The organism is Syntrophotaleaceae bacterium, from assembly GCA_041390365.1.
Lineage (GTDB): Bacteria > Desulfobacterota > Desulfuromonadia > Desulfuromonadales > Syntrophotaleaceae > JAWKQB01.
In genome coordinates this window covers 1-57,671 of sequence record JAWKQB010000005.1, presented here as the reverse complement: position 1 = coordinate 57,671, position 57,671 = coordinate 1, and the positions used below count along the sequence as shown (strand labels likewise).

Here is a 57,671-nt window from a genome sequence, read left to right as displayed (position 1 = left end):
AATACTGCTCCTCATTCTTTTGCCACTGCTTATGGCAATGGGATTTGGAGATAAAAGATCTTTATCCGAAGACGCAAATGCTCTTGAAGACTTTAGTGAGCCGAAGCAGGAGATAAATTTCTCAGCCAGAAAGGGCAATTTACAATTAAAAAACGCCTCGATTGTAGAGGATGTAACTGGAAAGTGCCTTGAATTTCTACCATCGAGTTGGGCAGAGTATGATCCGCCAATAGGTTTGACTACAGCGGCAGGAACCATCTCCATCTGGGTGAAACCCGGATGGAGAGAAGGCGATAGCAATTCTCATACGGTTTTTTCCTCTAGATGGAAAGATGGTAAAAAAGGGTATCTAGCTTTATCGCAAGGATGGTGGGAGCCTGCAGGGTCAGATCGGCTTTATTTCATTCTTTCCAATCAAGAGCATGTTCATTGCTCCCTTCCCTATAAGCTGACACCAGGATTCTGGTCCAATATTACAGTGTCATGGAACAGCGGCCCCAAAGGATTTTGTCGCCTGTATATAGATGGGAAAAAAGTGGCTGAGAAAAGCAAAAGCTTTTTGCCCTCATCTTTGCAGGATGGTCCTCTATTTCTGGGGATTGATAAGGGTGCGACCAACAGCCATAGCAGAGGGTTCGAAGGCTGTCTTGATGACTTGACCATTTTTGACAAAGCTTTGAGAGACGAAGAAGTCGCCAATTTATACCGCGAACAACTTAAACAGCCTCATCTTGTTGAAAATAAAAAATTCAAATGGTTGAATGATGGGCTCAAATTGTCACTCAAGCAGGAAAGAACAAAGGATGGAACACTCATTGAGACACGAGCTATTTTTGATGAGGATATCCGGTGGGCCATATCCAGATTTGAAACAGACCGAATTCTGGCAAGAATAAAACGGGCGCGATTTAATGTGTATGTGCCCTGTGTCTGGCACGGAAAAGGGACATATTTTCCTTCCACTATTGTTAAGGCTGACCCACGTGTTCAGAGGCGGATTGATGCTGGAGAGGATCCATTAGCTTATTTAATAGAGAAATCACATTCGATGGGAATTGAAGTTCATCCTTGGTTTACTGTAGTTAAAAGAGGCAATGACTCATATCCACAGTTTTTTGATGATGGTTCTCCTGAAAAAGCATATAACGTACACAATATTGAATTTAGAAAATTCATTGTCAATTTAATGATGGATTTGGTCAAACGTTATGATGTTGACGGAGTTAATCTTGACTACATTAGAACTATGGGTATTTGCACCTCTGATCATTGTCGAAAGAACTATGAGGATAATCTAGGGCACAATTTTTGGGCAGATTATGCACTTAAACATGTGAGCGGACCTGCACGTGACCGTCTCCAAAGATGGCAGGATACGGCAGTTACGCATATATTGGAAGATTTCTCTGCACAAACCTGGAAGATCAAACCTGATTTAATCATAAGTGTGGACGGGCACCCTCGACCAAAAACAAAAACGAGGCCTCTTGAGGGAAGAGATGAAACCAAGTGGGCCAACAGTGGATTAATCGATATTATTTTCGCCATGGATTATCGTGAGCGTATTGACTTCGAAACTATCGACCTCGTGCGAAAAGATTTGAATAATAAAGACAAGCTAATTGTTCTTTTTGGAAATTACGAGAAAAATGACCAATTAGTTTTGGCTCGCTCTGGCAGTTTAGTGGCTAAATATGCGGAGTTTGCAAAGAAGAAATGGCCAGGGAGTGGTGTTGCTTTTTATCTTTATGCGTGGTTAAGCGACGAGCAGATAGAGGCCCTTCGAAAAGGTGCTTTTGCAGAAACGTCAATTCCTAAGTGGCCTGACCGATTGAAGCGAGTTTCAAACCAATGAATTTATTTATTCTAGTTTATTTGCTTCTGATAATAATGTTTGGATTTGGAAGTACAATTATCTGGAGAGGTAATTTGATATTGCTAATGCTTCTTCCGGCATCAGAATTTTTAGGATTTGTTGACCCTATGAAGATAGCCGTTAAGGGGATATTTGACATTCATGCTCTAATAGCTTTGATAATTTTCGCATCAATCCTTGTCTCATTGCATAAAATTAAAATTTTTATAAAGTCTCCATTTTTTATTCCAATATCTATATTTTTTTTGTTTTGGTTATACGGGGTTCTTTATCCATGGATATCAGGTAATTCCTCTTTGTTTTTTTCTCTAAAGTCTTCAAAAGAGTTTTTGACAATATTTTCATTTTTAGCAGTCTTGCTTTTTATTGATACAAGAAAAGGCGTTGAATTGGGTTGGAAATACCTTGTTTGGTTAGGTATTTATTATTCAGTTTTGGAAATTCTTGGGCAAGTAATCGGACCAGTTCTTAAAGCCAACATGACATATCATATGAGAAGTGAAGAGGCGTTTTTTTGGAAAATATATGCACCTTTTTGGCCTGTAATTTTAATATCTCTTTATAAGTCTTATTATGAATACGCTCAAGAGATTTCGAGACCTTTTGTTAAATTAGGTTTGTCGGCAATCGGTCTCTTGTTGACGTTTTTTCGCTCATATCTTCTAGCGGCATTTGTGGCTTTGCCAACCATATTATTAATATGCGGAAAGGGAATTTCAAAAACTTTCGTTAGATCAACATTGTTTGTATTCGCAATCTGCTTTTGTTTAATTGCTCTTGTATTTATGTCTTTTACAATTGGCAATGATTTCGCCTCCATCAACAAAATTACTCACAAATTTGTCTTTTCCGCTGTCGAAGAAATAACGACTCATACTGGAGGAAGCCTAATTGGTCGAGAGAAAGTAGCAGAATCAAGAGAAAGATTGTTAGAAAAACAACCCTATTTTGGATACGGATTTATTGACAAGGATTCAAAGTTTGGTAGAAATGCCAGAAAAATAATTACTGGAGATAATTTAGGCTTTATTGATATGGGGATATTAGATATACCAATAAAATTTGGTAATGTTGGATTTATGATTATGGTAATGAATATTATTTTGATAATATGCGTTCTTGTAAAAATAAACAAACAATATGACAACGGGATGTTTAAAGCTAGATGTATGGCCCTTGCAGCTGTGTCAATGACTTATCTTTTCGTTTTGCCCGTGCATGCGCCCCTTACTTACAGCTATGGTTTGCTTCCATTTGGGATATCTCTCGGATTGATTGAAAGGGAAAGAGTTTTTTTGGCTGAGGAAAGGCAATCTTCTCAATGACATTACTTCATATCATAGAGAGTTTGTCAGGGTACGGCGGAACACCCCGTAAACTAATGTATCTTGCAAAGTATGCGAACCATAAGGTATGCCGCCATATTTTCCTCTGCTATATGCCATCTCCGTTAAGGGACGAGTTTGAGCAATGTGGTGCAATTGTTGAATGCCTTGATACAACTTCAGTAATCGAAATCATACGAAAATCTGTAGAATTAAGTCGGAAATATACTGTTGATTCCATTTGTACGCATTTCACCCGCCCACTATTGATAGGTTTTGTCACAGCTAGCTACAAAAATCTTCCTATAATTCATAATGAACATAGCAGTGCTAGCTACAGAAAAGGAGTTGGTCGGTACATTTCCAGGTTTATACTGCCTCGGATAGAAAAGATTACGTGCAATTCACACTATACGAAAGAATCAGTACATCGAGAGTTTGCAGTCCCCCACAAAAAAATGGAAGTATTGCACAATCCTGTAGAGAAAAGACTCTGCAATAGAGATAAGAGTGATCTTCGAAGACAATTTGGATTCGGTAAGAACGACATTGTCATTGGGCATGTCGGGGGCATGATTCCGCAACGGGATCAGAAAACGCTTATTCTTGCGTTTTCAAAATTGAAAAAGACCCTCCCTCACGCACGACTAATCATGATTGGCGATGGAAGCCTTCGAGGTCAGTTGGAGGAATTGGTTACACAGTTAGGAATCACAGAAAGTGTCAAGTTTACTGGCTATACCGATAAAATCGGTGAGTATCTAAACGCCATGGATATCTATGTAAACCCAACGCTTGATGAAGGGTTTGGAATCGCTGTTGTGGAGGCAATGCTGGAGAGCCTGCCCGTTGTCTTGGCTGACAAAGGCGCCCACCCTGAATTAATTGAGAATGGGATCTCAGGTGTTCTCTACCGGGGAGGTGATAGCCAAGCGCTTTTACAAAAGCTAGAAACACTAGCTAAATCTCCTGAGCTCCGGGTCCGTATGGGGATTTTGGCCAACGAGAGGGCTGTGGCAAAATTTCATCCAAGTGTCTATGCGAGCAGTTATTTGAGCGTTGCCACCGAAGTAGTCGACTCGTTTAGATCATCTAACCAAGGACGTATGCGAGCTCGAGAATGATGGATTTCGCCGTATTAAAAGATAAGCTCCTAAAAGGATCTCTGGCCGGACTTCTCCGTGTGGTACTGGCCATACCTCTTTATCTCGTTTTGACGCCTTATGCCCTTTCGAGACTGGGCACAGCTATGTTCGGCATCTGGTCTTTCAATACCGTCATCATCAGCCTTGTTAACCTCACAGATTTCGGATTCAAGAACAGTTTGGTTCGCCAAGTAGCAGCAAATATTGATGATGAAGGGGAGATTCGCCGTTATTTTGCCGCCACCTTCTGGATATACCTGGTTCTGGCGATAATTTTTCTGATTGCTATCTTCATGTTTGCTAGTGATTTGGTTACAGATGTTTTACGCGTCCCCAGTGATCTGCATGACGAAGCTGTATTCGTTTTTGTTGTTTCCGCCGCGAGCTTTGCTTTGCGATTTATTGCAGCGCCTTTTCAAGCGTTGATCGAGGGGCACCAGGAGCATTTTTATTCCCAGATGATTTCGCTAGTCTGGCTTTTGATAAACTCAGCAGGTTCTATAGTCGCCTTGGCCCTCCAGCCGGATGTCTATTCTTTGGGAGCTGTCAGCATTGCCTCAAACCTGTTAGTTTTTTTTCTGTTTTCTCGACGGGCTCTGCAGCGCTTTCCCTTTGTACTTAAACGACTTACTTTTATCGATGTTGCAGCAGTGAAAAGTCTGCTCAGCTTCGGAATAGGCATTCATTTAGCGACATTGGTTATCACTCTTCGTGAGCCTATCTATAAGATCATGATCTCCCGCTTTTGCGATCTTGAAAGTCTTGCTTCATTTGAGGTTTCCTACCGTCTTTGTACACAGCTTGTTTCGGTAGTGGTCTCTCCTCTTCTCGGGACTTTTGCAGCCTCTGCTCTTTTAGAGCGACGTCCTGAAGAGCTGGGCAAGATACTCCGTGTCATGATTGGTTTCAATTGTGCCATCTTTTTTCCAGCAATCTTGTTGGTTGGCAGCTTTTCGCCGTCGCTGATTTCACTATGGTTAGGGCGCGAAGCAAATACCACAGCTTTTATGACCTTTGTCATGTTCACAGCGTTTGCCTTTTATTATATGACCCAGCCGCTATACAAAGCTCTGGAGGGAACCGGAATGTCAGGCTATTCGGCACTAGTTCAGGGGGTGGGAATGATGGTAAGCGCATCAATCTTGGTTGGATTTTCGGACAAAGGCGACATGGCGATACCGCTTTCCCTATTCTCGGGGTTTGTAGTAGTCAGTATTTCCAACTTTCTAGTTTTTCGACGGCGATTCAGAAAAATTTCCCTCATTGCTCCAGGTAAATTGCTGCTGCTGCTAATTCCAGTAGCACTTTATGTATCTATCAGCCTTGGTGTATCAGACAAATGGTTGCCTTTACTTTTCGTCGGCTATTTTATAGTCCATATCGTACTTTTAGCGAAAACTAGGGTATTTGATTTCTATGGTCTGGCGTTCAAGTTTCTAAATCTCAGACAAAAAAAGGTTTCTCAGCCTGAAACTGGGATGAGGACTTCATAGCACTATGAAGGTCTGTATTCTCACCAATATCCTTGCCCCCTACCGGCTCCCGCTGTTTGAGGCGATAAAAGACCAGGTTGAGCACTTGAACATAGTGCTGATGGCGCGCAGAGAAAAAGAGAGGCACTGGAAAGTAGATAATTTCGGTTTCGCTGCCCATTTTTTGCCCGGTCTTCATTTCAAGCCCCCCGGGTATCCCTTCTCGGTTCACATCAACTATTCTGTCCAAGAGGCGTTGAAAAAACTCGACCCCGACGTGCTGATCAGCGGCGGATTCGCCCCTGCAAACATTGCAGGCTATTTGTATGCACGCAAAGCACGGAAAAAGCATCTGGTTTGGGGCGAGTTGCATGCTCAGGATCTTGAACAGGCCTCATGGATCAAGCGACTGATTCGCCGCAAGCTGATATCCGGTTCAGCCGGCGCTATCGCCTCTTCCAGCCGTGCCCGCGATGTGTTTGTACATTACGGCCTCTCAGAAGACCGGGTGCTGACGTCAGTCATGCCGATCGATGTCGGCTTTTTTTCAGACAGTGCGGAGGCCTTTCGTGGCAGTGATGAATGGTGTGGCCTGCGACGGCGGTATCCGTCGCCGCTCTTGCTGTCCATCGGGCGATTGACAGATTCCAAAGGTTATTGGGAGATTTTTCAAATCTACGAGCTCCTTCTTAAACACCATCCTGAAGCAGGCCTGCTGATTGCCGGGGACGGGCCTGAGCGACAGGACTACGAAAGCCATTGCCGAGCAAAGGGGTGGCAAGGGGTTCACTTCCTGGGGTTTCAGTCGCCGGCTGAGCTGATTAAGTTTTTGACGATCGCCGATCTCTTCGTGTTCCATTCCCTGCGGGATCCCTTTGGTGCAGTGGTGCCGGAAGCCATGGCTGCCGGCACTCTGGTAGTCGCGTCGATTCATGCCGGGGCTACTGACGATTTGGTCGTAGAGGGGGAAACAGGCTTTCGTATCGACCCCAAGGATTGCGAAGGGACCACCCGCAAAATCATGCATGTCCTGGAGTTGCCCGAAGATCGCCGCAGGCAACTGGTGAATAATGCCAGGCAGCGGGTCGGCCGGCACACCTTTTCAGCCAGTGCCAAAGAAATTGTCGATTTTGCCCGCTCGCTGGAGGTGGGCCGATGAAGAAACTGCTGATGCTGGTCACTCTGCCGCCACCGATACACGGCTCCAACCGCATCAACCAGCTTGTGGTGGAGAACCCTTTGCTGAAGGATCAGTTCGCTATCCGCGTATTGCCGCTCAACTATGTTCAGGCCATCTCGGAAATCGGCAAATTTCAATGGAAGAAATATCTGCTTTTTCTTGGGTATTGGTTTCGCCTTCTTTATCTACTCATTACATATCGGGCCGATGCAGCGTATTTCGTACCCTGTGTCAGCGGTACGACCTTTTTGCGGGACTGCGCTTACGTTTTACTGCTGCGTTTGTTTAGGGTGCGGACCATCCTCCATCTCCATGCCAAGGGTATCGCCGATGGCATAAACCATCCCATTTATCGTCGCCTCTATAGCTGGTTTTTTAAAAATGCCTGGGTTGTAGCCCTATCTCCCGGACTCTATCGAGACGTGAGCGGCTTTGTCGCCGAGGATCGAGTGCGGTACCTGCCGAACGGTACCGATTTCGACTCAGGTAACGAGATGAAGCCGAAAAGGTGCGGCCAAATTCAGTTTTTGTTTCTTTCGAACCTGGTGGTTACCAAAGGGCCCATGACTCTTCTTGAGGCCTGTCGGATTCTCAAGGATCAGGGCTTGGATTTTTCCACCGTCTTTGTCGGCAACTCCACCAAAGAGATTGATAGCGACCTCTTCAACGCGCGGATTCGGGAGTCAGGATTGGATGATCGGGTCAAATACCTTGGTCCCAAATATGGCGCAGAGAAATGCGAAATTCTTGCTTCTTCCCACGTAATGGTTTTTCCGACCTTCAAAGACTGTTTTCCGCTGGTTTTGTTGGAAGCCATGGCTTATGCCCTTCCGGTAATCTCTACCTTCGAGGGCGCAATTCCCGAAATTGTGGATGACGGGCAGACTGGTTTGCTTGTGAAAGATCATGACCCGGTGGCATTGGCTGCAGCCATGGGGCGATTCATTAGGCAACCAGATTTAATCGAAGAGTACGGCCAACGGGGCAAGGCAAAGTTTCAGGCAAATTATACCCTGGACGCTTTCCGGCAAAGATCAGTTGCGATCTTCTCCGAGCTGGTGAACGAAGAGGCTCGGGAGTGCGAAATTGTTCCCGGAGAAAGCCGATGAGTCTATGGCGTAATCTAGCTTTGGGCCCGACCTTCTCCCAAAAGCGCAGTTTGCTGAAAAAGAGCGAATACTGGGACGAAAAGATGCTGGGGAATTTGCAAAAGCAGCTTCTGGGTCGAAGCCTGCAAGCTGCGGCCGAGGTTCCTTTTTACCGGGAGAAACTATCCTCGATACTAAGGGAGTTGGCGGATCCCCTTGCTCTGGTGGCCAAACTTCCCCTGGTTGACAAAGACATGCTGCGGGAGAACTTGGCCCAGTTTCATCGGCCACTTTCCTATAAGGTTTTGCGTTGCACTACCGGCGGATCGACCGGCCAGCCCTTTGTTTTCTACATGGACCGTTTCATCACCCGCCAGGTGGAAAAGGCCTTTATCTTCGATCAGTGGAGCCGGGTCGGTTATCGCTTGGGCGATACAATATTCAATCTTCGGGGGCGCACACCGGGGAAAGGAAAATTTGTTCATCACGACAGGCTTTTCAATATCTATTTCGCTTCCTCGTTTGATCTGAACTCTTCAAGATTGCAAGACTATCTGGCGGCAATGAATCAAATCCGTCCCAAATTCCTGCACGGCTATCCATCAACCATGTATCAGCTGGCAACTCTCATGGAAGCAGCCGGTAAAAGGCTCGATTTCCAACCGGCCGCCGTTTTTTGCGGGTCGGAAAAACTTTTTCCCTATCAACGGGTGAAAATAGAAGTGGTTTTTGGTTGCCGCGCCTACCACTGGTACGGCCACAGCGAATGTCTGGCTCTGGGAGGAGCCTGCGAGTACTCGGATACCCTCCATTTCTATCCCCAGTACGGCTATACCGAATTGATCCCGTCAGGGGTCTTCGATGAGCAGGGCAGGGAGCTGTTCGAGATTGTGGCGACCGGATTCAACAATCCGGTGATGCCGCTCATTCGCTACCGAACCGGCGATTATGCCATCCCGGCCGCAAACCAGTCCTGCCGTTGCGGCCGCAACTACCTTCTCATTGATGAAGTCGTGGGGCGGCAGCAGGAATTCATCGTCGATGCCCACGGATCACTGATCAGCGCCACCAGCCTCGTCTTCGGCCAGCATTACCCGGCGTTCGGGGGGCTGGAGTCGATCAAGATCCATCAGAAACGTCCGGGAGAGATGGACGTCGTTCTGGTGAAAGGCATCGGTTTCCGGGAAGATCTCTGTCAGCAGATGCAGGCCAGAATGCAGGAACTGATCGGCGATCGCATGGCCATGAGATTCCTTTTTTCCGACCAGACTGAAAAAACGGCCATCGGCAAGGCCAGACTGGTGGAACAGGAGTTGGATACGCGGGAGTATCTTGGTTTGTAAAAATGTCTTGAAATAAAGGCGGAGAGATCATGCAACAACTCACGCAAAAATTGAAAAACGGCGCTATGCAGATACTCGAAGTGCCGACTCCGGCTCTGACCTCCGGCTGCGTGCTGGTCCGCAACCACTATTCCCTGATCAGCGCGGGGACCGAGGGGAGTACCGTCAAGGCGGCGCGGTCGAGTCTGCTGGACAAGGTGCGGTCGCGGCCTCAGCAGGTCAGGCAGGTGATCGACACCCTGAAGAGTCAGGGGATCACCCAGACCTACCGGGCGGTGATGAAGAAGCTCGATGCCTATTCGCCTCTCGGCTACTCCTCCTGCGGCGAAGTGATTGGCGTCGCCCCCGATGTTGTCGGATTCAAGGTCGGGGATCTGGTCGCCTGCGGCGGGCTCAGCGCCTGCCATGCCGAGGTGGTGTGCGTGCCTGTGAATCTCTGTGTGCCCCTTCCGGCCGACGCCGATCTGCAGCAGGCGGCCTACAATACCCTGGGGGCCATCGCCATGCAGGGGGTGCGGCAGGCCGACCTGCGGGTCGGGGAGACCTGCGCGGTGATTGGGCTGGGACTGCTCGGCCAGCTTTCCGCGCTGATCCTCAAAGCCTCCGGGGTGCGGGTCGTGGGGATCGACGTCGATCCGGCCATGGTTGCGAGCGCTGCCAAACACTGCGCCGACCTCGCCCTGGTGCGGCGGGAGAATGGGGTCGAGCAGCGGGTGACGGAGTTCACCGGCGGGCTCGGTTGCGATGCGGTGATCATCACCGCGGCGGCCGATTCCCTCGATCCAATCAACTTCGCCGGCGCGCTGTGCCGCAAGCGGGCCACCGTGGTGGTGGTGGGGGCGGTACCGACCGGTTTCGACCGGGATCCGCACTACTATCGCAAGGAACTGCAGCTGCGCATGTCCTGCTCCTACGGCCCCGGCCGCTACGATCCGGCCTACGAGGAGCAGGGGATCGACTACCCCGCCGCTTACGTGCGCTGGACGGAAAACCGCAACATGCGCGCCTTCCAGGAGCTGATCCATGCCGGACGGATCGACGTCGGCTATCTGACCACCCACACCTTCGATCTGGATGAGGCGCTCTCGGCCTACAACATGATGATGGAGAGATCCGAGCCTTTCGTCGGCATCCTCATCCGCTACCGGACGGAAACACCTCTTTCCTCCTCCCGGATTCCCCTCCACTGCCCGCCGGCGCCCGGAAAAGCGGCACGGGTCGGGATCGGTTTCATCGGCGCGGGTTCCTATGCCCAGAGCCATCTGCTCCCCAACATCCCCAAGCGGAGCGATGTCGTCCTCAAGGGGGTGCTGACCGCCTCCGGCACCAGCGCCCGGTCGGTGGGGGAACGGTTCGGCTTCGCGTTCTGCGCGGGGGACGAGCAGGAGATTTTCGGCTGCGAGGAGATCAATACCGTCTTCATCGCCTCCCGCCACGACAGCCACGCCGACTACGTGCTGAAGGCCCTGCGCCAGGGCCGGCACGTGTTCGTCGAGAAGCCGCTCTGTCTGAACGAGGAGCAGCTGGCGGAAATCAGCCAGACCTACGGCCAGCTGGCTTTCGGCGGCAAGGCGCCGCACCTGATGGTCGGCTTCAACCGGCGGTTCGCCCCTCTGGCTCTAATGCTGAAGAAAGAGCTCGGCGGCGGGCCGATGGCGATGACCTACCGGGTCAACGCCGGTCATATTCCCAAGGACTCCTGGATCCAGGACCCCGTTGTAGGCGGCGGGCGGGTCATCGGAGAGGTCTGTCATTTCGTCGATTTCCTCACCTTCCTGAACGGCTCCCCGCCGGTCAGAGTTTATGCCGCCCCAATGAAATCCTCATCAGAAACCAACGACACCCTTACGCTGACCCTTCAGTATCGAAATGGATCGGTGGGAACCGTCTCCTATTTCGCCAACGGCGACAAGGGCCTGGCCAAGGAGAAACTCGAGGTGTTCGCCAACGGCTGCACCTGCGTGCTGGATGATTTCCGGACCCTGACGATCCATGCCCGGGGCAGGGCCAGGGTGAAGGGAGGCCGGGTCCAGGACAAGGGGCAGAAAAGCGGCGTGACCGCTTTCATCGAAGGCGTCCTGGAAGGAAACGGACCCGCGATCCCCTTCGAGGAAATCCATTCCACGACCCTCGTCACCCTAAAGGCCCTGGAATCACTGCGAACCGGAGAAAGTATCGTCCTGACTCCCCGCGACTGATATCATGAACATTGGCTACTACCTGTCCCGCCTCAAAAACGCCTCCCTCCCCGAGATCTGGTACCGGACCCGGGAAGCCGCGCTGGCACTGCGCCTGAAAGGGGCGGCCAAGAAGGGCGGCGGGCTAGTTGCCGTTCCCGCCGTCGACTGGCCGGCCCTGGATGCACTCCGGTTGCCGGCGGTGCAGGCGGCGCTGACGGCAGAGGAAATAACGAATCTGCTTCACGGGAGCCGCTGGTGCCTGCATGAAGAGGAAAGCGCCCTGCAGGAGTTCGAGCAGGGGGAGCGGAGGATGTTTTACGCCTCCATTCCGAGGGGTGGCGCCGGCCCGGACATCCGCGCCGTCTGGGAACCCGCCCGCCTGCAGAACCTGGCGGCGCTCCTGTTCCAGGTCGCGAACGGGGATGGGGACAGAAAGCGGGAGGCGGCCGCCATGGTCCAGGCGACCTTGCTGGCGTGGCTGGAAAACAATCCCTTCCTGTTCGGGCCCCACTATATCTCCGTCATGGAATGCGGCCTGCGCATTCCGGTCTTTTTCTACGCCCTCAAGATCCTCGACACCCTGGAAGCCGGCGACAAAAACCGGATCGCCGAGGCGATCTTCCGGCATGCCTGGCTGACCGAGAACCGCCTCTCCCTCTTTTCGTCCCTCGGCAACCACACCATCGCCGAATGCATCGGTCTGGTCTTCGCCGGAGCCGTTTTCCGGGGTTCGGGGGATGGTGCCCGCTGGCTGGAGAAGGGGGTCGCCCTGCTCCGCCAGGAATTGAACCATCAGATCCTCCCCGACGGCGGACCGGCCGAGCAGTCCCTGGATTACCACCGTTTCGTCCTCGATCTTTACTGGCTGGTGGTGGATTTTCTGCAGAAGAACCAGCTCGCCGACTGTGCCGATTTTCACGACAGGCTCCTGACCGGTGAGGAATTCCTCGCCGCCTTTCAATACGGTCCGGGGCTCTGGCCCGCCATCGGCGACAGTGACGACGGCTGGGCCGTGGCTCCGGGGATCGCTCCGCAAAGACCGGAAAGGATTTTCGAAAAAAGGCCTTATCTGACTTTTCCGCATTCCGGCTACACAATCATCCGTACCGAAAACGACGCCCTGCTGACCTTCGACCACGGTCCTCTGGGAATGCCGCCCCTCTTCAATCACGGTCATGCCGACGCCCTCTCGGTCACCCTGGCGCACAAGGGGGAACCGCTGCTCGTCGATCCCGGGACCTACCGCTACAACGGAGCCCCCGAATGGCGCCGCTACTTCAAGGGGACCCGGGCGCACAACACCGTGACCGTGGATGGCCTGGATCAGGCGGTGCAGGATACGGGATTCGTCTGGAGCCGGCCCTTTCCGATCCGGGTGACCGTAAATCAGGTCGGGCGCCAGGGGCGGGACGTCGCCGCCCTTCACGACGGGTACCGGAGGCTGAAAAAACCGGTCAGTCATGAAAGAACCATCCGCCAGTTCGACGGAGGCAACTTCTTCATTCAGGATGCTTTCTCCGGCAGCGGCCCTCATCGATTCGAGCTGAATTTTCATTTTCATCCGGAGGCCGCCGTCGAGCGGGACGGCTCCTGGTGGAAAATCACCAAGGGCGCAGGCACGGTCTATCTGTTCCCGGTGCTGGGCGAGTTTCAACTTGCCTGCGGGGAACTGCATCCCCCTGCCGGATGGTATTCGCCGGCCTACGGGGTGAAGGTGGCCGGCAGGGTCCTGCGGATGGAGCGGACGGGGCTGCCCGAAGAGGTCAGCTTTGCCACGGCCGTCTGCACCACGGGGATGGTTGAAACCAAAAGGCTGGAGGATCTGCTGTGCATCATCTGAAAAGCGACAGGGGGAAGCGGTTGAAGGTTCTGAACGTCTGGGTCGATCCCGTGGACATGGACCAGGCCGTATCCAGGGTGGAAGAATTCGTCGAGAGGGGAGATCGGCCTCACGCCATTTTCGCCGTCAATCCGGAGAAGAATTTTTCCGTGCCGAAAAATCCGGCCCTGCATGAAACCTTCAGGCAGGCCGACCTGCTCATCCCCGATGGCATCGGCGTGGTGTATGCGGCGCGGCTTCTCCACAAGGCCAGACTGAAGCGGGTCCCCGGTGTCGAGCTGATGGCCGCGATCTGTTCCCTGGCGGCGAAAAAGGGCTACAAGGTCTTCCTTTACGGCGCCAAGGAGGAAGTGAACCGGGGGGCGGCGGAGGAGTTGGTCCGGCGTTATCCGGGCCTGAACATCGTCGATCGCTGCAACGGCTATGTCAAGGAACAGGAGATGCCCGCCCTGGTGGAGCGGATCAACGCTTCGCAGGCGGATATCCTGTTCATCGCCCTCGGCTCCCCCCGTCAGGAGGACTGGTATGCCCGTCACAGGGAGGCCCTCCGCACCGTCAGGGTGGTGCAGGGGATCGGCGGCACGCTGGACACGATCGTCGGCACCGTCAAGCGCGCCCCGGCCTTCTGGTGCCGGTTGAACGGGGAGTGGCTTTACCGGCTGCTGTCCGAACCGAAAAGGATTCACCGTCAAAGGGTGCTCCCTCTGTTTGCGCTGGATGTCCTTTTGGAAAAGGTCAAGAAAACTCTGCAAGCCGGGGGATAGATCAGGAAAAAGGAGATGAAGTTGTCCCATCTGCTCCATTATCTGGGCTCCACGTCCCACCGGACTGCCTGCCGGGTCGTCCGCTGCCTGCGACCGAAGCCCCGGTTGCCCGCCAAGCCGACCGAAGTCCATGTTCGCCCGGGGGTGGCGCTGAAACAGCCCCTGACCCGCTGCGCCACGGGAAACGGAAAAAACCGCTTCACCTTTTTCAACGTCACAAAGAGTTTCAAGCCGGCCCGGTTCGACTGGAAGTCGGCCGAAATGAACCACCACTGGCGCTGCCATCTTCACAGTTTCGATTACCTGCATGATCCGGGGCGTTCCACCGCGGACAAGGTCTTTCTCCTCAACGACTGGGTGGTCAATATTCTGCCGGGTGCGCTGGACGCCTGGGATCCCTATCCAACGGCGGTGCGGATCGTCAATTGGATCAAGTTTTTCCTCTCTCCGGGTATTGCCGGCTCCCTCAAACCCGGGTGGCTGCAGAGCCTCAGCCAACAGGCCTCCTGGCTGGAACGCTCCCTGGAATGCCATCGGACGGCGGTGCAGCGGATCCGATTCGGCAAGGCGCTGCTGTTCGCCGGGATCTATTTCCAGGGAAGCGATGCAGAAAGATGGCGGCGGAAAGGGGCGAGGAACCTTCTTCCCGCCTTGCAGAAGCAGGTGCTGCCGGACGGTGGCCCCGTGGACGGAAGCCCGATGCAGCAGGCGCTTGTCCTCGAGGATTGCCTGGACCTCCTCAACCTCTGCCTGGGGCAGCCTGAACTGGCCGAACTGCCGGTTCGGATGCAGGCATGGAGCGAGGACATGCTCCGCTTTCTGGCCGGCATGTCCCACCCCGACGGGAAATTGGCACTGTTCGATGACTCCGCCGCCGGTGCGGCCCCCATCTGGGAGGATCTGGCGGATTATTTCAGACGGGTGACCGGGATGGCGGCTCCCTGTCCCGCAGGTGATTACTGGGCCTACCCCGACTCGGGGTACTATGTCATGTCTCCGGACAGCGGCAACCGTGTGATTATCCGCGGCGGGCCCGGGGGCCTCGGGGACCGTCCGAAGCATGCCCACAACGACCTCCTCAGTTTCGAACTGACCCTCAAATGGCGCAGGCTGATCGTCGATTCGGGATGCTGCCATTTCCAGGATGACGAAGTCTGCCGGCACACCAGAAGCAATCTCGGACACAACACCCTGTCCATCGACGATTGGGGCCAGTCTCCCCATCGCCGCCTTCGACCGGTCAAAGTAGTGCTGGCGAACAGCAAGGGCAAGCTGGTGTTCGGCGGCGGGCACGAAGGCTTCCGTCATTTCCGCGGCCGCCCGGGGTACCGGCGGCGCCTCACCTGGGACGGCCGGAAATACCTCATCGAGGACAGTTTGACCGGGCGGAATGTTCACCAAGTCGAAAGCCGGATGCACGTACACCCCGATTTCCGTTTGGTGCCGGAGAGCGGCAAACGGGTGATCGTTTTCGACCAGGAGGCCCCGTTCGCCGAAATCACCTGCCCCGAAGACAGTGAAATCGCCCTTGAGCGGGACTGGTATTGCCCCGAACTCGGCGTCAAAAGACCCTGCCCCGTCATCGTAAGCCGAAGGAAAGCCGCCTTTCCCCTCAGACAGCGGTGGATTATTCGGGCCTTGTGATGAAGGCTGGTTGCCGGCTACTGGCTATTGGCTACTGGCTACTGGCTACTGGCATCAGGTTCCTGACCCTGACCCTGACCCTGACCCCTCACTCCTCACTCCTCACTCCGCTTTCACTAACAACATATTAATAATCGATTAACCATGGATAAACATTACTGTCCGATGATGTCAGCCTGTTGACATGGCAAACCATAGGAGACGCAGGCATGGAACAGACTGTACTGCTGGTGGCCGGGGCGCGACCCAATTTCATGAAAATCGCCCCTCTTTATCATGCGGCCAGAAAGCATCCGGAGATTTACTGCCGGATCGTGCATACCGGGCAGCATTACGACTACGATATGTCGCAGGCTTTTTTCGAGGATCTCGACCTGCCGGCGCCGCACTATTTTCTCCATGCCGGCTCCGGTTCCCATGCGGGACAGACGGCCCGAATCATGGTCGCCTTCGAGGAGGTCTGCCAGGCGGTGAAACCGGCACTGGTCATGGTGGTCGGCGACGTCAATTCCACCCTGGCCTGCAGCATCGTCGCCAAGAAACTCGATATCCCCGTTGCCCATGTGGAGGCGGGGTTGAGGAGCTGCGACCGGACCATGCCCGAGGAGATCAATCGCCTGGTCACCGATTCGATCAGCGATTATTTTTTCGTGACGGAGCCCGGAGCCTTGGAGAACCTGCGGCGGGAGGGCAAGGACCCCCAGAAAATCCTCTTTTCCGGCCACGTGATGGTCGACAACTTGTTTCAGCAGAATGAAAAACTGGTCGGGGTCGCTCCGAGAACCTTTTCCACGCACAAGCTTAAGGAAGAGAATCCCGGCTATGCCTTCCTGACCCTGCATCGCCCCGCCAATGTCGACGATCCTGGTGTTTTTGCCGGCATCGTTTCCGCTCTGAACCGGATCGCCGAGGAACGCGCGATTCTGTTTCCCGTTCACCCTCGCACCCGAAAAAAAATGGAGCAGTTCGGTCTGGTGCTGGCCGAGGAGATCAAGCTCCTGCCCCCGCTCGGTTTCCGCGAAGCTCTGTTTTTGTGGAAGGACGCCTCCGTGGTTTTGACCGACAGCGGCGGGCTGCAGGAAGAGACAACCGCTCTCGGCGTCCCCTGCGTGACGATTCGATCAAATACCGAGCGGCCGATCACGGTGGAACAGGGCACCAATATCCTGGCCGGGACCGATCCAAAAAAAATAGTGGAGACCTACCGCCAGGCCCTGAAATCCGGCAGAGGAAAGAACGGCTGCCGGCCACCCAACTGGGATGGCCGGGCGTCGGAGAGAATCTGGAATTATCTGCTGGCGGAACTGTTCTCGGTGCGCCCAGCTATGGCGGGGTAGTTTCCGGCCGGAAACGGTTCTTTTCCGCCGTTGCGGCGTCAATCCGCGGCCTTGCTTGTGCGGCGTACCGATGTACGCCTCCGCGCAAGCCCTAGATTTCCTTGCTACGACGAAAAATTCCTCGTTTCCGATCCGGAAACAGGGGGTGATTTTATTCAGAAACACGAGGAATTGCATTATGTTGAAGAACTGGAGGGTCCTGGCCCTGGTGGGGGGCTACGGCATTTTATTTGCTCTTCTGTACCGGCACACCTTCCCATATCTGCTTTCTCAATGGGACAGCCCCGATTTCAACTACTGTTACCTGGTTCCCCTGGTTGTCGCCTACCTGATCTGGGACAGGCGGGACGAGTTTAACCGGGTGCCGGCAACGGTTTCCTGGTGGGGGCTTCTGGTGGTGTTCCCGGGGCTTGGGCTGTTCTGGCTCGGGGAACTGGGCGGGGAATACTTCACGCTGTTTCTTTCCCTCTGGCTGGTGGCGGTCGGGCTGCTCTGGCTGCATCTGGGCGGAGCGAAGCTGAAAACCATCCGGTTTCCCCTGCTGTTGAGCCTGGCGATGTTCCCGCCGCCCAATCTGGTCGCCTCCAACCTGTCCCTGCAGCTCAAGCTGATCTCCTCGAAGATGGGCGTGATCATGATGCAGCTGATGGGGATGACCGCCTACCGGGAGGGGAACGTCATCGACCTCGGCTTCACCCGGCTGCAGGTGGTCGATGCCTGCAGCGGCCTGCGCTACCTGTTCCCGATCATCATTCTCGGCCTGATCCTGGCCTACATGTTTCGCGGCGCCTGGTGGAAGAAAGCCGTGCTTGTGCTGTCCACCGTCCCCCTGGTGGTTCTGACCAACGGTCTGCGCATTGCCGCCACCGGTTTCCTGTTCCAGTTCTGGGGGCCGGCCGTTGCCGAAGGTTTTTTCCATGATTTCGCCGGCTGGTTCACCTTCATGTTCGTGCTCGGCGTACTTGTCCCCGAGATGATGCTGCTCAAGCGAATATTTCCCGATCGGCTGGGCCCAAACCCAGCCCGGGAAGCGGCGACAGCTGTGGGGGAAGTCCCGGGACGCGCTCTGCCGCTGCCCGCCGCGGTGATCGGTTTGCTGCTCATGCTGGTCACGGTCGCCGCCGCCCAGGGGATCGATTTCCGGGAGAAGACCCCGGTCAAGCAGCCCCTGGCCGGATTCCCGCTCAGGATCGGAGAGTGGCAGGGCATTCCTCAATCCCTTGAGCAGAAGTATATCGATGCCCTCGATTTTTCCGACTACCTGCTGATCGACTACCGGGACCCGCGCGGTTCGGTCATTAATCTCTACATCGCCTACTACGAAACCCAGCGCAAGGGGGAGTCGATCCATTCTCCCTCCTCCTGCCTCCCGGGAGACGGATGGGTCTTCAACGACGCCGGTCTGACCACCGTGACCATCAACCCTGAGGAGGGCCGGCAGATTCGGATCAAGCGGGCCATCATCGAGAAGGGGGATTACAGGCAGCTGACCTATTACTGGTTTCCCCAGCGCGGCCGGATTCTCACCGGCATGGCGGAAATGAAGCTGTTCAACTTCTGGGATGCCCTGATCTACCAGCGCACCGACGGCTCCCTGGTGCGCCTGATAACCCCGGTCAGCAAAGAGGAAACGGTTGAACTGGCCGACCGCCGCCTGCAGGAGATGACCCGGACGGTCGTGCAACTGCTCGATCAGTATCTGCCGGGAAAAGAAGGGTAAAGATTCAGGTTTCAGGAGCCAGGTTTCAGGTATCAGGTTCAAGATAAAAGGTCGAAGTCCTTTATTCGTTTGCTTTTAATTTTCGCCAGTCACCAGCCACCAGCCACCAGCCACTAGCCCCTGGTTTTATAATGTCCTATTTCGCCGCACTGCTGATGTCGCTGTTCATCACCCTGGCGTTGGTGCCGCTATTGCGGACCTTTGCGATCCGCTGGGGTGCGGTGGACTTGCCCAATGAGCGCAAGGTGCACAAGCGGCCGATCCCCCGGATCGGCGGGGTGGCCATGGCTTTCGGGGTCATGATTCCGGTTCTGCTCTGGATGCCGAATACCTCCCTGCTCCTGCCGTTGGTGACAGCCTCCGGCCTGATCGCGGCCTTCGGTTTTCTGGACGATCTGCGGGAGCTGAATTCAGCCACCAAGTTCGGTGTCCAGGTGTTGGCCGCCCTGATCGTGATTTTCTGGGGCGGGGTTCAGATTCGCTCCCTTGATGGGTTGCTTCCCGAAGGATTCCTGCTGCCTCCCTTCTTATCGATCCCGCTGACCCTGACGGCAATCGTCGGCGTCACCAATGCCATCAACCTGGCGGACGGGCTTGACGGGCTGGCGGGAGGGATCTCACTGTTGACCTTCGCGGCCCTGACCTGGCTCGGTTTCGAATCGGGAAGATGGGAGGTGGCCCTGGTGGCGGCCAGCGTGTGCGGGGCGATTTTCGGCTTCCTGCGCTTCAATACCCATCCGGCCTCGATCTTCATGGGGGACGCGGGCAGTCAGCTGCTCGGGTTTCTGGCCATCGTCCTGTCCCTGGAAATGAGCCAGCAGGCCCCCTACAGTCCCTTCTTCCCGCTGATGCTGCTCGCCTTTCCGGTCTTCGATACTTTGCGGGTCATGGTCGAGCGGGTCAGACGGGGGCTGCCGCCCTTCAGCGCCGACCGCAATCATTTTCACCATAAACTTCTCGCCCGGGGACTCTACCATTCGGAAGCGGTGGCCCTTATCTATGTTCTGCACGCTTTACTGACAGTCGGAGCCTGCCTGTTCCGTTTTGGGCCCGAGGGAGGTTTACTGGCCGGATGCGCCGGATTTTCCGGCATGGCGATGCTGCTGCTGAAAAGCCCGGTTCACGAAGCGAAAAGTGATTCTCCCCTTCACCGCCTGGCAAAGCCCCTGCTGTCAACCTGGGCGGGCATCCGCGGTTCCGATCTGCCGATCCGCTGGGCATTCACGGGCCTGAAGTTACTCCTGGCCCTGATCGGGCTGCGTCTTGTTTTGCTGCTGCCTGTCGGCACTCCCTCCTGGTTCCCCTGGTTTCTTGCAGGAACCGGAGGAATGCTCCTGGCCGGCCTGGCCATGCCCGAGGACTGGCGGGGTTGGATGCTGCGGGGTGCCTTTTTCCTGGTCGTGCCCTTTCTGGTCTATTTCGGACAGTTTAACGGCAAGGATTTGCCCGTGCCCGTTTTTCTGCTGCACCTGGCCGACGGTGGGTTCCTGGTCCTCGGTCTGGTGGCGACCATGGTCATCAAGCTGACCCGGCGCTCCGGCTATCGCAGCACGCCCCTCGACCTGCTGATTCTTCTCATCGTTCTTGCGGCCCCTCTCTTTGCGGGTACGATCCAGGAAAGGATGCGGCTGCTGATCGTCGCGGCGGAAATCCTGGTGCTGTTTTTCAGCTTCGAGGTGCTGCTGGTGGAATTGCGCCACCGTTTCAGGAAACTGCAGCTTGTTTCAGCTCTTTTTCTGCTGGCCGGGGCCGGTGGATTGCTGCAAACGGTATTCTAAATCAGGCCTAACAAGATTTTTACAATGAGTCCACAGTATCTGCTCTCCGGTTTTATGGAATGATCGACTTCCCTTTGAAAGGCGGACAACATGAAACTCATTTTTCTGGCTGCCCTGTGCATGATCATCGGATCGATCATTGTCGGCTGCAGCGGTCCTGAAGAGAAAAAAGCCCGGTTCTTCTCCAAAGGGCAATCCCTGTACGATGAAGGGGAGTATGTCAAAGCCGGTCTGGAATTCAAGAACGCGCTGCAGATCGACCCCAAATACGTCGACGCCCACCACATGCTCGGTATGACTGAGCTGGCGCAGGGGAATTTCAAGGGAGCTCTTGGCCGGTTCCAGAAGACGGTCGAACTCGATCCTCAACACTCCGGCGCTCACCTGCAGATCGGCAAGATCTACCTCGGCGCCCAGCTGCCGGAAAAAGCCATGGACGAGGCCGAGGCGGTCCTGAAGGCCGTACCGCAGCATCCGGAGGCGAAGCTTCTGAAAGCAGCGGTCTGGGTTGCCCAGAAAAACTGGGAGCAGGTTGATCCGTTCCTGAAAAAAATGCTGGAGGAAGGGGAGAAGCAGCCGGATCTCTTCCTGCTGCTGGCCGTTGTCTCTCGCGAGCAGGGCAGGGTGGACGAGGCCCAGGCGCTGATCGAAAAGGGACTGGAAGTCAACCCCGCCAACCTGCCGCTCCAGCTTAAGCTGGCCGAGTACTATCAGCTGCGCGGAAGTTTTCAGAAGGCCGCCGAACTGCTGCGCCAGGCCAGCAAGGATCATCCGGAGAAGCCCGAACTGGCTCTCCTGCTGGCCCGTCTTCATGTCCAGGCCGGGCAGGTGAAGGAGGCCGATGAGGTGCTGCGGGACTACCTGGATTCGGCTGGCGAAAAGGACCAGGCCTGGCTCCAGGTCGCCGAGCTCCACCTGGCTGGCGGCGATGTCAATAAGGCCCGCACGCTGCTGGAGGACGGCCTCCGCGGGCACCCCCGTTTGAGCAAGGTGCGGCTGGCGTTGGCAGAACTGATCCTCAAGTCCGAAGGGGACGTCGAGAAATCCAGAACCCTGCTGCAGGAAGGGCTTTCGGGGATCAAGGACGACGAAAGCCCCGAAGCCCTCGAGCTGATGACCGCCCTGGCGGGGCTTCATTTTCAGCAGGGAAATTTCGATCAGGCCGAGCAGACTGCCTCCAAAGTTCTCAAGAGCAGCGCCAAAAATGTGGACGCTCTCTATATTCTCGGCAGCCTGCAGCTGATGAAAGGGGATGCGGCCGAGGCTGTAACCTCTTTCCGCACTGTGGTCGGAGAGCGTCCCGATTTTGCCGAGGCACGGATCCGTCTCGCGGATGCCCATCTCATGAACCGGGAACTCAATCTGGCCGCCGACATCCTGCAGCAGGGCCTCGACCTTTTCCCGGAATCCCGGCCGCTGCTGATGGCTCTGAGTCGCTTGCAGATGAGGCAGGGGCAGCTGGCCGCCGCCCGCACCCTTCTCCAGGACTGGCTGAAAAAACATCCCGAAGACCTGGAAGTGCTCACCCAGGCCGCCGATCTTTACGCTTTCGAAGGGCGTTCGGCTGAAGCGGGGGAGATTTATGCGCGGCTGATCGAAAACGCGCCCGAACTGCCCGTGGGCTATCTCCGCCTGAGTGCCTGGCACCAGAGCCGGAAGGAGCCGGGCAAAGCCCTGGCCGAACTGGAAAAAGGAGTGCGGAAACTGCCTGACAACGATCTGCTGGCGGCCGCCTACATGCAGCTCAGTCTCAGCCAGGGCCGGGTGCAGGAAGCCGTTGATTTCGTTGCAAAACGGCTCGACCGCCGGGGGGCAAACCCCTTTGATCACAATCTGCAGGGGGAACTGCTTCTCGTGCAGAGGCGCCCCGCTGAGGCTCGGGAGGAATTTGAGAAGGCGATCGCCCTGCAGCCCGATTGGCCGGCCCCCTACAAACATCTCGCCGAATCTTTTCTGCGTGAAGGGGAGATGGAACAGGCCGAAGCCGTTCTGCAGCGGGCTCTTGAAAAAACGCCCCGCAACGTCGGAGCCTACCAGGCGCTCAGCTATCTGAAACAGCGGCGGGGAGATCGTTCCGGTGCCATATCCCTGCTCGAAAAGGCTCTCGAGGTCCAGCCGGATTTCTGGCGGGGGGCCAATGACCTGGCCTTTCTGCTGGCCGAGGGCCCGACCGGCCAGGAGGAGCTGGACAAAGCGCTCAAGCTGGTGCTGCAGGCCCGCAGTTTCGCTCCCGAAGATCCTTCCGTCCTGGATACCCTGGGCTGGGTCCACTACCGGCGCGGCAATCATGCAGAAGCCCAGCAGTGGTTGCGGCAGGCGCTGGCCGCTTCCCCCGAAAATCCGGTCATCAACTTCCACCTGGGGATGATTGCCCTCGATATGGGCAACAAGGAGGAAGCGAAGAAATATCTGGAAAAATCCCTGGCTGGCAACGAACCCTTCATTGGCCGGGAAGAGGCGGAGAAGGCGTTAAAGGCGGCGGTTAGCGGCTAGGGGTCAGGGGCTGGCAACTACTAGCAACCAGCAACTAGCGACTAGCAACTGAATTCAGGAGTTTGTTATGCGAATTTTCCTTGGTCTCATCCTGCTAGCGGCGGTGTTGACGGGGGTTTGGATGGTGCCGGTGCCGGTCGGGGCCTGGTCTTTGTGGAACGATCCCCATGACGGCAACTATGCTCCTGTTCCCGATCAGGGCAAATCCCGGAAGAAAGAGGTTCAGTCTGTCGAGGAGAGGGCTGCCGCGACCAAGCGGGAAGCTCTCGATGCCATGCGCCGCCTGGAAAAGGCGCGGCGTGCGGCGCAGCAGGCCGAAGCGGAGCGGCTGGCTCTGGAGCAGGCCGGAAAAGAGCAGGACTCCCCCAAGCTGAAGGAGGCCCGGCAGAAGTCCGAGGCCGCCCGGCAGCAGACCCAGGAGGCCGTGCGCCGTCTCGAGGAGGCGCGACGGGCCGCCATGGGCGCGGGGGCGGAGACTGCGCCTTCGCAACCGGCGCCCGCCGTCCGTGAGGAACCGACCACCTATGCCGCCGCAACCGTTCGGAACGAAGCGGAAGCGGAACAGGCGGACCTGGAGAAATTGCGCGCCATGGCGGCCCGGGAGCAGGCCGAAGCCCTGAAGGCCAAACAGGAAGAGGCCGAACGGGCCGCTCATGCCCTGGAGCAGCAGGTCAGGGAACGGCAGGAGCTGGAGCGGCTGCGCGCCGCGGCCGCCCGCGAACGGGCCGAAGCTCTGGAGGCGCAAAAGGCCGAAGCCGAAAGGCGGGCCCGGGAGCAGGCCGCCCGTGAACAGGCGGAGCTGGAGCGTCTGCGGGAAATGGCCGCCCGTGAACGAGCCGAAGCCGCGGCGGCCAAAAAGGCCGAAGCCGACCGGATGGCGGGTGAGGCGGCTGCACGGGAACAGGCTGATCTGGACAGGCTGCGGGTTCAGGCCGCCCGGGAGCGGGAAGAGTCGCTGATCCTTGAGCGGGCCGGGGCCGAGCGTGCCGCTCTGGAGCAGGCGATCGTCAAGCCTGCGGTCCTGAAGGAAACGGTTTTTCAGCCGTCTGCCCCTTCTGCATCCGAAGCCTTCGTGCCGGCGCCCTCGCCTTCGGCCGAAAATGCCGCACCCGGCGACTACCTGCTCGGGCCGGGGGATGTGGTGGACGTGTCGGTGTGGAAGGACGAAGCCCTGAGCCGGACCGTGGTGATCTCCCCGGACGGGATGATCTCTCTCCCTCTGGTAGGGGAGGTGAAGGCCGCGGGACAGCGTCTCCACGAACTGAAGACGGATCTGGAGAGCCGGCTCTCGCCCTATGTCCCCGACCCGGTGATCTCTCTTGACGTCAAGCAGGCCAACAGCATGCAGATCTATATCATCGGCAAGGTCAACAGCCCCGGCCGTTTCCTGATCACCAGCAACATCAATGTCCTGCAGGCTCTCGCCATGGCCGGCGGTCTCAATCCCTTCGCCGACAAGGACGACATCCGCATCATGCGCGAGCTCGGCAACGGAAAAACCCGGACCTTCGACTTCGATTACAAGAAGGTGATGCGGGGCGACAATCTCGATCAGAACATCCGCCTGCAGCGCGGCGACGTCATCGTCGTTCCCTGACCGGCGGTCGATCATGAGCAGTTGCAGGCTTATCTCTAAAATCGGGCGCTGCTGCCGTCGGGCGCTCCTGGTGATGACGATCCTCCTCGTCGCGGCCGTTCCCGCAATGGCCGCCCAGCTCAAACTGGTGCCCTCGCTGACCTTGCGGCAGGAGTACAACGACAACCTGTTTTTCGAGGATTCGGACGAGGAGCGCCACTGGATCACCACGGTCTATCCCGGACTGGACCTTGTGCGCAAAACCGAACGGCTGCAGCTGGATGCCACGGCCCGTCTGGGCCTGAGGAAGTACCTCGATCAGGAGCAGCTCGATTCCATCGATCAGCAGTACCGGGGAACCCTCCAGTGGCGGTTCGGGCCGCGGTTGGCCCTCAACCTGGCAGGCGGCTATCTGCGGGATTTCCGTACCGACCGCGACCTGGAAGAGATCGGCCTGACGACGGCCCAAACCCGCAGAGATCGGGAGCAGGCCGGTCTGGGAGTGGAATACGCCCTCACCGAACGTTCGCGGCTCGACTTGGGCTGGGGTTTCATCCGGACCGAGTACGAGGAGGACGAGGAGGCCGACAGCGACAGCCATACCGCAAGCATCGGCTGGTCCTACGCACTGACCGAGCGGATGCAGAACCGGTTGAGCCTCGGGTACAGCCACAGTGAATTCACCGGCTCGCGCATCGACAACCTCGTGCTGTCGACGGGCCTGTCCTATTCCGGCTCTGAACGCCTGACCTGGCAAGTGATGGCGGGCGGACGTTATACCCGCTCCCGCTTCGAGGAGTCTGTGCTGGTTGGTTTCACCGAGGTGGTCCCGGGTGTTTTTGTCGGAGTGTTTGAAAAAAGGGACGAGGAATCCGATGATCTGGGCTGGGTCGCCTCCGCCTCCGTCAACTGGAAGGGGGAGTTCAGCCAGGCCGGTCTCGCCCTGCAGCGGGAGGTTCGCCTGGCTTCGGGCCGGACCGGATCCACGGAGGTCACCTCTCTGGTGCTCAACGGCAGCCATCGGCTCAGCGAACAGTTCTCCATGACCTTCAGCGGCGGCTACTATATCAACGAGGCCGACGAGGGGGAGTTCGGCGGCGAGGGGATCGACGAGCAGACCCTGCGGCTGTCCCCCGGACTGAAGTACCAGTGGACCCCGGATCTATCTGCAGAACTGAGCTACGATTACACCCGGCTCGATGACCGGGAAGAGGATACCGAACAGACCCGAAATCTGGTTTTCCTCAGATTGACGTATCGCTTTCCGGTGGAATTCTGATGAATTCGCAAATTTATTCCGTCATGCTCGAGTGGCACCATCGGGCATCCATGATTTCAAGGATTAACGGCTGGATTCCCGATCAAAATCGCCTCGGGAATGACATTTTGCGGAACAGTAACTTTTGAAAGACAATATTTCGGTTTTTGCAGTTACCCCTTACACCTTACTCCTCGCTCCTCACACTTGCAGGGGTTTTAAAGAGAGGGATTAGAATGCAACAGGAGAACATCTCGCTCCAGGATATCTGGCGTATCGCCAAGCGCCGCATCTGGACTTTCATCATCCCCGCCGGGTCTCTGACCGTCCTGGCCCTGCTGGTCGCCTTTCTGCTGCCGCCGGTGTTCCAGTCGAACTCCACCATCCTCATCGAGGAGCAGGAGATCCCCCGGGACTACGTGCTGACCACGGTGACCGGCTTCGCCGAGCAGCGCCTGCAAACCATCACCCAGCGGATCATGAGCGCCACCCGACTGCTCGAGATCATCAACCGCTACGGCCTCTATGCCGACAAGCGACAGAAGTGGACCAGCGAGGAGACGGTGGACCGGATGCGCAAGGATATCCGCTTCGAGACCATCAGCTCCGACGTAATCGATCCGCGCTCGGGGCGGGCCACCGCGGCGACCATTGCCTTCCGGCTGTCCTATCGGTCGGGCAGTCCCGGCACCGCCCAGCAGATCGCCAACGTCCTGACCTCCCTCTATCTCGAGGAGAACCTCAAGGTCCGCCAGCAGCAGACCCAGGGCGCCTCCAAGTTCCTCGAAGACGAAATGCAGGACCTGAAGACCCAGCTCGAGGAGAGCGACAAGAAGATCGCCGCTTTCAAGCAGAAGCATCTCGACAATCTCCCGGAACTTGTCAATTTCAATCTCCAGTCCCTCGACCGCACGGAACGGGACATCGATCAGCTGCAGAGCCAGCTGGGGATGCTGCGGGAGCGGGAGAGCTACCTGCAGACCCAGTTGGCCAGCATACCGGCCGATGCCCGCGACCAGGACCGCCAGCGGCTGGCCGAACTGCGGCTGCAGCTCACCAACCTGCTGAGCCGGGTGAGCGAAGCCTATCCCGACGTGGCGAAACTGCGCGCCGAAATTGCCGAGATCGAAGGCCGACTGAAAATCACCGGCGGAGAAACCGGCGACAAGCCGGACAACCAGGCCTACATCACCTTGTCCGCCCAATTGGCCAGTACCCAGTCGGAGATCGAATCGGTCAAGTCCCAGGTTGACGGTTTCTACAAAAAACGGGAGGAATACCGTGGGCGGATCGAGGGAGCCCCCAAGGTGGAGGAAGTCTACAAGGTGCTGGTCGCCGAGCGGAACAACATCCAGGCCAAGTTCGACGAGCTATCCAACAAGTTCATGGAGGCCCGCCTGGCTCAAGGGCTTGAGCGGGATCAGATGGGCGAGCGCTTCACCCTGATCGAAGCCGCCAGCCTGCCGGAAAAGCCGGTGAGCCCCAACCGCCCTGCCATCGCCCTGATCGGCCTGATCCTCGGGGTCGGCGCCGGGGCCGGCCTGGTGGCCCTGCTTGAATACGGCGACAATTCGGTCCGCTCCACCGAGGAACTGTCCCGCAAGCTGCGCCTGCCGGTGCTGGCAGGCATCCCCGAAATCGTCACCGCCTCGCAGCAGGCCCGCATGCAGCGCCGCCGCCGCATGATGCAGCTCGGTGTACTGGTGCTGCTGGTCGGCGGCGTGATGATCTTCCACTTCTTCATCATGGACCTCGATATCTTCTGGGCCAAGCTCAGCCGGAGGATGGATGTTTAACGGCAGTTGCTAGTTGCTAGTTGCTGGTGGCTGGTTGAAAAGCGGTTCAAAGGCAGGGCTCATATAGCCAATATAGCAACTGCAATTTTTTGATTTGTTGGGTTGTCCAGCAACCAGCAACCAGCTACTGGTTTCACAAGGAGAAAACAATGTCGGAAATGCCGGGAACTGCTGAAAGCCTGACGGATCAGGATGCAGGACCGTTTGCTTTTTCTGTTGGAGAGGGTGTGCAGCAGGATGAACGGTCGAAGAAATCGGGGTGGATGTCCCCCAATTACAACCGCTCCCGGCAGATGACCCTTGACGAGGAACTGGTCATGGAGAATCGCTGCGTGGCGCTGCGCAGCGAGTTGCCGGAGGTCGACTACTACCGGGTGCTGCGCACCCAGATCCTGCAGTTGACCCAGAAGAGCGGCGGCAACACCATCATGATCACCAGTCCGGTGGCCGGCGAGGGGAAGACCCTGACCGCCGTCAACCTGGCCCTGACCTTCGCCCGCGACTTCAAGAAAACCGCCCTGCTGGTCGACTGCGACCTGCGCAAACAGCAGGTGCGGGAAGTGCTCGGCATCCGCAGCGACAAGGGGCTGGTCGACTACCTGCTCTACGACTGCCCGGTGTCCGAGCTGATGATCTGGCCCGGCATCGAAAAGCTCACCGTCATCTCCGGCGGGCGCACCATGGAGGAGAGCACCGAACTGCTCGGCTCGCCCCTGATGCAGGACCTGGTGGCCGAAATGAAGAACCGCTATCCCGATCGCTATGTCTTTTTCGATGTGCCCGCGGTGCTGGACGGCGCCGACGCTCTGGCCTTCGCTCCCCTGGTGGATCACATTCTGCTCACCGTCCGGGCCGGAAGCACCGCGCAGGCCGATATCCGCAAGGCCGTCGAACTGCTGCCCCGGGAGAAGATCCTGGGCCTGGTTCTCAACTGTGAGGACAAGGGGCAAAAGAAGCCACTCAGGAAAAAATACCGGTAAACAAAATTAACATCTTTTCCAAACAAAGATGAAACAATGGCCGAGTACATTATGAAGCGTAAAAAGAATACGGCGGAACAGGTTTCGTTAGAGGGCGGCGTTGCCGATATATCCATGGACCTGAAAAGCCTTCTTATCGAAATCGAAGAGCGTCTGGTCGATGCGGCTCAACGCCGGTTCACCGGCGAAATCAGGCTGACCTTCAATGTCAGCCAGGGCGGTTTCAGTACCAGCTACATCGAAAAGGAAAGGGAAAATCTGGTTAAAAAACGGCTGGGAAAATCGGGGAAATAGTTCTCCTTTCCCGGTCCGGAAAACCGGATTTACCAACACAGACTAATACGGATCGGTTACCGAGAAAACCCGCCCAGGCGGGATCTTTCCAGGCCCGGCGAGAAAACGAGTGGCGCAATCTACTCGGCTTCTTTCCGGGCTTTTTTGCGGCCTGAATTCGGACTCAGCCCCAGGCGGGTCCTGCCCAGAGGGGCAATAGACGGACCGCAGAAAGCCCGCAGCCGAAAGCCACGCAGAGAGGAGGTGATGGGCGGGTTATTTGGCCGCGAGCGGCCCCAATGAACTGGTCATTTTATGACCGGCCGGCCACGGTGGTCGGCCGTCCTCAGTAAAAAGCCAAACCCATCGCGAGGTGGGGACGGAAAGCCTTCGGGTGCGCTCACTGCCTGGCAGGAGCGGACGGCCGGGTTGTCTGGGGAACAATCGGACACGATTCGAGGACAGTTTATTTATCAGGAGATAAAACAATGAAAAAGTTTCTTTCCCTTATCGCCATTGCCGCCATGGCTCTGGTCTTCACGGCGGGCAGTGCGCTGGCCGATTTTGCCTCCGGCCAGTTGATTCGCGTCATCTATCAGGACAACGGTGACGTTGAAATGGCCACCTCACTTGGTTCTGTAGCCGATCTGCTGGGTACCAACAACAACACCGTCGGCAGCTCCGTCAGCCTCAGCAGTTTTGCAGGTGCAGACTATTCCAATCTCAACGTTGCCTACCTGGTGTATGGGGGTGGTGCCAATACTACTCACTATTTCAGTGGTGAGACCGATGTGGTGCCGATGACTGGCAGCCGTAATGGCAGTTCGCTGAATACCAATCTGAATACCGTGGTGAGCTACTACTCTACCCTGGGCACCGACTCCGCAACAGCTTCCCAAGGTAGTGTGTTGTCTTTTGCCTACAGGTTTGGTACCGATGGTCTTCTGGCCGATTTCTATACCAGGGGTAATGCCATCGCCAACTTGGCCGACCTGGCCACCGCCGGCTATGTCGACCAGACTCTCTATTCCTTTGCCACCCCCAATGCCGCAGCCGCAGGTGTTGCCGTAGCCACCCTGCGCACCGCACTGGTCAACGGCGTCATGGTAACGACCGTCAACCCCTCCGCTGTACCGGTGCCTGCCTCCCTGCTGCTGTTCGGTTCGGGCCTGCTCGGTCTGGTCGGTGTTCGCCGCAAAACGGCTTAATGACCCATTCACCTTTCAATACAAGGAGAAAGCCATGCTAAAGAAACTCGTAGCTACCTCAGCCGCTGCTCTTATGGTGGCCGGTGCCATCGGTACCGCCGGCGCAGCCACCCGTGAAATAAACCTTTATGGAGCTTCCGCGCAATACCTGTTCTGGAACGACGCCGCCGACAATTTCCTGACCAGCAAGGGTTGCACCATCGCCAAGACGCCGACACAGTATGACAGCAAGCACGGCATTGCCGTCGGCACCAACTGCAGCTCTTATGGCGATGACACCGTCGTTATCAGCTACACCTCCAAAGCGTCCTATGACGGCATTATGGCCGCAAACAGCCAGGTCCATCCCAGCGAGGCCAACACCGGCTGCACCGCCCCCAACGAGCGTCAGGTGGCGACCTACAATGTTGATCAGCCTGAATTCAACCCCAATGGCACTCTTGCTCTGGACTGTCGCGACATCACCCTTGGCGCTTCGGATGTTGCCGCAGAAGCTTTCATTCAGATCAGCTCGGGTAAGCTCAGAGGTCCCAACACCGGCAGCACTGCCATGGCCGATCGCAACTTTGTTACTTACCCCGTCGACGGCAGCGGCTTGATCACTTACAACCCTGTGATCGTTCCCTTTGCGCCTTTCCTCAGCAAAGACGTCACCATGAACACCTGCGACGGCGGCACCAACGCCGGCGAAATGTGCGCCTCGGCCGTGGATTGCCCCGGTTCCACCTGCACCGCCAAGGAACTGGACAATATCTCCCGGGAGATGCTGGTGCAGATCTTCTCCGGCAACGCCTGGTACTGGTCCGATTTCGGTGCCGGCTTCCCCGCCGAGCCGATCACCGTCTGCCTGCGTCATGCTGGATCCGGCACCCATGCGACTCTTGACCTTGCTGTTATGAACAGTAAATGGGGGGCATCTCTGATCTCCGCTGAAAGCGCTGCCGATCCGATCGCCTGGTTCAATGACGGTTCTTCAGACATGATGGCGTGCATCAACGGCAACTACAGCACCACCTACGCCATCGGCTATGCCGACGCCGACCAGCTGGAAGGCAGCTCCTCCTATCCCAATGTCTACCAGCCCAAATACAACGGTTTCACCCCGACCCGCGCGAACATCCGCAACGGTCTCTATGACTGGTGGAGCGCTCAGTGGATGTACGAAGCTCCCGGGGAACCCACCGCGATCCACAATGTAATTACCGATCTGGTCGACTTCGCCTCGGTACCGGCCAACATCCCTTCCACCAAGGCCAAGTTCTGGGCGGCCCAGGACGAAATGACCTGGATGAAGTCCAGCGACTTCAAATACCCCAAATACCAGGGTGCTGCTGATCCCCAAACTCCCTGATCAGGGTTTGGCTTTGCCTGAATCTGCAGTTTGCTGATGAGAGGGCCTCTTCGGAGGCCCTCTCCCACCTGAAATCCCGTTCGGCCTGAACCGTTCCACGGTTCGGGCCTTTCCTGCTGAAGGGGTGGCTATGGCGTTTTCGATGAAACATAACCGGGCTGTACTGGTACTGGCCCTGGCGGGCGTTTTTGCCGCGGCGGGTCTTGCCGTCGGTTTTGTTCTGCCCTCTTTTCCCCTTTCCGGAAAAGCCGGTGCCGGCGGGAAAGGCCTGGACAAGGGCGTGCAGAGGGACCGCCGCGAATGGAAGGTTTACGATGCCCTGCAGGGATATCATCCCGCTCCGCGTCCCGACGGAAGCCGTGCCCGGCTTTATCCTGCTCCCTCTGTCGGCGGCAAAACTGCCGGAGAGAATCATCGATCCCGGCGGATGGTCAGCGGGCTCGAAGAGAGAGAAGGGCGTGGTCAGGAACTCGCGCTGAATGTGCCTTCGACCTGGCCGGAGAATGTTCGGCACGGGGATTGGCCTGATCTTAACCCCGTGATCATCTGGCCCGATACCGGGGGGCGGGGTTCGGATACGGACGGGGAAGGTGGACAGTTTCCACCAATAATTATCATTCCCAACCCTGGCGGGAATGACGGTTCGGGAGACGACATCGGCCAGAATCCCGGCCCAGGTGGCGATGATCAGCCGAAACCGCCTGGATACGGTTGGGCGGATGCAGGGTGGGGTGAAGAGAATCCGAACACGGCCAATCCGACCCCCGTTCCGGGCGCTGTCTGGCTGCTGGGATCGGGGTTGGCGGTTTGCTGGAGGTTGAGGTTGCGGAAGAAAGCTGATAAATCGGTGAGGAGTGAGGAGTGAGGAGTGAGGAGTCAGGTGTCAGGTGTCAGGTGTCAGGTGTCAGGTGTCAGGTGATGTGCCTCAAACCTTTACCCATTACGCATCACGCATTACGACTTACGGCTTTCCGGCTCTGAACCACCGAGCAATATTCTCACCTGGAAGAAACACGGCTCTTACATTTCCGGATTATTCTGGTAGAAATAATCAAGCTCGATCTGATCGAGACTATTCGGCCTGGACAGACCCGGGCTTAATCCGGAAGTGACATCATGGAACAAATCAATCGCTACGGCCTTTTGCGCCTTCAGTACCTTAAAGCTTTTCAGCCCCAACTGCTGTCGGATCTGAACAATCGGCAGTGCCTCGAAGATCACCTGCTGGATTTCCAACGACAGATGGAGATGGAGGTCGGACAGCTGGTTTTTGCCGGTCTCGAAGATGAAGAAGCGGAAAGATACGTCATCGAAGAGTATCTGGTCGGCAAAGGCGCTTCCGCCCAGCACCCGCCCCTGATGAATCAGTCAAACCAGAACCTGGGATGAAACCCTGAAGTCTTTTACCATCGAACACAGATAAAGACGGATTTACGCAGATAAGACCAAACCGATAAGGGTTATATCCGCTTTTATCCGCAGTTATCTGCGTTCAATAAAAGGCTTTCGAATTTATTCTTACTGATCACCGAAAAGTCATTCGGATGCCCGATTGAGTCACTCGGGCATGACGAGTCAGATATTTCCTCTGTTATTTCCTTTCCGATCTCCGGCGGAATACCCCTATTCCTCCAATCCCCGACGCCAACATCAGCAATGCCGACGGGAGCGGCGTTGCTACTGGAACAGAAGCGGCCAGCAGGTCGCTGGTCCGGATCTGCGGGTTCTGCACACCGACGGCGAGACTCCAGCCGTTCTCGTTGTTCCAGAGCAGATCGTCAACCTGCAGGTTGGTATCCATGAGGCGGCAGATCAGTTCCTGGCCGATCCGGTTTCCCAGCCCGGTGCCGCTCAGCAGATGGCTGAAGCTGCCGAAAACTCCGGTCTGGGCGTTTTCGATCAGCTGCCAGTCGCCGCCCATGGAAGGATCGATTTCAATCCGGAGGTTTTCAAAATCCCCGGCGGGGTTGAGGTTGAGGTAGATCTCATCGAACACCGCACCCCACCCCTGAAACAGTGGATTGGACGAAACCGTGACAGTGACCACGCCGTTGACGGCAGAGGAAACTTCCGCCCTGGCAAAGGCCATTTCTTCGGGAAGGGTGCCGTACAGGCTCGATGTGCTGAGGGGAACCAGGTAAGCGTGGGATAAGGCCGGAAAGGCAGACAGAATACAACCGGTCAGCAGGGACAGCAGCAGTCGTTGCATGATAGCCTCCTTGTCGAATGGAATCGGGAAATAACAGGAAGGGCATCATGCCATATCAATGTTAGGAAAAGATTATTTTTTATCAGTTGCTGGTGGCTGGTAACTGCTAGAAGTATTTATCCTCTGACCATCCTGTCTATCCCTGTTAATCAGGATTTGGTTTTTGATGGGAAGTATTTTTCGCGAGAAGAATCATCCCGATTGCCGTAAACGAAATGGCCAGCAGGCCTCCGGCCGGGACGGCTTCGGGTTCGACACCCAGGGCGAGCTGTTCGTCGAGGCGGGGTAAGGATACGCCGTTGCGGGGATCGGTGATCATGGTGTCCGCCGTGGTCAGCCGGTCGATGATGGCGCTGACGCTTTCGAGCGGATAGGCCGATCGGAGGACGGCGGCGGCTCCGGCCACATGGGGCGCTGCCTGGGAGGTTCCTGCTTTTGTGCTGCCGGCGGCTGTGATCAAAGCGCCGGGGGCGAGCATGGTGAGGAAATCCGCACTGTTGGAGAAGCAGGCGATCTGGTCGGCCGCCCTGCTGCTGTCGGTACAAGCGCTGTAGGCGATGCCGCCCCCCGCGGCATCGTAAACGGCTCCGACGGAAACGATGTCCGGCGTGCAGGCCGGGCTGTTGAGGCCGTCGTCGTAGCCCTGGTTGCCGGCCGCCGCCACCACCACGATTCCCGCGGCCCTGGCATTGGCCACGGGCGTGATATACGGATTGGTGCCCTGGCTGCTGCAGGGCGAGGTGTGGTTTACGCCATCGCCCAGGCTGAGATTGAGGGCGACGATATTGTAGTCTTCCTGGTGAGCAATGGACCAGTTGATGGCGCTGATCAGCAGGGCGTCACTGGAAGTCCCGTCGCTGAAGACGTCCAGGGCTACCAGGTCCGCATTCGGGGCGACGGCGGCCGCTATCGATCCGACATGGGTCCCGTGCCCGATATCATCCAGGGTACCGTCATTCGTGGCTATGTCCAGGGCTGCCGCCACCCGGCATTCGGCCGGCGTTCCGGGCGCTGTGCAGCTGCCGAATTCCGGTCTGGTGTAATCAAGACCGGTATCGATGATGGCGATGGTTGTTCCCTGCCCGCCGTAGCCGAGTTCGGCCGGCAGCGATTGCCGGATGAGGGGGAGGCTTTCCGTCAATTGATGGTAGAGCACCCGGTTGGGGTAAATGGCCCGGACCCTGGCATTTTTTCTTACCCGGTCGAGATCGGCGGTTTCGGGAAGTTGCAAGGCCAGCATCGGCAGGTGGCTGTAGCGGCGCAGAACCTTAGATTCCGGCAGCTTCAATTCCTGCAGGAGCCGGTTCTGGCGGTCCTGGAAGATGCCGGCCTTCTGCTCCTTGGCCAGCCCGTAGCTGACCGGCGCATCGAGCAGGATCAGGTATTGCCCTTCGATTATCCGGGCCGCTGGTGCGGCTGGAGAATTGCCCGGGAAAAAGCTGAGTGCCGCGCTGAGCAGACAAAGAATGAGGACTTTTGTGGTTGTTTTCATGGCCAGTTACTTGGAAGATTCCGTCGCCTTCCGTTCTTTTGTTCGCCTTGAGGTGGGCGTTTATCCCCGCAAGTCGTTCCTCCAGGACAGTACCAAGAGCCTGACGGAGACGGCCGCAAAACCGATTATGTCCACAAGGTCTTTTTCACCGGCGGTGGCTCCAATCTGATTCTGGACTGCTTGATTGCGCGCGGCCATCCCTCCGACAGTGATCAATATCGTGAAATGCTGGAGCGCCATCAGCGGCGTTTCGGCGCCGATGAAAACGACTGTAAAACTTGTCCCCGACAGTCCTCATGCTGCGGCTTTGAAGTAAATCGGGGACATTGTGAGACTCACAAAGTTTGAAACCTTGCGGATTTGGCTATTGTCTTACCGCCGGAGTGGTTGCGCCTGAGGATTTCCGGACGGACATTAAGTAGAATTTTTCGTGAAAAGTCAGCTCCGTATCGTTCGCCGGGCGCCAGCCAAGCCGAGCAACCCGGAACCCAGAAACAAAAGGGCTCCAGGAATGGGCACGACCGCTGCCTGGTTCACCACTGCTTCCAGGCTGGCCTGATCTATACGGAAATCGTTGTTTATAAAACACCAGCAATCTTCTGGAGCGATAACGAGAGTCAGGAACTTCCCGTCCTGCAGATAGGACAACTGGTTGGGTATGTCTATGGCAACCTCGGCATATTGGCGGCCGGAAAAAAGGGAGCCAAGACGAAAAGTTTCCTCGAGCAGAAGTTCATTTCCGTCGTAGATTCCGCTTCGAAAGACCGCCGTCTCCTTCCAGATATCCCTGCTGGAAATGTTGAATCTGAGAGTGGCGGAGGAAACCGTCTGCATGCTCGGATCGAAACTGCTTACGTCCTGGGTGGGGTTATAAGGCCCCTGCCTAACTGCTCCTGAACTGTCACGCAAAACCGCCTGGTCACCCACAGCGGCAAGGTTGAAATTAAAAAAGGCAGACCAGCCTTCATACACATCGAAATACAGATTGTCCTGAGAACTGCCCAGAAAGGTCTCTTCCAGAGCAATAGCGGCACGGGCCGTACCAACCCATGGCGCAGCAAGGCAGATGATCGTGAGTGCCGAAATCAGTATTCTTTTCACTGTACTCCTCCTAACGTCCTTTTGAGATTTTGTTTAGGTCCCATCCTTGCCGGTTCTCTACTCGTCGACTACATACCCTCCTTTCGAAACGCTAAAAGCCGCCAAATGTGAACTTAACGTTCATCTGGCGGCTCGGCTGTCTCTGTTGAGACCCGCGGCTTTCCGTCCCACGTTCACACGTGGTTTGGCTTTTGCTTCGGCTGAATGTGGGCAGGCGGATGACCGGCGCAGGGAACAAAAAAACCCGCACGCAGCAGAACGCCTACGTCCGGGTTCCCCGATCCCTTTCAGCAAGGTCGGGCCAATCCCCTTCTCGCAACTTGGTGGTTGAAGCATTTGGTATCGGGAGATTAAACGATGAATGTTAGCTCTTCGTTAACAGGTCGTTAAAAAACTGTATCACACCTCCCGCCTCCCACTCAGGCGGAGTTTTTCAGGAGATCATCAGGTTCGATTTTCCAATTCTATGCTCTTTCTTAACCTTGTTTGGTTCGGTATTAACACCGCTCGAAGCCGGTTTGAAGGTTTGTCCGGCATTTATTTGAAAAATACGTGCATCGGAGAGATGACCCCGGCGAAAAGAGCTCCCGACTGTGGTTCAGCGGAGGCAGCCTGGCGGGTATAGGCACGCTGCCACCATCTGAGCTGGCGAAGTTTGGAGATCTTTTTGTGCTGATGGTCCTCCATCCGTTCCAGGATGTTGCCCAACACGCGCATGGCTTCCAGAATGAAAGGCCCCTTGTTGAGCATCACACACTCCGCCCGTTCACTCATGGCCGCGTCGGTGATCTCGGCCCTGGACGGTATCCCGTTTTTGGCAAGCGATTCCAGAACCTGGGTTGCCCAGATGACGGGCATATGGGCCGCTTCGCAAAGCCATAATATCTCCTCCTGAACCTCAGCAAGCCTTTGGTAGCCGCATTCAACCGCAAGGTCCCCGCGTGCGATCATGACCCCTGCGGCCTCGCTTCTCATTGCAGCGAGAATGAGGTCCGGCAGCATCTCGAAGCCCCGCCGCGTCTCGATCTTCAGGACTATTCCCAAAAGCGGCGCCCCAAGTTCGGAAAGTAATTCCTGCAGTTGTCTCACATCAGCGACTTCCTGGGCGAAGGACATCCCAACCATGTGGGCATTGCGGACGATGAATTCAAGGTCATTTCGGTCCTTCGGGGTCAATGCCGAAACGGCAAGACGGGTGTCGGGGAGGTTAATACCTTTTTCCCCCCGGAGCTTCTCCCCCTTGCTTCTCGCCTGTACAATCTCCACGCGAATCTGATCTTCCGATACCGCGCGGATGATCCCGCCAATCTTCCCGTCATCGAACCAGATTCTTTCACCGGCTTTGACACTGGAGAAGACCTCGGGGAGTGTGCACCCGATGCTGGCCGGAGACTGCATCCTCCCTTTCTCGTCGTATCGGGCGGAGTGGCCGGCAACCATGGTGCGGGTAAGTATCAGAAAATCGCCATTTTTCAGAAGGATATGCGGATCAGGATCGGCAATTTCTCCAACCCGGCCTTTTTTCGGCTCCTTTTCCTTGGCGGATGGTCGGATGCGGAACACTTCGGTGCCGGGCACGATATACGTCGTATCCTCCAACTCCCCCCAGCATCCTTTCGAATCCCTTGATGTGATTCTGATGTCCCTCTTTTTTCCCCGGGCATCGGAGAAAGTGACCGTGTCCCCCTGCCGAATCCCAGTCAGCCACCGGGAGGGAACGGGAAGCACCGCATCTGCCGGCGCATCTGGAAGGTCCGTCTCTCTTCCCCTGGTAAGCCAGATTCTTGCAGGCGCCGCCACCCGCCCAAACTGGTCGCGAATCGGCCTGATCTTGACCACCCTTGCACCTGACTCCACTGGCCCGGTACGCAGCTTGGGTCCGGCCAGGTCCATGAGTACGTGACACTTCTTCCCCAGTTCCCGCTTGGCGCGGCGGAGGTTGACAATCATCCTTTCCCACACCTCCGGGTCGTTATGAGAGCAGTTGATGCGCATGCAATCCATGCCATTGGCCACAAGATCTCGTACCAGCAGATAATTTTCCGCGGCTTCAGACGGAACTGTCACCATGATTCTAACCCGGCGATGTCCCGGCTTCGGGCCCAGCAAGGTATCTGTATGGCAGTCGAGCAGTGAGGCTCCCTCCTCGAAGGAGATTCCCGAGGTATTGCTTGATGCAGGATATCCGGCTAGTGCGTGGAGATTTCTCAACACCGCCTCCAGTGAGGCGAGCACATGGGGCTCGGCCCTTCCGAGGGACGACAGCCCGCATCGGGCCAACTTCTCCTGTATGGATCGCAAGTCTTGCCGACGTAAAGCCAGGTAGTGCAGAAGGTTTGCCTTGCTCGCCTGGTATCCGGGAGCCACCTCAAAGAAGGAGCCTGCTTCCTGTTCAAGACTCTCCGCCGCGACCTTTAAGCCGGCAACTTTTTCCGCAAGGGTGGTGATCTCGATCATATCCGGATCGGTGTCGTACATTTTTGCCACAGTGCCCCTCCTGCCTTTGCCGGCGCAAATATAAGATTGTCAAATATAGGCAAGTAAAGTCTAAATTGGATTACTTCAAACAGATTGACTTTACGACCGTATCCATTTTTGTTTAGGAAATTATTAGACCATCCAGGAGAAAAACGTAATGGGAAGCCGGCTAAAGATACGGCGAGAATAGTGGCCAAAATCGGGGGTTTTTCTCTTTTGAATAAAAAACATGAGATTCAGGTAGTGCACCGTTCAGCAGACTGCTCTGACCAGATATGGCTATCGTTCTATTCATAACTGTCACGGCGGGGTTCAAGTGTGATGGTTGTCAAGGGAATGCCCGGCAATCTGGGGCCCTGGTAGTGAAGGAAAAGGCGATCGCTGGCCCGGAACCAATAATTGCCCCGAGCGAAAAGGGAGCCGACACCGGTCAGGCCCACTTCGATCCTCTGGGTTTCGACTTTTCGGTTGCCAAGGTCAAGAAGGTCCGCCCCTTTTTTCGTCGCTCGCACTTTCAGCGCCGTCAGTTTATCCGGGCGCAGGGTCCAGAATACGGTTGATCGGTCGGGTGATTCGAGAAAAGCCCGCAGGGAAGTGGAGAGGGACTGGAACCAGGGGGCCTCGTCGATATCAAGCCGCTTGTCGAGGGGGTCACCCTTGAACAGACCCTTGAGAACGATGTAATCCCCTTCACGCCGAGCATCCAAGGCAGTTTTCTCTTTCGGATTGGACAAGGACCATTGCCGGGTGGCAAGGTCCTTGTCCATTATGGTCCGGTGCTCTTCGAATGAAGCAACTGCGCGGAGTTCCAGACAGTCCTTTGACCCGCTCAGAATCCAATCGAAATAATGACTCTCATCGCCCGAATGCTCCAGGTAGCGGTGCGTTTCCAGCGCATAAGAGGATGTCGGCGCAAAGGTCAGAGAGAGGCCAGCAAGAGCCAGGCAAAGAATGAATGATGGGTAAGACAAATCCATGATACCTCGTTGAACGCCCTGAATTCTCGTAGCTCAGAGAAGGATGCTTGCGGCCTCGGCAAGTTGGGATCTTTCCCCTTTTCGCAGAGTGATATGGCCGCTGATCGGACTGTTTTTGAATCGCTCCACCACATAGGTCAGACCGTTGCTGGAAGCGTCGACATAGGGGTTGTCGATCTGTTCCGGGTCCCCTGTCAGGACCACCTTGGTTCCCTCGCCGGCCCGGGTGATGATTGTTTTAACCTCATGCGGAGTAAGATTCTGGGCTTCGTCCACAATAATGAACTGACGGGGGATGGAGCGCCCTCGAATGTAGGTCAGGGGTTCGACTTCCAGAACACCCACCATTTTGAAAAAGACAACCCGTCTCTCCAGAGTGATTCTCTGGGGTGACGGGTTTTCTTTTTCCCCTTGTATTCAAAGGGTTTCGGCTGTTTTGACATCTTTCCGGAACCTCTCTCCAGCCACCAGATTCTCTCCATTCTCCCCACGTTCATTCTCTGTTTGGGGCGGTATTCTCTGTTTTGTTCGGACAGGGTCCGACACGCGTCCTGTTACAGATATCCTTTCAGATTAAGCATTTAGCCGAATGACGGTGTTTTGCGGTTGTGTTAAGACCTCAAATGGTCGGGTCAAACCACCCGTTTTCACAAACCAAAAGTCTCTCGCAGGTTTCGAGAAGTGATATTTATTCTGATTTCCAGCGGTCAGTATTGCTTGGGAAAGTATTCTTTGCCCGCCTGCCAGAGGTACTTATCAACCTGTTTCAGTGTGAATCCATCCAGCCCATAAAACCTGCTGAACTCCATTAAAATAGCATGGTATGTCGGATAGTGCTTCAAGTCGTCCTTTTTGAACTTATAGAATTTATCCACCCGCTTGAAGTGCATGAGCATCTTTTCCACAAAGCTGTCATAGATCGGATAGTCCTCCGGGAAATGGTGGCTGCAGTATTTGGTGGCAAACGAATAAAAATTGATGGTCTTCTGGCCGTTAACCCTAACCACGGCAATGTCGTTCACCAGAGTCAGATCCCGATTAGCGAGACGTTGATCGATATCCAAATCAACGATGTGCTTGGCAACGGTGAATGGTGAAAAGATGTTCGTGCTGTAAAAGTCGTTCAGTGAGCAGACCTTGATAAGGACATCATCCATATCGAAATTTCGGGGATACGTCACAGCGAATAGTTTTTTGAGGCTGCTCTCCTGCAGTACATAATTATCCAGTGAATCCCATCGCTCCAGATACATGGCTACCTGCTCCGCCGACGGTCTGACTTTATTCATAGAGCGCATCCTCGTTGATATAGGTTGAATCGTCGTCCCCCTCAGGCTTGATTGTGAAAAGGCATCGGTAGCAGCCTTCTTCCTTCAGGTATTCAATCGGGTCATCTTCCAACCGGAAAAACTCACGCAGCTTTTTTGACAGGCGTGTTTTTTGGTCTTTGACCTTGAAGGACGCATGCTGGCTCTGCCAATCAATCTGACCGCGTGATTCGGCAAAGGCTCTGAGCAGTTCCCAAGGAATTGTCGGGTTACCATTTCTGGTGTTAGCCATTCCCATCTGAGTGTAATTGTACTGGCCGTGTGATTTTGTGGTGCGGATGGAAACGGTATGGCCGTCAATAAACTTGATGGTGATACCGCTCCAATTGATACCGGCAGGCGTGTCGAAATGGACCATGCCTCCCGAATCGGGTTCAGGTACATCAGCCTGAAAGGTTGCAAATACATCGGTTGGGGGCCTGAGAGCTTTCAGGCTGCCATTGGCTTGAATGGAAAAATCCTCGCTCAACACGATACATATTGAACCACTCCGGCTCAGGAGATCCTCGGCTCGGGGTGTCAGTTGTTTGCGGGTTGAAATAATCAGCGCATAAGGGTCCTGCCCAAGCAGACTGATACTCCTGACGCTTTCGATAAGTTCGTCCGGGTCACTCTTGAAGGTCAGGTAAACCGGAAAGTTGAATCCGGCGGTCGGTGTGTAATCCCCCAAACGGAAAACACCGGGAATGCCGTCCAGCGAATTTTCATTCCGTGTGATTCCAAGCCCGGTACAGATGCTTTTGTGGAACGATGACCGGTTCAATGTATAGACCAGCACCTCCCGCTTGTTCAGACTATATGGCTTCTCTTCCTGCTCAGGACACACCGCAGCAATATCATCGGCGGCATGCTCGACAACTTTTCTGGGGCAGCCCTGTCCACAGTCGATTCTGCAATTGACAGCAGATGCACGCTGATCGGTCAGCTGCAGAAATTTCCTCTCAAACCCACTGAAGGAATCCCAGCCACCAAACTCATCCTGCCATTCACACCACGGGGCATTCTGCCTCGGGTGCTCTTCTAAGAATTGCCACAGCCGGGTTTCACTCACCGTCATCCTCCGAATCAACGATGATAAATCCACGGCGGATCAGCCACTCTTCAAGAATCTCAGCATCATCATCCCGTTTGAACTGAGCCCGGTTCCCGGAGCTGAGAGTGACGGTTCGCGGTGTTTTGGAATCGGAAAACTTGATCTGGAAGCTGGCTTTGCTCAATCGCCCACCGTTGGGAATCGTGCGGTCTCGCTCTTCCAATGAAGCAAAGATGTCCTCGGCTTTGCGGATCTCGATCTCTTTATGTGTTCCGCCACGGAAGATCTGGAACTCCTTCAGGCGCACCCAATCAATCCCCTCAACATCATCACAGAGGACGGACGACGAACCAGCCTCCCTCAACGGCTCCAGCGTGAACTTGCTTTTGCCGTCGAAAAACTCGCTGTCATCGAAAAGGTGCAGGCCAAACTTCGTGCGGTACAGTTCTTTTTCACCCTTGGAGCGGGCGTTCATCCGGATCTCACCATTTTCCGGGCTGTAAACGAGCACGTCATATTTTTCCGGCCGATAGAACAGGCTTTTGGATTCACCATCCTTGATGATCGACTCCCGGGTGAATGGCTCCCCATGGCGGACAAGGAACCAGACATAGTCCTCTTTCACATAGATGAAAACTTTGGAAGCACGGCCCCGGCGTTTCTTGGCAAACCATTCATCCAGATCCGCTTCGAGGGCGGCAGTGGTTTCTTCGCTCGGTTCTTCGAAATCCGGAATGGTTTCACGGGTGCATTTGAAATACTCAAATGAGCGCGGGCGGAAAAGGAACTGCTCGGCATGGAGTCGCTCGATGATGTTGCGGTCCTGCACCCAGACCTGCAGAGCCAGGTCACCGTAAGCGGCATCTTCGGAGATGCTGACATCGATCTCGGTGTCGGCAATGGCCTCCTGTATCAGGTCGAAGCCTTCAGGAGTCGACATCTCGTTAATGTAATAGAGAGCTTCCGACATCTCAGGAGGTGTGCTGGTGTTCGGGTTCAGCAGCACGTTACTCATGACTGTATAGTCCAGTCCGTTTTCTGCGGCTGCCGATGGCAACTCTATCCCTCGCCCGGATAGATATTCGGTGTAGGGCTCAAAAAATGTGATCAGATGGCTCCGGTCGATCTTCCGGAGCATTTCCGGCTTCGAAAAGCGGCGAAGGTTTAAAGTTGCCATTAATTTCTCCTGTTTTATTAGCTTATAGCTGTCCTTACATAGTGTTCTCTCAAATTCGTTTACGGCCCACCACTTTGCCAAGAATCCTCAATTCATCTTCAGGTTTGACCCTGATCGGTTTCAGCCTCGGATTCTCCGGGACCAGCTCGATGAGCTCATTATCAATTTTCAGCCTTTTGACCGTGGCTTCATCGTCAAGCAGAGCAATAACGATATCACCGTCCTCGGCAATTGGCTGACGCCTCACAATGATCAGGTCGCCGTCATTTATTCCGGCATCGATCATACTGTCGCCCTGTGTGTACAAGGCAAAGCACTTACCTGATCCGACAACGGATGCTTCCACCAGAACCTCGCCCGTGATGTTCTCATGAGCGAAAATCGGATGACCGGCTGCAACCGTGCCGACAATCGGAACCGCCACAAGGGCGACCGCGTTTGTCTGAGGATGCTTGGTCACGGTCAGACCGCGAGCCTTACCTTCCTCTCTTTTCAAATAACCTTTGCGAACCAGCTGGTTGATCCGGTCATGCACACTGGCGTGACTGATTCCAAATGTTTCGCTCATTTCTTTAACCGTCGGCGGATACCCTTTGGCTGAAACGTACCGGCATATTTCATCAAGTGTTTCCTGCTGCAACGGCGTAATGTCGTCTTCTCTGTTTCTGCCCATAGCGTACTCCTCATAGTTGGAGTTATTACAACAGGCCTTGGTTGGTAAATATTTCTGTAACGATCTTGCGTGCCCGCAGCCCATTTGCATTTTCCCCTTGGGTTAGACATGCAAAAGTAAAGACATTGCCTCCACTTTCCACATAACCGACAAACCACCCCAAGGTAAACACACCTTCCTCGTTCATTCCAGAGCCGGTCTTTCCATATAAAACACCGTTTTTACCTTCCTTTACTTGCATAACGTCTTTGAGAACTGACTTTGACTTTTCTGAAAATGGAAGCTTCCCGTTAATAAGTTTTTTTACCTGTAGCGCCTGTTCGATGGGTGAAATTAGAATCGTTTTTCGATCTTTTTCAGGTAGCCAGAAAACATCTATGCCCGAAGAAATATCTCGGTTGCCGTAATGAATTTTGTTGAGCCATTCCTGCATTCTTTCTGGTCCAATCTTCGTTGCCAGTTGCTGAAAGGCAGGTACGCATGATGATTGAAAAGCTTCTTTGAATGTGAGGTCTTTGTTCCAGGCATCCAGAAAACGTTTCTTGCCATCCCACAAATAGAAACTCTCGTCTGCCGAAGTTACAAGGGACAATTCCAACCCAATTAGAGAGTTCCAGATTTTGAATGTAGAGCATGGAGGACGCTGCTCACTAGCCAGTGAGTCGTTGTAAATAATTCTTTTTTCTGAGTGAGCATCAATAATAACCATGGTGCCTTCAGAACTCTTGAAGGCATCTTGAAGCCGTTGTTGGTCAGGAATCTGTTGAAGTTTAATTGCTGTTCTTTTTTCTTGGACATGATTTGAAGCAGAGCAACCTGATACTATCATTGTGAGGCATAACGCAATAAAGCCAACATGCTTAGGCATATGTCATTTTCTCCTTGTTTGTACTGATAATAAATCGCAACCCCAGTTTGGGCCGAATAACACACAAATATAAGACCTTATATCCATCAGGTCAAGAAATCTTATAAATAAAACTTCCGACAGATTGAAATCCCTCCCGGTAAGTAACCTCCGAAAGTCCCGAGGATTCGTCTCGGACATGAGTTAGAAACCAGACAATTGGCCGGATGCCAGGCAGAGGCGGTTGTGGGTGCTGAAAAATGCGCATCCCAACCGCCTTTTGTTTTTGGCACCCGCAGCTTCCCTCATCGGCACCGGCCCAACGGAGGCCCTTATGCTTGATGTGGAATTAGCACCAGAAAACCCTTACTCAAACCAGTTGACCGACGACCAATTGCCGGATGCTGAAAGCATTAACCCGGAGCAGCGGCTGGATGCCATTGCGGCCATTCTGGCCATTGCCGCACTTAGGAGTCTGTATCGTAAGGCCAATAATGCCAATAACTTAAAGAATGTTGCAGATTCTTCCGGAACCTTCGGAGAAGGACTTGATTCTTCTGCCGGAAAGAGCGTCATTCATGACAACCGAGTCCTGTAATCGAATATAAGGAGTTGAAAATGAATGACTTGAAAAACAAAAAAACGGAGCCGACCAAGACCTCGGTGTTGAGGCAATTGGCAACGCTCCAGAACATGAGCCTTGATCAGCTCAGAGAGAAATGGCTGGACCTTTATGGAACCGAGCCACCCCAGTACAAGAAGCAGTTTCTGGTTAAACGGCTGGCGCACCGGATTCAGGAGCTCTTTTACGGCGGCCTGTCGGAGCAGGCCAAATGTCACCTGAAGAAAGTTGCCGAGACCGATCCGGTGGCAACGGTCATCCGCAAGATTCCGGAAGAACGAAAGTCACAGGAAGCCATCCTGCCGGGCACCCGATTTGTCAGGATCTGGAACGACCAGCGCTATGAGGTGATCGCCCGGGAAAGCGGCTTTGAGTACGACGGCCGCATCTTCAGGTCACTGAGCGCCATAGCGAGGGAGATCACAGGCACCCGCTGGAACGGCAAGATCTTTTTCGGCCTGAAGAACAGTCACAGAAAAAAGGAAGGTGGTCCGAATGCTTAACAATAACAACACGCAAAACGGCCAGCGCAAAACGCTCCGCTGCGCCATCTATACGCGGAAAAGCCACGAGGAAGGTCTGGATCAGGAATTCAATTCTCTCGATGCCCAGAGGGAGGCCGCCGAAGCCTACATCGAAAGTCAGAAGCTGCAGGGATGGAAACCTATCCCTTACCGATATGATGACGGCGGCTTTTCCGGCGGCACAATGGAACGTCCGGCGCTGCAGAGACTGCTGGCGGATATCGATGCCGGTAAGATCGATGTCATCGTCGTTTACAAGATCGACCGTCTATCTCGCTCCCTGCTGGACTTCATGAAGATGATCGAGCTCTTCAATGAAAAAGAAGTGAGCTTTGTATCCGTCACCCAGCACTTCAGCACCACCGACTCGACGGGCCGCATGTTTCTGGGAATCCTGATCACCTTTGCTCAGTATGAGCGTGAGGTCATCGGCGAGCGTATCCGGGACAAGGTGGCCGCCGCAAAACGCCGGGGAAAATACTGCGGAGGACCTGCGGTACTCGGTTACGATGTGGACCGGGAAAACAAAAAGCTGCTGATCAACCAGAGCGAGGCTCCGCTGATAAAACTCATATTCAGGCGATACACGCAGGTGGGATCAGCCAAGAAGGTGGCGCAGGAGCTGAACGAACAGGGATACAAAACCAAATCATGGACCACCAAGAAAGGCAAGGAGCGGATCGGTACCGAATGGAACACGGCTCAGGTCTACCGCCTTCTCAATAACAGGCTTTACATCGGAGAGATTGCTTACAAAGGCAAAAATTATCCGGCGGAGCATGATGCCCTGATTGATCAGAATACATGGGACAAGGTTCAGGCGCTGCTCTCGGAAAACAATCGAACCAAGATGAGCAAGGCCCGGGTGAAAATGGTCTCGCCCCTGAGCGGAGTGATCCGGTGCGGCCACTGCGACAGCGCCATGGGTATCACCTATACCAACAAGGGCGACCGGCGCTACTCCTATTATATATGTGAAAAGGATACCAAGCGGGCTGTCAGCCGATGCCCCTTGAAGCGGGTTCCTGCCGGAGACATCGAGTCGGTGGTGCTTGATCAGCTGGGAGCGGTATTCAGAACACCAACCTTGGTGGCCAAGACCTACTTTGCCGCCAGAGAGATCGAGGCCGAAGAGCGCGAACGCCTGCTGGTTCAGAAAAAGGAGCTCGAACAATCCCTGCAGAGCGTCAGGCAGGAAGCTTTGAAGCTGATGTCGCCCGACAACGACGATCCCGACCGGAATAGCCGACTGCCCTTGGTCAACCAGCAGGCCGTCGATTTGACCAAGCAGCTCACCAATGTATCGGCTCGGTTGAAGGTGATTGATACAGAGCAGATTTCCGAGGGTGATGTATCGGAAGCCTTTCAAAGCGTGGAAACCTTCTGGGAGGATCTGTTTCCCCTCGAGCGCAACCGGCTGATCCAGCTTCTGGTGGAAACCATCGAGATACGGGAGACAGGAATCGACATGGAGCTGAAAACCAACGGCCTCACAAACCTTGTCACCGAACTGGCCGGTCTGGCCTGTGAAGTCAGGGAAAGGAGTAACAGCTGATGAAGAAGATCAAACCTACCATAAAACTGTCGGACAGCGGGAATCTGCACATACATATCCCCATGTTCATCCGAAGAATGCGCGGCCGAAAAATGGTGTTCACACCGGATACACTGGATGGTGAAAATGAGGGCATGCCGGAAACCGTTCAGACGGCCATAGTCCAGTCACTGGCCAGAGCCTTTTCATGGGCGGACATCCTCGAGAGCGGTGAGATAAAGTCCATCAGTGAGCTGGCAAGGGATCTCGATGTGGACTCATCCTATGTGGCCAGAACCCTGAAACTGACCACGCTCGCCCCGGACATTGTCGAAGCCATCATTAACGGTGAAGAGCCCAGCGGATTGTCCCTGTCAAAGCTGGTGAAAACATTCCCTCTCGACTGGAGTGAGCAGCGAACATTCTTTGGATTCTGCTGATCGCAATCCCACAAACCATCATCCTCTACAGCCGACCTTCGTGTCGGCTTTTTTTTTATGCCCTGACGAGTGAGTTCAACGAAATTTCACTGAGGGGTGGCAAAAAAAGTTAAAAAATATTTCCCCGCCTCATTCTGTTAAATCCCCCTCAAATTCAACGCATTAGCCAATCCCAGCGCATCTGCATCGGGTGAAATTTCAGTGGCCCAACGAAATTTCGCCAAAGAAGGGTGACAGGTCTGGTGAACAGAAAATCGTTCACGGCCTCACCCGGAGAAATCATGCCGGACCTGTCTTCCGGGAGGTCCTTAACAAAGGAGGTTCGGCATGAACCAGATCAAGAAGACAGAACTAAACGAACCGCAGCAAAAGCTCATCGAGCTGATGCAGCAAATCAACTTCGGGCGCATTTCCAACATACCGGTTGTGGGCGGAAATCCCGAACTCACCGCAGACACCATTATCGAGCGTGAAATCAAACTGGGCGGCCAGAACGGTAATCGTCCGGAGCTGGCCAAGGATGACTTCATCCTGAAGCAGGAAGTGCTCGCTCTCATCGAACACCTGACCGGCATGGGTGATGGAATCATCCGTCATCTTGAAATCAAGCATGGGCTGCCATTCCTGATCCGCATCGAGGAACGGGCAGCATAACAAACTGAGAATTTAGACACTTCGACAACAAGCTGGACGCAAGGCGGAGGCTGTTGTGGGTGTCGCCGAGCCAAACCTGACCGTGTGTTTATCAGCACGGCAGGTGGCAGAAAAGGCGAACCTGCGACGCTCCGCTTGTTGGATCAGCTCCTTCCTCTGTTTCCGGCCCGTGCCGACACCCACGCGGTGCTCCTCCTCGCTCCGAGGAGGACCAAATGTTTTATCGAAATTCCTATGACGGCATCGATGGCTATGCCGCAGACCTTATTCGGCACAAGGCAAGACAACTGGTGGGTAAAGCCGGACTGACAGAAGACGATCGGCAGGATCTCGAGCAGGAACTGATGATCGATCTGCTGGGCAGGATGAAGCACTTCAACCCGGCCAAAGGCAAAAAGACAACCTTCATGACCCGCATTGTTGAGCGGCGGATCTCGACCATTCTGGAAGCACGCTTCGCGCAATGCCGGGACTGGCGCAAATGCACCGCCTCTCTCAACGATCCCATTCCGGGCGGAGATAACGATTCCGCCGAGCGTATCGAGCAGGTCTGCAGTGATGGACAGATGGGACATCACGGCCGGGATACCAACGAGCAACGGCAGAACGACATCCGCTTCGATCTCGAACGGGTCATTGCCGCACTGCCGGAAGACCTGCAGGACCTCTGCGAAAAACTGCAGTCGAGCAACATGGCTGAAATCGCAAGGGAGATGGGCGTTCCGCGCAGCACCCTCTACGGAAAACTGACCAAGCTGCGGGACGCATTCCGGGATGGCGGATTGGAAGAATACCTCTGATCGACCGACGCATCGCCCGGGGTTCCGGTAAGTAAGCATCGTGCCGCATGAAGCGGACGACCGGGGCCTCGGTAAACAGAAAACCTGAGAAACAACAGGAGATTAACAATGGAAACTTACAAGTATCGCTTTGATCAGTCGGTCCCGGCTCAGGACTTGGAAGATACCTTCATGCTGGCGTTGCTGGCTGTGGAAAGCATGTATGGACACTCCAGAGTGAGGATGGAATCCCGCTTCAATCTGGATAAGCAGAACCGCACCTGCTTTATCGACGCAGCGACCAAGGTCGGCGGTGATCTGGCGAGCATCTTTACCGGATTCGCCACCAAGGAGTATGGCGAACGAGCGGTAATGATCGACCGTGAGCCCGCCAGTGGCGGATGCGCCTGCAATGCAAAGGCACCTTCAGCCATGGAGGTGGCGGTATGAGCGAATTGATGACCACCACGTATTCCATGTGGCGGCTCTTCCGCAATTGCCGCAAGGCTTGTGAATACCGCTACCTGAGGGACCTTGTTCCTCTGGAGCGGGATCACAACCTGGCTTTCGGATCAGTCATTCACGACTGTCTTGAAATCTGGCATGGCCAGCGGGAACTCGAAAAGGTTCTCGAACACATCGATCAGGTCTATGCCAACCGGGCACAGGATGATCATCAGCTCGCGGACTGGCATCTGGCCACCGCCATGATGAGTTCATACTCGGAGCAGTATCCCGTCGAGGACTTTGACGTGGTCGCTCTGGAGAAAAACTTCGAAGGCCCCATCGTCAATCCGGATACCAACGCCGCATCGAGAAGTTTCGTGCTGGCTGGCAAGGTGGACGGTCTGGTCAAGCAGGATGGTCAATACTTCCTGCTGGAGCACAAGACCGCCTCACAAATCGATGCCGGTTATCTGGAACGGCTTTGGACTGATTTCCAGATCATCATTTATGCGTGGTATCTGGAGCAGACTCTCGGCATCCGTATCTCCGGCATCATCTACAACGTGCTGGTCAAAGCCAAACTGCGCCAGAGCAAAGGTGAAACGGAAGCTGAGTTTGAAACCCGACGTGCCGAGCTGATCGCCAAATCCAAAACCGGCAAGAGCAGCGCCAAGCGCAAGATGCCCGAGCCGGATGATGCCTTCCAGCAGCGCCTCAAAGACAAATACCTCGAGCCCGGCATGTTTCACCGGGAGGTGCTCTACATCTCCCGCGATCAATTCGACGAGCTGCGCAGTGAGCTTTGGGAACTATCCAAAGCCATGCTGGATGCCCGCCGCCGCAACACCTTCTACCGCAATACGGCCTTCTGTTTTCAGTATGGACGCGCCTGTCCCTACTTCCCGCTGTGCCGGAGCGGTGAGAACCCCAACGTCATTGAAAACCATTACCAACGGGTGCTCCCGCACGAAGAGCTGCGGGATGGAGCAAGTGAAGACGCTGCCCCTGTTTTTTAACCCAAACCATACAAGGAGATAAATCATGCTTCCAAAAAGCAAAACCAAACCGAAAGCACACCTGAACGACCTGACCGCACTGGTCTACGGTCCAAGCAAAATCGGCAAGAGCACGTGGTGCTCCCATGCTGAGAACGCCCTGTTTCTGGCCACGGAACCGGGCCTGAACGCCCTCGAAGTGTTCGAAGCGCCTATTACCTGCTGGGATGACCTTCTGCAGGCGTGTGCCGAAATTGCCGAAGGCAAACACGACTTCAAGACCATCGTCATCGACACAGTGGATAACGCTTATCGCATGTGTGCGGATTATGTCTGCAAGAAGTTCAAGATCGAGCATGAGTCCGATCTTGGCTACGGCAAAGGCTATGCCCTGATCAACAATGAGTTTCAGCGCGTTCTCAACAAGCTGGCATTTCTGCCTTATGGCCTGATCCTCATTTCCCATTCCCATGAGCGTGACATCGAAACACGCACCGGGAAACACACTCGCATTGTGCCGACCCTGCCGGACAAGGCCCGCAAGCTGGTCACCGGTCTGGTGGACCTGATCCTGTTCTGTGATCTGGACATGAAAACCGGTGACGACGGCAAGCCCATGTATCAGCGGGTGATGCGCACCAAGCCAAGCCCCAATTACGACGCCGGAGACCGTACCGGCCGACTTCCGGAGATGATCCCTCTGGATTTCCCGACCTTCCTGAAAGCTTTCAATCAAACGGCTGCCGGTTCAGCGGTGAGTGCCGCCCGGACAAAGTCGGAGCCAGCCACAACGGCTAAACCTCAAACTAAGGAGTAATGACAATGAGTTGGAATAACGATGACACCATGGACCTCGCGCAGTTCGACGATGATTTCGTTTCTGCGGATGTTGAAGAAAAGGACTTTGAAGCTGTTCCCGACGGGAAATATCAGGTCAAGGTCGATCGTGTGGAACTGACCCGTTCGGAAACTTCCGGCAATCCCATGCTCAAGTGGGCGCTGAAGATTCTGGGTCCCACGCATAAAGGCCGTCTGCTGTGGCGTAACAACGTCATTGCCAGCAAGGACAATGTGAAATGGCTCAAGCAGGATCTCTATACCTGCGGCCTGCAGATGGACAAACTCTCTGACCTCCCGGGCAAACTGGAAACCCTTCTGGATGTCGGGCTCGAGGTGACCAAGCGCACGAAAAACGAATTCGAGAACATCTACTTCAACCGCCGGATTGTGCTTTCGGATGAAGACGCCGCCGCACCGTCGACCGGTCACGATGTAGACGACATGATTCCGTTTTGAGGATGGGCATGGTTACCGTTGTCGTTGATACCCGGGAACAGGAGCCTTACGGATTTGATTCGGAATCAGTCGCATCAGTCCGCAAGGCCCTCCCGGCGGGAGATTACTCCATCGAGGGATTCGAGACCCGGGTGGCGGTGGAAAGGAAGTCCATGGCGGATTTTGTTTCCACTGTCATCCGAGGCCGAAAGCGTTTTCACAAGGAGCTGGAAAAGCTCCGGCATTATGACGCGGCCTGTGTCGTCGTTGAGGCCAATTACCGGGATATTCTCGGGGCCTGCTACCAGAGCGACGCTCATCCAAACGCCCTCATAGGAACCATTGCCTCCATCATCATCGACTTCGGTGTGCCCGTTTATTTCTGTTCAGACCGTCAGGCAGCCTGCCGGTTTGTTGAAGAGTTTTTAATGCGCTTTCACCGGAGGTTCGCTCAATGCCAAGAAAAACAAACTCCCCGGCAAAACTCCGGGGAAGAATAGAGAGAGTTTATTATGCCGGGCCAAAGTTTTCCGCAGGCCGTTTGCTCACCGCCACCGGAGAGGAAATCCAGTTTGCCGGAAACCTGTTTGCCCGTGAAAATCAGCCCGTGGTCCTTTTGGGGACGTGGGCCACCCATCCGAAATATGGTCGTCAGTTCAAGGTCGATGCCATGGAGCACGATCTTGATCTGAACCCGGAAGGATTGATTCACTATCTGGCCAACCACCCGGACATCAAAGGGATTGGCCCAGCCAAAGCCCGTCTTATCGTTGAAGAGTTCGGCGATTCATTCGAGGAGACTCTGATTGAATCCCCGGAGCTCATCGCATCAAAAGCCAGAATCTCCCTCGATGCTGCTAATCGTCTCAAGGATGAATGGTGTAAAAACCGCAGCGTCAATGCCGTCCTGGCATGGCTCTCCGCCTTTGGGTTAACCCACCATCAAGTAACCACGCTGGTCGATAAGCTGGGTGGCAACTGTCTGGAAATCCTTAAAGCCGATCCGTACATCCTCATCCGGGAACTGCGTGGATTCGGCTTCAAAAAGGTCGACAAGATTGCCCGCAAACTGGGTACGCCCAAAGATCACACCCCAAGAATCCGTGCCGGTATCCAGTACTGCATGCACGAGGCGCTGGATCAGGGAAACTGCTGGGTCGAATACGAGGACCTTGTTGATCAGGCCAATCTTCTGCTGGTGATGGATAATCTGGACAGCCGCATCCGTATCGAAGCATCGCTGGACAATCTGATCAGTGAAAGACTGCTCTCCTGTGAGTCCCATGCAGGTCGCTTTCTGGTGGCGCTTTCCGATATCCTGAAAATGGAAAAGGACATCGCCACCATTTTCACCAAGGCGGATGCCTCGAACCCTCATTTCAAATCGACCCGCAATCTACAGAAGCTGATTCTTCGTCAGGCGGAAACGCTCAACGAAAAACAGCTCGATGCGGTTCACTCCGCTTTGCAGCACTCCATCAGCCTGATCTCCGGTGGTGCCGGATCGGGTAAGAGCTACACAGTATCGGTCATCAACGCGGTATGTGAAGAATGCGATCTGGAGGTGGTGCTGTCCGCCCCGACAGGCAAAGCGGCCAAGAGACTCGAGGAAGTGAGCGGTCGCACCGGAACCACCATCCATCGCCTGCTTGGCTATGACGGCAAGTCCTTTTCCAAGGACAGCAACAATCCTATCGACGCCGACATGCTTATCATCGATGAATTTTCCATGGTGGATGTTCCGTTGGCGTGGCACCTTTTCAATGCGGTCGACTTTGCCAGAACGGCCATTGTCATTGTGGGAGACCACAACCAGCTGCCGCCGGTCGGACCGGGAAATATCCTTCGGGATCTGATTCACTCAAATGCCATCCCCACGGTCATTCTGGATAAGGTGGTCAGGCAAGCCGGTGTGCTGAAGGAAAACAGCACCGCTATTCTCAAAGGAGAAGTCAGAAAGACCAGCGAGGCAAGCACACAGGGATGCCGGGATTGGTATCTGGCGGATCAGTTCACCGACCCGGGTGCCGCCCGCAATTTCCTGCTGGACCTCTTTGACAAGCGGCTCGATGCCCTTGGCTTTGATCTGATCAAGGATGTGCAGGTGTTGACTCCGACGCACAAGGGGCCGCTGGGAACCAAATCACTCAATGAAGACCTGCAGCGGCTTATCCAGAAGCGTCTCTGGAATGTGAATGTTCCGGAAACACAGCCCGGCCGCCGGTCGCCATTTTTGAAACACGACAAGGTCATTCAGACCCGCAACAACTATGACCTGAACGTGATGAATGGTGCCATCGGCCATGTGATCGATGTTTTGCCCAACGGCACGCTGCTGATTGATTTCGAGGGTGTGGCGGTTGAGATCGAAAAAGGATCGCCGAACCTTCAGGACATCCAGCTGGCCTATGCGCTGACAATCCACAAAACCCAGGGATCGGAATTTCCATGCGCTGTCGTGGTGGTCCACAAGGCTCATTCCTTTATGCATCATCGCAACCTGCTGTACACCGGTGTCACCCGTGCCCGCAAGACTGCGATTGTACTCGGTGACCGCTGGGGCATCCGCAATTGCGCCAAGAAATGTCAGGTGGATGACCGCAAGACCTTTCTATCCATTCTCTTGAACAATGTGAATTGCCCTGAAAAGCAGTCAGCTTGTGCGGGGGCATTATGAGCATGGGCGGTTCAGATAATGTCAGAGAATATTACCGCCTGATAACCGAACTCGATATCGGAGATGTGGCAAGGGATCTTCTGGCAGGAAGGATCACACAGGAATCCCGGCAGCGTCTCCAGTGCGATTGTCCGCACCATCAGAGCCAGTCCCGACGCTCGCTCCATGTGATGCTCGACAAACAGGGTTGGTATTGCTTCGGCTGCGGTGTGGGCGGAGATGTCCTCCAGCTCGTCGAGTTTGTTCAATCGGGAACGGTTACGGCCGGTCAATCCGGTCCCATGCCCGACAGCCATCGGCAGGCCCGTGATTTCCTCGCTGGCAAAGCCGGGATGCCGCCACTGTCGCGTTATGGCCTCACGCAGGAACGCTTGGAGCAGACGGAAAATGATCGATCGTTTGAGATTCGGGTCAAAGATGCCCTTACCGAACTGGCCCGCTACTATCACCAGCGGCTCAAGGAAAATCAGGAAGCGCTGACCTGGCTGAAGGAGAAGTACGCCATCAGCGATGAGACCATCGACGACCTGCTGATTGGTTTTGCCGACAATGAATCCGGTATCATTTCAGCTCTGCGCTCCGGCGAACATGGTTTCAGCAAACGGGAGCTTTCCGCTACAGGGGCCTTTCGCCCGACCAGTCAGGATGGGTTGAATCCGTTTTTTGAGAAACGCATCATCTTTCCATACTGGAGTCGTGGCCGTGTGGTGTTCATGATCGGCCGCAAGACACCGTGGACACCGGACGTGAACTGGGAACAGGGAAAGTACAAGAAGCTGCCGGTTCACGATGAGCATCAGCGTCCTTATGTCGCCCGCTTCATCAACAATGCGGTGCTGTTCAATGAAGACTGCCTGCTGGGCAAGCCCGATCACATCATCATTACCGAAGGTGTGACCGATTGCATCGCTCTGATGCAGCAGGGATTTCCCGCGCTCTCACCTGTAACGGTAAGAATCAGGGCCGCAGACTGGGAACGTCTGGTTCCGAAGATGCGCGGACTCAAGACCGTCTATATCTGTCAGGACAATGAAATCTCGGAGGCCGGGCTCAAGGGAGCCTTGCAGACTGCTCGCACGCTGGCCGAACACAAGATTGATACGAAGCTGGTTACCATTCCTCTGAATGAGCCCCAGCAGCAGGCTCGGCAGGAACTTTCGCGACGGTTCAACCTGACGGCGGCCGTCGGTCCCCGGGAGCTGGCCAAATTACTCGACGGCCACTCTGCCGAGGATATTCGGGAGGCTGAAACGCTGTTGGCCAACGCCAAGATCGATGTGAACGACTTCTTTGCATCCGGCAATGGTAAAGCTGAATTTGAGGGGCTGCTTTCTGCGGCCTGTACGCCGGTGGAGTTCGGCATTCAAAGTCTGCCCGAGGATGCCCCGGAGGAAGAGAGAAACCGCCAGCTCGAGCCGGTTCTGGCCGAAATTTCGGCTCATTCACCTCTGGAGCAAAGCCGTCTGCTGAAACTGGTGCAGGAACGGCTGGGTAAAGCGGTTCCAATGGCGACCCTCAAGGAACAGGTGCGATCTGTTCAGCAGAACCGACGGGACAGCGCCAAGAAGGAAAAGAAGAAAGCCAAACGCCTGAGCGGATCACCGCCCGGTTCCTGTCGCGCCCGGGTCGATGAGGTGCTGATCGATACGGAGCTGGAAAACGGTGCTCCGGATTACACCGCCGCAGCCGAAGCGGCCTATGACTGGTTTACCGCCAACGGAGCCCAGTTTTTCCACACCCAGACCGGTGAGCCGTTTATGTATTTCGACAACTCCATCTACTGGATGGATTCACCCGATCGTGGACGGAAAAGACAGTATGCGGCCATGCTCTACAAGCACACCGGTATGGTTCCGACGTCCAACGGCGGCCGTACCTTTTTCGAGGTATTGCCCAGTCTGGCAATGATTCGCGGTCAGGTGCGCGATCATTTCTCGTGGCTGCACTCGGACATTTCCAATTTTACGGTCTACTTCAACCTGAACAATCAGGACCATGAAATTGCCCGGATCACTCCCGATGGCATCGAGATTCTGAAGAACGGTGGGAACGCCGATGGGATTATTCTCGATGGTTCCCGCAAGATGAAGCCGTTGAAATTTCTGAAGGAAGCCTCGCCGGAGGAAGCCGACAAGCTGCTGGTCGATCTTCTGATCAACAATATGACCTGTTCACAGGGAGACCGCTTTTTGATTCTGTCCTGGCTGACCTGTTTTCTGCTGATCGATTTCTCGGGAACCCGGCCCATGACCCGTTTTGAAGGATCGGCCGGTTCGGGCAAGACCACCGCCAGCAAGCTGATTTCGGCGCTGCTTTACGGTGAGCCCCAGCACAAGAAAGCCACCGATGCGGCCAACTATACAGACGGTTCCCAGAACCCGCTTATCGTCCTCGACAACATCGAGGTCAAGCAGATGACCGAGGACCTGACCACGTTCATGCTGACCAGCATCACCGGCATTGCCAAAGAGAAACGCAAGAGCGGCACGGACAGCGAAACCGTAACCGAGCGGACCAAATGTCTGCTGAATACCACCGGCATCGAGCCGCTGTGCGGGGAGCTTTCCGAGATACTGTCGAGGTCCTTCGTCATCAACTTCGACCTCGCCAACCAGGCCAGCGACTGCTTTCTGGAATCGGAGGTCATCTCCGCTATCCAGCAGAACCGGGACCTGATCATCTCGGCCATCATGAAGCGAACCAGTCATGTTCTGGCGATGATCCGGGATGGAGCCCAGAAACAGGTCATGCGTCTGCTGCACCGAACCATGCCGACCCATGG

The 57,671-nt window shown here is 55.2% G+C and carries 48 protein-coding genes, 1 pseudogene and 2 riboswitches (1 of these 51 running past the window's edge); of the genes and pseudogenes, 38 read left to right on the top strand and 11 right to left on the bottom strand.

Annotation, left to right across the window (positions count from 1 at the left end):
- The 24 genes from R2940_18305 to R2940_18190 all read left to right on the top strand — a co-directional run.
- On the top strand, nucleotides 1-1,855 hold the 3' portion of the coding sequence (locus tag R2940_18305) for a family 10 glycosylhydrolase (GenBank protein ID MEZ4601747.1). It extends 23 nt beyond the left edge of the window; 1,855 of the gene's 1,878 nt are visible here — the last part of the coding sequence; the start codon falls outside the window, past its left edge; the stop codon is at nucleotides 1,853-1,855.
- Between the two features lie 74 nt (nucleotides 1,856-1,929).
- Nucleotides 1,930-3,201 (top strand): O-antigen ligase family protein, encoded by a 1,272-nt coding sequence (locus tag R2940_18300; GenBank protein MEZ4601746.1) that lies wholly within the window; start codon nucleotides 1,930-1,932, stop codon nucleotides 3,199-3,201.
- Complete coding sequence (locus R2940_18295) at nucleotides 3,198-4,325, top strand: glycosyltransferase family 4 protein (protein MEZ4601745.1); 1,128 nt, start codon at nucleotides 3,198-3,200, stop codon at nucleotides 4,323-4,325. The genes R2940_18300 and R2940_18295 overlap by 4 nt, the downstream gene beginning before the upstream one ends.
- A complete protein-coding gene (locus R2940_18290) occupies nucleotides 4,322-5,839 on the top strand; it encodes an oligosaccharide flippase family protein (protein MEZ4601744.1) in 1,518 nt (505 codons plus the stop codon). Before R2940_18295 ends, R2940_18290 begins: the two co-directional genes overlap by 4 nt.
- A 4-nt stretch (nucleotides 5,840-5,843) precedes the next feature.
- Nucleotides 5,844-6,977, top strand: a complete 1,134-nt coding sequence (locus tag R2940_18285) for a glycosyltransferase family 4 protein (protein ID MEZ4601743.1) — start codon at nucleotides 5,844-5,846, stop codon at nucleotides 6,975-6,977.
- Entirely contained in the window at nucleotides 6,974-8,107 is a 1,134-nt protein-coding gene (locus R2940_18280) for a glycosyltransferase family 4 protein (GenBank protein ID MEZ4601742.1), read from the top strand. The genes R2940_18285 and R2940_18280 overlap by 4 nt, the downstream gene beginning before the upstream one ends.
- A complete protein-coding gene (locus R2940_18275) occupies nucleotides 8,104-9,429 on the top strand; it encodes a hypothetical protein (GenBank protein ID MEZ4601741.1) in 1,326 nt (441 codons plus the stop codon). Before R2940_18280 ends, R2940_18275 begins: the two co-directional genes overlap by 4 nt.
- 29 nt (nucleotides 9,430-9,458) lie before the next feature.
- Nucleotides 9,459-11,627: a bi-domain-containing oxidoreductase gene (locus tag R2940_18270; GenBank protein ID MEZ4601740.1), complete on the top strand. Its 2,169-nt coding sequence runs from the start codon at nucleotides 9,459-9,461 to the stop codon at nucleotides 11,625-11,627.
- 4 nt (nucleotides 11,628-11,631) lie between these two features.
- Nucleotides 11,632-13,449, top strand: a complete 1,818-nt coding sequence (locus tag R2940_18265) for an alginate lyase family protein (protein ID MEZ4601739.1) — start codon at nucleotides 11,632-11,634, stop codon at nucleotides 13,447-13,449.
- Nucleotides 13,437-14,213, top strand: coding sequence for a WecB/TagA/CpsF family glycosyltransferase (locus tag R2940_18260; protein ID MEZ4601738.1), 777 nt, complete (start codon nucleotides 13,437-13,439; stop codon nucleotides 14,211-14,213). The genes R2940_18265 and R2940_18260 overlap by 13 nt, the downstream gene beginning before the upstream one ends.
- A 15-nt stretch (nucleotides 14,214-14,228) precedes the next feature.
- The gene (locus R2940_18255; GenBank protein MEZ4601737.1) at nucleotides 14,229-15,857 is read left to right on the top strand and encodes an alginate lyase family protein; all 1,629 of its coding nucleotides are present in this window, start codon (nucleotides 14,229-14,231) and stop codon (nucleotides 15,855-15,857) included.
- A 209-nt stretch (nucleotides 15,858-16,066) separates the two neighbouring features.
- Nucleotides 16,067-17,194, top strand: coding sequence for a UDP-N-acetylglucosamine 2-epimerase (non-hydrolyzing) (wecB, locus tag R2940_18250; protein ID MEZ4601736.1), 1,128 nt, complete (start codon nucleotides 16,067-16,069; stop codon nucleotides 17,192-17,194).
- A gap of 178 nt (nucleotides 17,195-17,372) precedes the next feature.
- Nucleotides 17,373-18,914 carry a VPLPA-CTERM-specific exosortase XrtD gene (xrtD, locus tag R2940_18245; GenBank protein ID MEZ4601735.1) on the top strand — a complete coding sequence of 514 codons (1,542 nt, stop codon included), beginning with the start codon at nucleotides 17,373-17,375 and terminating at the stop codon, nucleotides 18,912-18,914.
- 131 nt (nucleotides 18,915-19,045) lie between these two features.
- Entirely contained in the window at nucleotides 19,046-20,692 is a 1,647-nt protein-coding gene (locus R2940_18240) for an MraY family glycosyltransferase (GenBank protein MEZ4601734.1), read from the top strand.
- A gap of 90 nt (nucleotides 20,693-20,782) precedes the next feature.
- Nucleotides 20,783-23,185, top strand: a complete 2,403-nt coding sequence (locus tag R2940_18235; GenBank protein MEZ4601733.1) for a tetratricopeptide repeat protein — start codon at nucleotides 20,783-20,785, stop codon at nucleotides 23,183-23,185.
- A gap of 67 nt (nucleotides 23,186-23,252) precedes the next feature.
- Nucleotides 23,253-24,782, top strand: a complete 1,530-nt coding sequence (locus R2940_18230) for a polysaccharide biosynthesis/export family protein (GenBank protein ID MEZ4601732.1) — start codon at nucleotides 23,253-23,255, stop codon at nucleotides 24,780-24,782.
- A 13-nt stretch (nucleotides 24,783-24,795) separates the two neighbouring features.
- Nucleotides 24,796-26,040 (top strand): outer membrane beta-barrel protein, encoded by a 1,245-nt coding sequence (locus R2940_18225; protein MEZ4601731.1) that lies wholly within the window; start codon nucleotides 24,796-24,798, stop codon nucleotides 26,038-26,040.
- A gap of 215 nt (nucleotides 26,041-26,255) precedes the next feature.
- The gene (locus tag R2940_18220) at nucleotides 26,256-27,815 is read left to right on the top strand and encodes a Wzz/FepE/Etk N-terminal domain-containing protein (GenBank protein MEZ4601730.1); all 1,560 of its coding nucleotides are present in this window, start codon (nucleotides 26,256-26,258) and stop codon (nucleotides 27,813-27,815) included.
- Nucleotides 27,816-27,964: 149 nt separating this feature from the next.
- Complete coding sequence (locus R2940_18215; GenBank protein MEZ4601729.1) at nucleotides 27,965-28,795, top strand: hypothetical protein; 831 nt, start codon at nucleotides 27,965-27,967, stop codon at nucleotides 28,793-28,795.
- Nucleotides 28,796-28,831: 36 nt separating this feature from the next.
- Nucleotides 28,832-29,089 (top strand): hypothetical protein, encoded by a 258-nt coding sequence (locus tag R2940_18210; GenBank protein MEZ4601728.1) that lies wholly within the window; start codon nucleotides 28,832-28,834, stop codon nucleotides 29,087-29,089.
- A 325-nt stretch (nucleotides 29,090-29,414) separates the two neighbouring features.
- Nucleotides 29,415-29,505: riboswitch (cyclic di-GMP riboswitch) on the top strand.
- A gap of 51 nt (nucleotides 29,506-29,556) precedes the next feature.
- Nucleotides 29,557-30,276, top strand: a complete 720-nt coding sequence (locus R2940_18205) for a PEP-CTERM sorting domain-containing protein (GenBank protein ID MEZ4601727.1) — start codon at nucleotides 29,557-29,559, stop codon at nucleotides 30,274-30,276.
- Nucleotides 30,277-30,310: 34 nt separating this feature from the next.
- Nucleotides 30,311-31,627, top strand: coding sequence for a substrate-binding domain-containing protein (locus R2940_18200; protein MEZ4601726.1), 1,317 nt, complete (start codon nucleotides 30,311-30,313; stop codon nucleotides 31,625-31,627).
- 142 nt (nucleotides 31,628-31,769) lie between these two features.
- Nucleotides 31,770-32,492 (top strand): hypothetical protein, encoded by a 723-nt coding sequence (locus R2940_18195; GenBank protein ID MEZ4601725.1) that lies wholly within the window; start codon nucleotides 31,770-31,772, stop codon nucleotides 32,490-32,492.
- A 251-nt stretch (nucleotides 32,493-32,743) separates the two neighbouring features.
- Entirely contained in the window at nucleotides 32,744-33,016 is a 273-nt protein-coding gene (locus R2940_18190) for a hypothetical protein (GenBank protein ID MEZ4601724.1), read from the top strand.
- Nucleotides 33,017-33,218: 202 nt separating this feature from the next.
- On the opposite strand, the gene R2940_18185 is transcribed toward R2940_18190, so the two are convergent.
- Both R2940_18185 and R2940_18180 read right to left on the bottom strand, forming a co-directional pair.
- A complete protein-coding gene (locus tag R2940_18185) occupies nucleotides 33,219-33,836 on the bottom strand; it encodes a VPLPA-CTERM sorting domain-containing protein (protein MEZ4601723.1) in 618 nt (205 codons plus the stop codon).
- A gap of 145 nt (nucleotides 33,837-33,981) precedes the next feature.
- Nucleotides 33,982-35,328 carry a S8 family serine peptidase gene (locus R2940_18180; protein ID MEZ4601722.1) on the bottom strand — a complete coding sequence of 449 codons (1,347 nt, stop codon included), beginning with the start codon at nucleotides 35,326-35,328 and terminating at the stop codon, nucleotides 33,982-33,984.
- Between the two features lie 114 nt (nucleotides 35,329-35,442).
- On the opposite strand from R2940_18180, the pseudogene R2940_18175 reads away from it, so the two are divergent.
- Nucleotides 35,443-35,580: pseudogene (locus R2940_18175) on the top strand (ISNCY family transposase).
- Between the two features lie 186 nt (nucleotides 35,581-35,766).
- Here R2940_18175 and R2940_18170 read toward each other — a convergent pair.
- The 9 genes from R2940_18170 to R2940_18130 all read right to left on the bottom strand — a co-directional run bounded on the left by R2940_18170 (nucleotide 35,767) and on the right by R2940_18130 (nucleotide 44,963).
- The gene (locus R2940_18170) at nucleotides 35,767-36,429 is read right to left on the bottom strand and encodes a hypothetical protein (GenBank protein MEZ4601721.1); all 663 of its coding nucleotides are present in this window, start codon (nucleotides 36,427-36,429) and stop codon (nucleotides 35,767-35,769) included.
- Between the two features lie 123 nt (nucleotides 36,430-36,552).
- A riboswitch (cyclic di-GMP riboswitch) is annotated at nucleotides 36,553-36,628 on the bottom strand.
- Between the two features lie 338 nt (nucleotides 36,629-36,966).
- Nucleotides 36,967-38,907 (bottom strand): pyruvate kinase, encoded by a 1,941-nt coding sequence (locus R2940_18165; GenBank protein MEZ4601720.1) that lies wholly within the window; start codon nucleotides 38,905-38,907, stop codon nucleotides 36,967-36,969.
- Between the two features lie 287 nt (nucleotides 38,908-39,194).
- Nucleotides 39,195-39,884, bottom strand: coding sequence for a hypothetical protein (locus R2940_18160; GenBank protein MEZ4601719.1), 690 nt, complete (start codon nucleotides 39,882-39,884; stop codon nucleotides 39,195-39,197).
- Nucleotides 39,885-39,917: 33 nt separating this feature from the next.
- On the bottom strand, nucleotides 39,918-40,232 hold the full coding sequence (locus tag R2940_18155; protein ID MEZ4601718.1) for a PhoH family protein: 315 nt from the start codon (nucleotides 40,230-40,232) through the stop codon (nucleotides 39,918-39,920).
- A gap of 359 nt (nucleotides 40,233-40,591) precedes the next feature.
- Nucleotides 40,592-41,173 carry a hypothetical protein gene (locus R2940_18150; GenBank protein MEZ4601717.1) on the bottom strand — a complete coding sequence of 194 codons (582 nt, stop codon included), beginning with the start codon at nucleotides 41,171-41,173 and terminating at the stop codon, nucleotides 40,592-40,594.
- Nucleotides 41,166-42,263, bottom strand: a complete 1,098-nt coding sequence (locus R2940_18145; GenBank protein ID MEZ4601716.1) for a hypothetical protein — start codon at nucleotides 42,261-42,263, stop codon at nucleotides 41,166-41,168. Before R2940_18145 ends, R2940_18150 begins: the two co-directional genes overlap by 8 nt.
- Complete coding sequence (locus R2940_18140) at nucleotides 42,256-43,503, bottom strand: hypothetical protein (GenBank protein MEZ4601715.1); 1,248 nt, start codon at nucleotides 43,501-43,503, stop codon at nucleotides 42,256-42,258. Before R2940_18140 ends, R2940_18145 begins: the two co-directional genes overlap by 8 nt.
- Nucleotides 43,472-44,095, bottom strand: a complete 624-nt coding sequence (gene lexA / locus R2940_18135) for a transcriptional repressor LexA (GenBank protein MEZ4601714.1) — start codon at nucleotides 44,093-44,095, stop codon at nucleotides 43,472-43,474. Before lexA ends, R2940_18140 begins: the two co-directional genes overlap by 32 nt.
- Before the next feature lie 25 nt (nucleotides 44,096-44,120).
- Nucleotides 44,121-44,963: a penicillin-binding transpeptidase domain-containing protein gene (locus R2940_18130; protein MEZ4601713.1), complete on the bottom strand. Its 843-nt coding sequence runs from the start codon at nucleotides 44,961-44,963 to the stop codon at nucleotides 44,121-44,123.
- A 229-nt stretch (nucleotides 44,964-45,192) separates the two neighbouring features.
- Here R2940_18130 and R2940_18125 point away from each other — a divergent pair, with 229 nt between their 5' ends.
- The 13 genes from R2940_18125 to R2940_18065 all read left to right on the top strand — a co-directional run.
- On the top strand, nucleotides 45,193-45,540 hold the full coding sequence (locus tag R2940_18125; protein ID MEZ4601712.1) for a hypothetical protein: 348 nt from the start codon (nucleotides 45,193-45,195) through the stop codon (nucleotides 45,538-45,540).
- 20 nt (nucleotides 45,541-45,560) lie between these two features.
- A complete protein-coding gene (locus R2940_18120) occupies nucleotides 45,561-46,067 on the top strand; it encodes a DUF2924 domain-containing protein (GenBank protein MEZ4601711.1) in 507 nt (168 codons plus the stop codon).
- The gene (locus R2940_18115; protein MEZ4601710.1) at nucleotides 46,060-47,643 is read left to right on the top strand and encodes a recombinase family protein; all 1,584 of its coding nucleotides are present in this window, start codon (nucleotides 46,060-46,062) and stop codon (nucleotides 47,641-47,643) included. The genes R2940_18120 and R2940_18115 overlap by 8 nt, the downstream gene beginning before the upstream one ends.
- Entirely contained in the window at nucleotides 47,643-48,062 is a 420-nt protein-coding gene (locus R2940_18110; GenBank protein ID MEZ4601709.1) for a hypothetical protein, read from the top strand. Before R2940_18115 ends, R2940_18110 begins: the two co-directional genes overlap by 1 nt.
- 327 nt (nucleotides 48,063-48,389) lie before the next feature.
- Nucleotides 48,390-48,716, top strand: coding sequence for a hypothetical protein (locus R2940_18105; protein MEZ4601708.1), 327 nt, complete (start codon nucleotides 48,390-48,392; stop codon nucleotides 48,714-48,716).
- A gap of 215 nt (nucleotides 48,717-48,931) precedes the next feature.
- A complete protein-coding gene (locus R2940_18100) occupies nucleotides 48,932-49,516 on the top strand; it encodes a sigma-70 family RNA polymerase sigma factor (GenBank protein ID MEZ4601707.1) in 585 nt (194 codons plus the stop codon).
- Nucleotides 49,517-49,624: 108 nt separating this feature from the next.
- Nucleotides 49,625-49,945: a hypothetical protein gene (locus R2940_18095; protein ID MEZ4601706.1), complete on the top strand. Its 321-nt coding sequence runs from the start codon at nucleotides 49,625-49,627 to the stop codon at nucleotides 49,943-49,945.
- On the top strand, nucleotides 49,942-50,958 hold the full coding sequence (locus R2940_18090; protein MEZ4601705.1) for a PD-(D/E)XK nuclease family protein: 1,017 nt from the start codon (nucleotides 49,942-49,944) through the stop codon (nucleotides 50,956-50,958). Before R2940_18095 ends, R2940_18090 begins: the two co-directional genes overlap by 4 nt.
- 25 nt (nucleotides 50,959-50,983) lie before the next feature.
- Complete coding sequence (locus tag R2940_18085) at nucleotides 50,984-51,754, top strand: ATP-binding protein (protein MEZ4601704.1); 771 nt, start codon at nucleotides 50,984-50,986, stop codon at nucleotides 51,752-51,754.
- Nucleotides 51,755-51,759: 5 nt separating this feature from the next.
- Nucleotides 51,760-52,233: a DUF669 domain-containing protein gene (locus R2940_18080; GenBank protein MEZ4601703.1), complete on the top strand. Its 474-nt coding sequence runs from the start codon at nucleotides 51,760-51,762 to the stop codon at nucleotides 52,231-52,233.
- An 8-nt stretch (nucleotides 52,234-52,241) separates the two neighbouring features.
- Nucleotides 52,242-52,712 carry an ERCC4 domain-containing protein gene (locus R2940_18075; protein MEZ4601702.1) on the top strand — a complete coding sequence of 157 codons (471 nt, stop codon included), beginning with the start codon at nucleotides 52,242-52,244 and terminating at the stop codon, nucleotides 52,710-52,712.
- Nucleotides 52,667-54,889, top strand: a complete 2,223-nt coding sequence (locus tag R2940_18070; protein ID MEZ4601701.1) for an AAA family ATPase — start codon at nucleotides 52,667-52,669, stop codon at nucleotides 54,887-54,889. Before R2940_18075 ends, R2940_18070 begins: the two co-directional genes overlap by 46 nt.
- Nucleotides 54,890-54,891: 2 nt before the next feature.
- Nucleotides 54,892-57,671: CHC2 zinc finger domain-containing protein (locus R2940_18065; protein MEZ4601700.1), on the top strand; the 2,780-nt coding region annotated here is incomplete at its 3' end.

Excerpts from the sequence above, each read along its gene's own strand:
- R2940_18295 (MEZ4601745.1), top strand. The coding sequence starts at position 3,198 with ATGACATTACTTCATATCATAGAGAGTTTGTCAGGGTACGGCGGAACA.
- R2940_18290 (MEZ4601744.1), top strand. The coding sequence starts at position 4,322 with ATGATGGATTTCGCCGTATTAAAAGATAAGCTCCTAAAAGGATCTCTG.
- R2940_18285 (MEZ4601743.1), top strand. The coding sequence starts at position 5,844 with ATGAAGGTCTGTATTCTCACCAATATCCTTGCCCCCTACCGGCTCCCG.
- R2940_18280 (MEZ4601742.1), top strand. The coding sequence starts at position 6,974 with ATGAAGAAACTGCTGATGCTGGTCACTCTGCCGCCACCGATACACGGC.
- R2940_18275 (MEZ4601741.1), top strand. The coding sequence starts at position 8,104 with ATGAGTCTATGGCGTAATCTAGCTTTGGGCCCGACCTTCTCCCAAAAG.
- R2940_18270 (MEZ4601740.1), top strand. The coding sequence starts at position 9,459 with ATGCAACAACTCACGCAAAAATTGAAAAACGGCGCTATGCAGATACTC.
- R2940_18265 (MEZ4601739.1), top strand. The coding sequence starts at position 11,632 with ATGAACATTGGCTACTACCTGTCCCGCCTCAAAAACGCCTCCCTCCCC.
- R2940_18255 (MEZ4601737.1), top strand. The coding sequence starts at position 14,229 with ATGAAGTTGTCCCATCTGCTCCATTATCTGGGCTCCACGTCCCACCGG.
- wecB (MEZ4601736.1), top strand. The coding sequence starts at position 16,067 with ATGGAACAGACTGTACTGCTGGTGGCCGGGGCGCGACCCAATTTCATG.
- xrtD (MEZ4601735.1), top strand. The coding sequence starts at position 17,373 with ATGTTGAAGAACTGGAGGGTCCTGGCCCTGGTGGGGGGCTACGGCATT.
- R2940_18240 (MEZ4601734.1), top strand. The coding sequence starts at position 19,046 with ATGTCCTATTTCGCCGCACTGCTGATGTCGCTGTTCATCACCCTGGCG.
- R2940_18235 (MEZ4601733.1), top strand. The coding sequence starts at position 20,783 with ATGAAACTCATTTTTCTGGCTGCCCTGTGCATGATCATCGGATCGATC.
- R2940_18230 (MEZ4601732.1), top strand. The coding sequence starts at position 23,253 with ATGCGAATTTTCCTTGGTCTCATCCTGCTAGCGGCGGTGTTGACGGGG.
- R2940_18225 (MEZ4601731.1), top strand. The coding sequence starts at position 24,796 with ATGAGCAGTTGCAGGCTTATCTCTAAAATCGGGCGCTGCTGCCGTCGG.
- R2940_18220 (MEZ4601730.1), top strand. The coding sequence starts at position 26,256 with ATGCAACAGGAGAACATCTCGCTCCAGGATATCTGGCGTATCGCCAAG.
- R2940_18215 (MEZ4601729.1), top strand. The coding sequence starts at position 27,965 with ATGTCGGAAATGCCGGGAACTGCTGAAAGCCTGACGGATCAGGATGCA.
- R2940_18210 (MEZ4601728.1), top strand. The coding sequence starts at position 28,832 with ATGGCCGAGTACATTATGAAGCGTAAAAAGAATACGGCGGAACAGGTT.
- R2940_18205 (MEZ4601727.1), top strand. The coding sequence starts at position 29,557 with ATGAAAAAGTTTCTTTCCCTTATCGCCATTGCCGCCATGGCTCTGGTC.
- R2940_18200 (MEZ4601726.1), top strand. The coding sequence starts at position 30,311 with ATGCTAAAGAAACTCGTAGCTACCTCAGCCGCTGCTCTTATGGTGGCC.
- R2940_18195 (MEZ4601725.1), top strand. The coding sequence starts at position 31,770 with ATGAAACATAACCGGGCTGTACTGGTACTGGCCCTGGCGGGCGTTTTT.
- R2940_18190 (MEZ4601724.1), top strand. The coding sequence starts at position 32,744 with ATGGAACAAATCAATCGCTACGGCCTTTTGCGCCTTCAGTACCTTAAA.
- R2940_18185 (MEZ4601723.1), bottom strand. The coding sequence starts at position 33,836 with ATGCAACGACTGCTGCTGTCCCTGCTGACCGGTTGTATTCTGTCTGCC.
- R2940_18180 (MEZ4601722.1), bottom strand. The coding sequence starts at position 35,328 with ATGAAAACAACCACAAAAGTCCTCATTCTTTGTCTGCTCAGCGCGGCA.
- R2940_18165 (MEZ4601720.1), bottom strand. The coding sequence starts at position 38,907 with ATGTACGACACCGATCCGGATATGATCGAGATCACCACCCTTGCGGAA.
- R2940_18160 (MEZ4601719.1), bottom strand. The coding sequence starts at position 39,884 with ATGGATTTGTCTTACCCATCATTCATTCTTTGCCTGGCTCTTGCTGGC.
- R2940_18155 (MEZ4601718.1), bottom strand. The coding sequence starts at position 40,232 with ATGGTGGGTGTTCTGGAAGTCGAACCCCTGACCTACATTCGAGGGCGC.
- R2940_18150 (MEZ4601717.1), bottom strand. The coding sequence starts at position 41,173 with ATGAATAAAGTCAGACCGTCGGCGGAGCAGGTAGCCATGTATCTGGAG.
- lexA (MEZ4601714.1), bottom strand. The coding sequence starts at position 44,095 with ATGGGCAGAAACAGAGAAGACGACATTACGCCGTTGCAGCAGGAAACA.
- R2940_18130 (MEZ4601713.1), bottom strand. The coding sequence starts at position 44,963 with ATGCCTAAGCATGTTGGCTTTATTGCGTTATGCCTCACAATGATAGTA.
- R2940_18120 (MEZ4601711.1), top strand. The coding sequence starts at position 45,561 with ATGAATGACTTGAAAAACAAAAAAACGGAGCCGACCAAGACCTCGGTG.
- R2940_18115 (MEZ4601710.1), top strand. The coding sequence starts at position 46,060 with ATGCTTAACAATAACAACACGCAAAACGGCCAGCGCAAAACGCTCCGC.
- R2940_18110 (MEZ4601709.1), top strand. The coding sequence starts at position 47,643 with ATGAAGAAGATCAAACCTACCATAAAACTGTCGGACAGCGGGAATCTG.
- R2940_18105 (MEZ4601708.1), top strand. The coding sequence starts at position 48,390 with ATGAACCAGATCAAGAAGACAGAACTAAACGAACCGCAGCAAAAGCTC.
- R2940_18100 (MEZ4601707.1), top strand. The coding sequence starts at position 48,932 with ATGTTTTATCGAAATTCCTATGACGGCATCGATGGCTATGCCGCAGAC.
- R2940_18095 (MEZ4601706.1), top strand. The coding sequence starts at position 49,625 with ATGGAAACTTACAAGTATCGCTTTGATCAGTCGGTCCCGGCTCAGGAC.
- R2940_18090 (MEZ4601705.1), top strand. The coding sequence starts at position 49,942 with ATGAGCGAATTGATGACCACCACGTATTCCATGTGGCGGCTCTTCCGC.
- R2940_18085 (MEZ4601704.1), top strand. The coding sequence starts at position 50,984 with ATGCTTCCAAAAAGCAAAACCAAACCGAAAGCACACCTGAACGACCTG.
- R2940_18080 (MEZ4601703.1), top strand. The coding sequence starts at position 51,760 with ATGAGTTGGAATAACGATGACACCATGGACCTCGCGCAGTTCGACGAT.
- R2940_18075 (MEZ4601702.1), top strand. The coding sequence starts at position 52,242 with ATGGTTACCGTTGTCGTTGATACCCGGGAACAGGAGCCTTACGGATTT.
- R2940_18070 (MEZ4601701.1), top strand. The coding sequence starts at position 52,667 with ATGCCAAGAAAAACAAACTCCCCGGCAAAACTCCGGGGAAGAATAGAG.